Here is a 53,187-nt window from a genome sequence, read left to right on the forward strand (position 1 = left end):
AAACTCGTGGTGGGATTCCCGAGTGGCCAAAGGGATCAGACTGTAAATCTGACGGCTCCGCCTTCGAAGGTTCGAATCCTTCTCCCACCACCATCTTTGCAAAAGCCAGCTCATTGAGCTGGCTTTTTTGCGTTTAGGCTTTCTTACCTGCCTAGCGTTAGATCGCCTTGACGTGATTTACGCGCTTAACGCCTCTCTGCCGTGCGGCGTCCACAAATCCTGCTCAGGCCCTTTTGGCACAATGCGCGTTGGGTTAATGGTTCCGTGGCTGTAATAATAGTGACGCTTGATGTGTTCCATGTTCACGGTGTCTGCCACGCCTTCCACTTGATACAACTCTTTCATGTAATTGAAGATATTGCAGTAATCCGCAATTTGCTGACGGTTACACTTGAAATGACCCACATACACGGCGTCGAAACGCACTAACGTGGTGAACAATCGCCAATCCGCTTCTGTGATGCGTCCGCCCGTCAGGAAGCGACTTGTCGCCAAATGCGCATCAAGACAATCTAGCGCAGCAAAGAGTTGGTCAAACGCGCTTTCATACGCCTCTTGTGTCGTCGCAAATCCACAGCGGTATACCCCATTATTCACGTTGGGATAAACATGCGCATTCCACTCTTCGATGCTGTTGCGTAGCGCCTCAGGGTAATAATCATCGGTATTCCCTGTCACATCATTGAACGCAGTGTTGAACATACGAATGATTTCAGACGACTCATTGCTCACGATGGTCTCTGTCTTTTTGTCCCAAAGCACTGGCACGGTGACACGCCCGGTGTAATCCCCTTTGGCTTTGGTGTAAAGCTGATGCATGAAATCAAAACCGTAGAGCGATTCTGGTTCATCAAATGCCCACCCGCTTTCCAGCATGTCAGCACTGACGATGCTTAAACCAATGTGTGATTCGAGCCCTTTGAGCTTGCGGAAAATCAGCGTGCGGTGCGCCCAAGGACACGCGAGAGAAACATAAAGATGGTATCGACCAGACTCAGCAGAAAACCCTGCATCACCCGTAGGCCCAGCCTCGCCATTGGGTGTTACCCAAGAACGAAAACCCGCGTCTTCTCGAATAAACTTCCCGTTCGACGCTTTGGTGTCATACCAAACATCATGCCAAACGCCGTCGACTAACTTACCCATTATGTTTCTCCTTCAACACGATGGTGGAAAGTATAAAAAGTAAGGCATAAAAAGTCGGCATGACAAACTTGTTAGTGTTGTTCTAGTTTTTTGAACAAGATGCATCGCCAAATTGCACACCCACTGAAATCACATCAACGAAGTTTATTGCGGCAGAAACACATCGGGCTGCAAAAATGCAGCCCGATGGGGAATGATCAACGCGTCTATTTTTGCTTACCGCCAAGGTAGCTAATATTGAATGTCACGTTGCTGGCAGCACTGCCATCAGGATAGGATTCGTTGATGGTGATTTCATCGCCATCAATCACAAAGCGAATCGTTGGATCTTGGGCTTGATCACGCCAGCGACCTTCATTTTGAGACCATATTGCGCGGGTCTTATTCACCTTGCAGCGAACGTGCCATTTGCCACCGTCATCAGGACGTCGGTAAGACATGTAATAAATGTTGAGCTCGGTCTCGGCTTCCACGACCACTTTATCCACAGTCATCACGGTTGGGCTTTTCTTTTTGATCGCGGCAATACTGGCTTTGCATATCTGCTCAGTGGTGAAGTCGCCAAATTCACCACAGCCAGACAACATCGCTGTCACTAGCACCACCAAGCTGGCTTTAAACAAGGTCACTATTCTCATTAACTGCCTCCCTCACGTCGTGAAACACCACAACAAAGAATTTGCGAGTAACGCGTTGATTGCCAATCAATCTCTATTAAGCGCATGATTTTGCTTACAGCATAGTTGCAACCAAGAGATTTTGCTTCTATGTAGACACAGAAGCTTCGTCTTACTCACTGTTTTCTCAGCCCAAATGCGTTTATATGCGGTACACTGGGGATCGCTCGACGTATTTCACAAACAAAGAGAAGAAAAAGCGAATGAAAGTCATCTCATTTAATATCAATGGCCTACGTGCCCGCCTTCATCAACTTCAAGCCCTCATCGAAAAACACCAACCGGATGTGATTGGCTTGCAGGAAATCAAAGTACACGACGAAGCATTTCCGCTCGAAGACGTCGAAGCCATGGGTTACAAGGTGTATTTTCACGGCCAAAAAGCCCACTACGGTGTCGCGATGTTGTGTAAGGAAGAACCTATCAAGGTGCAAAAAGGCTTCCCAACTGACGAGGAAGACGCACAACGCCGCATGATCATGGCAACCTTCAAGCAAGATGACGGCAGTGAAGTGACGGTGTTAAACGGTTACTTCCCGCAGGGCGAAAACATTGCCCATGAGACCAAGTACCCTGCCAAAATTAAGTTCTACAAAGATTTGATGACCTACCTTAACGACGCACATACCAATGACGAAAACGTGATTGTGATGGGCGACATCAATATCAGCCCTATCGATCTTGATATCGGTATCGGCGACGTCAACCGCAAGCGCTGGCTGAAAACTGGTAAGTGTTCATTCCAGCCAGAAGAACGTGAAATGCTCGCGACCTTGATGAATTGGGGCTTTGTGGACACCTTCCGCCAGCAATTCCCAGACGCAGACGATAAATTCTCGTGGTTCGATTACCGCTCACGCGGCTTTGACGACAACCGCGGCCTGCGCATTGATGTGGTACTGGCTACCGCCCCGCTCGCGGCGAAGTGCATCGATACCGGCATTGATTACGAACTGCGCGGCATTGAAAAGCCGTCAGACCACGCGCCAATTTGGGCGGAATTTAAGTAATTCAGGGTCGAGAAAGAGCAGGGTCGAGTCGCGAGTAAGAGCCTAAAGCGAGAAGCGATTCAGCCTCCTCAACGTAAAAAGCCAGCACTCTCATGCTGGCTTTTTCTTTATCTGCTCTTTTGATCTTTCTCGAGACTGCTCTTTCTCGATTCTCGCAATCTGCAGTTAACTCTCCAACGGCCTCAAATGTCTATGCCAGCGTTTTTCCAAACGCTTAAAGCCATACACAATCGTAAACGTCAGACACAAGTAAATCGCAGCCACAAACAGGAAGGCATCAAACGGGGCGTAGAAACGCGCGTAGATGTCTCGTGCTGCGCCTGTGAGGTCGATAATGGTAACGACTGAGGCTATTGAGCTGGCGTGCAGCATGAAGATGACTTCGTTGCTGTACGCAGGCAGTGCGCGACGGAAAGACGATGGCAGGATGATACGGCGCAAAATCGTGAAGCGTGACATGCCATAGGCCATACCTGCTTCAATTTCGCCGCGAGGCGTCGCCATCATAGAGCCACGCAGGATTTCCGTGGTGTAAGCCGCGGTATTAAGCACAAACGCCAGCAAGCACGGGTAAAACGCGTCTTCAACCACCGCCCAAAACATGGACTGTTGAATGCCTTCGATGGTCGCCACGCCGTAGTAAATCAAATACAGCTGGAGCAGCAAAGGGGTGCCACGGAAGATGTAAACGTAAACCCACACTGGGCGGTTAATCCAAGGGTTCTTAGAGGTTCTTGCCACCGCCAAAGGCACAGATAAAATCAAGCCTAAAAACAAGGAAAGCACAACCAATTGAACCGTCACCGTCAAACCACTCCAATAGTGAACAATGGTGGTTGAGGTGAAAATCTCGTTCTGATCGAGAAAGGCATACAGTGATTCTAACATTCCGCTCTCCTTAGCCTCTTACCACACCAGCACTGAACTTACGTTCCAGACGCTTAAGGCCGAGTTCCGACACCGAGGTGATCAACAGATACACGATGGCAACCGGGATGAAGAATTTAAACGGTTCATTCACCGCGCCCGCCGCCTCTTTCGCAAGGCGCGTCATGTCCGCCAGACCAATCACAGAAACCAGTGCCGTGGTTTTCACTAACACGAGCCAGTTGTTACCAATGCCGGGTAAGGCATGGCGCATCATCTGAGGGAACATGATGCGACGGAAAACCATCCAGTTGCTCATGCCATACGCAGTGCCTGCTTCCAGCTGACCGCGGTCAACCGCAAGGAATGCGCCGCGGAAGGTTTCCGCCATGTACGCACCGAAAATGAAACCTATGGTCGACACACCCGCAGTGAATTCATCAACGTTAAAGAACACGTCGATTTCATAGCTGTCATAAAGCCAATCAGAAAAGTTGTTGAGCATGATCTGAACGCCGAAGAAGATCAGCAACATCAGTACCAAGTCAGGCACGCCGCGAACCACGGTGGAATATAACGTTGCTGCGCCACGCGCTATGCGATTTTTTGAGAGACGCGCCATTGCTGTGATCAAACCGAGCAACAATGCGATCACCGCTGATAACACCGCCAATTGAACGGTCAGAATTGCGCCCATAAATATGGAAGGGCCATAACCATGCAGATCTAACATCCTTTCCTCCTGCACGTAAAAAACCGATAGACACCCAATCGGTCAAAAGGGAGCACGTCCTGCTCCCTTTGGAACATTCTGCATATCATTGACATACAGGGTATTGCTTTAGCATGTGGGCAAACGTTCTCGTTGAACCTTCGCCCACATTAGAGAGTCATTACATTTTGATGTCGTACTTGAAGTACTTGTTCATGATCTCTTCGTACTTGCCGTTTGATTTTACTTCATCCAGTGACTTGTTGAAGATAGCCAGTAGGTCTTTGTCACGCTTACGCATTGCCGCACCTACACCGCCACCCAGTTGGATGTTCTCGCCAACGGTTTTGAAGTTAGCACCGTCAGATGCACCCAAAATCGCTGCTTCACCCACAGGGAAATCAATCAGAACCAAGTCAAGGCGACCGCCTTGCAGATCCAGCACCAAGTCATCACCGGTTGTGTAACGCTTGATCTCAGCCACTTTACCGAAGGTATCCGTTGCGTGGTTATCTTGGATCGTACCGCGCTGAACACCAATACGCTTACCTTTCAGTGATGCAACATCACTTGGGTTTAGGTTTGATACTTTTGGTGCGAAGTAACCGCTTGGCGTGTTGTAGTAAGGCTTAGTGAAAGCGACCTGCTTCGCACGCTCTTCGGTGATCGACATTGAAGAGAAAATAACATCATACTTACGCGCTTTAAGACCTGGAATGATGCCATCCCATGCCTGAACGACCCAGCTACAGTTGAGCTTGGCGTTTTCACACACAGCGTTACCCAAATCCACCTCAAAACCCGTCAAGGTGCCATCTGGCGCTTTGTATTCGAATGGTTCGTAAGGAACGTCAACAGCGATGCGAACATCTGTCCAATCTTTAGCTTGAACTGCTGTCGCGCCAAGTGCTGCTGTTACTGCAGCTGCAACTAACCATTTTTTCATCTTGATGTCTCCTTAGGTACTTAACACGAACGGCAAAACTCCATCGCCATCCGCCGAATTGTCACATTTGCGTTGAATTGCTCTCTATTAGTATTAGCAAACACAAACGGATAATTAGTAAATTGACGATATAAACTGCTGTAAACGCTCTGACTCAGGGTTGCTGAATAGCTTTTCAGGGTGCCCTTGTTCTTCAACAAGGCCTTGGTGTAAGAACATCACATGGTTAGACACATCACGGGCAAACGCCATTTCGTGTGTCACAACCAACATGGTGCGCCCTTCTTCTGCAAGGATTTTCATTACATTTAGAACTTCACCGACCAACTCAGGGTCGAGTGCAGAAGTTGGCTCATCAAACAGCAAAGCTTCTGGCTCAACCGCCAATGCGCGCGCAATCGCGGCACGCTGCTGTTGACCACCTGAAAGATGACCGGGGTAATAGTCACGGCGCTCGTACAAACCAACACGCTGCAAATAAGCTTCCGCGCGTTCAATGGCTTCTGCTTTTGGTACGCCGAGAACATGAATAGGGGCTTCGATGACATTTTCCATCACCGTCATGTGAGACCAAAGGTTGAACCCTTGGAATACCATTGCAAGACGCGAGCGAATGCGTTGCACTTGCTTTTCGCTCACTGGCACAGCAATGCCGCCACGCCCTGGCTTCATTTCGATCAATTCACCATTGACCCAAATTTCACCGCTGGTAGGTGTTTCGAGGAGATTGATGCAGCGAAGAAACGTACTCTTACCTGAACCGGAAGAGCCGATAATAGAGATAACATCGCCGCCATTCGCGTCGAGAGAGATCCCTTTCAATACTTCATGTTGACCAAATGTTTTGTGAAGGTCTTTAATTTGCAGCGCTACTGCTTCGCTCATGCGCCTGACTCCTGTCATTCTTTTTGCACGTTCAATGTGCACACATTCGGCTGTGTGTTGTTGTTATTTTGTGTATTCACTTTTGGGGTCCGCGCTAAATTGACTATGTTGTAACTTTCTCGCGTGTTACAACACATTCCACTGCGGAAGCCCATTTATTTGAAAATAACATCCATCACTTCCAGCAGCAACAATTTGTTAACCTTCAACAAATTAAAATTTAAGTCATATAAATCGCATAAATACTCAGAGCGATTTCTGTGCACTGCGTCGATAACATTGATGCATAGTTAGGGTTAGTGTAGGGTGTATTCGGTGAAAAATACTCTTTAAATTCAATACTGAGAGATTCATGTTGCTGCGCTTTTTAACCTTATGTTTCGTGCTGGTGCCTACCATCAGCGCTGCAATGCCCAATACTTTGACAATCATCCCTGAGCTCTCAAATGGTTTCGTGCGTAACTACAACCCATTTCGCAGCGATACGTTGGCGACGACTCATGACTTTGTCTATGAACCCCTCATGGTATTCGACAATGGCACGCCCCATTTTCGTTTGGCTGAACGCTATGTTCTCTCGCCTGATTTAACAGGCATCACCCTGTATTTACGTGATGGGATCACTTGGTCTGATGGTGCACCATTCTCGAGCGATGATGTCGTCTACAGTTTGTCTCTGCTGAATAAACAACCAGAACTGGATTACAATTCACTGGGTAAGTGGGTCGAACGTGTCGAAAAACGTGGTAAAAATGAGGTATACGTCTCGTTAAGTCAGCCTAACGCGCAAATCGCAGAACGTTTAGCAGACGCCATCATTGTGCCCAAACACAAATGGGAAACCATCAAAGGCAAGGGAAGTTACCTAAACCAACACCCTGTTGGCACAGGCCCTTTCACCACCATCAAAGCCTTTAGCAGCAATAACATTGTTCAATGCCGCAACCCCCATTACTGGCAGCAAGATGCATTGAAGGTCGATTGCATTCGCTATCCCACCGTCAGAACGAACGATGAATTGATCTCTCGCCTCAGCAGCGGTGAGTTTGATTGGGCAAGCGCGTTCATTCCAGACATTGAACGTAATTACGCCTCTTACTCCCGTGATTATCACTACTACCACCAGCCCTCAACGATCGTCAGTTTGCTGTTCAACTTCAAACACGCAAACCCCGACACCCACGCGGTGTTTAATGATGTGCGTTTTCGTCGCGCTGTATCCATGAGTTTGTCTCGCGAACTGCTCATTGATATTGCCGTTTTTGGCCAGGGCCAAAAAGCCATGTTTGCCAGTGGTGTGGAGTCGAGGTTTGAAGACTGGATTGCCCCGTCAGCCGCCGAGCAACACCTTTACTACATTCGCAAACACACCAAGGTTGCACAACGCTTACTCGATGAAATGGGACTGGCTGATACGAATGGCGATGGCTACCGTGAATTACCCTCGGGCAACCCCCTTGAGCTGTCGATCATTGCCCCATCTGGGTGGAGTGATTTCACGTCAGCCGCCAATGTGATCAGCGAAATGATGAGCACGGCGGGCTTAAAGGTGTCGGTAAAAGAATTGCCTTACCCGAAATACATCGAAGACATGGCGCTGGCGAACTACGACATTAGCATTACTAACTATCCGTCGGGCAACACACCATTTCTCTATTTGAACGAAGCCTTCAACAGTGATTATCAAACGCCAAGTTCGCCGCGTTTCGCGCACCATTTTTATAAAGATGAAGTGATCGATAACTTGCTGAGTGATTTTCTTCTTCAAACAGCACCCAGTGCACAGCGCGATGTGGTTAATAAGCTGCACCTGCGCATTGCAGAACAGCAAATCACCGTGCCGCTTTATTACAAGCTTGAAACCGTGGAATACACGTCAACACGCTATAAAGGCTGGCACACAGAAAGAGGGAAACCTGCCGTTCCGCCCATTTGGCCGACAGAGAGAATGCGTTTGATTCAGTTGCTGGATCTGTACCCGACCGAAACGCGAGTAAGCGAGTAAGCGAGTAAGCGAGTAAGCGAGTAAGCGAGTAAGTGAGTAAGTGAGTAAGTGAGTAAGTGAGTAAAGAAGATACTCGCTTTATTCTGTGGTCAACAATTCTAGGGTTTTCAGCCACACATCCGCATCACCGTCAGGCTCTAAGCGCTTGAGGGTTTCATACGCATTGCGAGCGACATCGAATTGGTTGATTTTCATTGCGCTGTAACCAAGAATCTCCCACAAAAAAGGATCATCCTCGCCGCCCATGGCGATAGCACGCTGCGCCAAATCTGCAGCATCTGGCCATTGCTGTAATTGAGAGGCAATACGGCATTGCGCTTTGAGCAGCGACAATTCCGGCTCTTCATTCAATTGCGCGGCAATCACCCATGCATCTCCCCATTGGGAAGCCTGCATCAAGTACTGCAATTGGCGCTTCTGTGTTTCTCTGTCATTCAGCGCCACATCTTCTGTTACGCCTTTTGATAGCCATTGCGCGGCTTGCGATGCTTTACCCAGTTGCGCAGAAATATGCGCCATATCCAGATAATCTTGCCCCGTCAGCGCCATGCCTTGTTCTTTGGCTTGTTGATACAAACGCAGCGATTGTCGCAATTGGCCCAAGCGTGCATACGCCCCAGCTTGCTTGCGTTGCCAGCGAATATCATTGCCGTAACGCTCTTGAATGTTTCGCGTGGTATTGATCAATGCGCGATCTTGAAACAACTGCTCTTCGCTCAATGCCTTTATCTGCCACATAAACTCTGGGGCATCGGCATAACGCGCAATCACCGCATTGGCTTGTTCCAGCGCACGGTCATAATACTGTTCCGCAAACAAAGCACGGGTATACAGCTGCTCTACAGGCTGGAACGGCGGGAATTCTTCAAGATAAAGCTGACCATATCGCACCGCGATATCGGGTCTGCTGCGCTTCATGGAAATCGACACTAACGCACCAAAAGCATCTTGCCGAAGGCTTGGTGGCAACTTGCTGTACTTCACGGCATTGGTATAGGCGAGAGAAGCACGGTCGAGGTCGCCTTCTTGCAGGTAGATAAACCCAAGAAGACGTTGATGCAGGGCTTTTTGCTCATCGTTATCAGGAACAAGCGCCTTAGCTAAATTGGACGCGTCTTTATATTGCTCATTCGACAGCAATTGTTCGATACGCGTGAGATGACGGGCTAAATCAGGATCGCTGGCAACCACCGAAAATGATGCGCTCATAAAGAGGATAGCAATACCGAACCCTTTCATATCCCTTAGCCGTTAACGATCTGATAAATCGACTATAACGCAGATTGGTCAATACCCGTGCGTTTTAACGTCGATTTTTTGCGAGGAAACAACAATCCTCATTTTCAGGAGAAAAATAGACGTAAAAGTGAACAATTCCGCGTGATGCCTTTGTTTGAATTCCCCAAGCCCGTCCTTTCTTTTCTTCCTTCACATAAGGCTAACAACTGTGTTGCGTGTCGTAAGATATTTTTCCTGAAGCACGTTGATTCGGGCTATACTCGCCATCCCCTTATGAGACTGAGACTCCCATGAAAACCTATATCCCTGGTAAAGATGCCGCACTGGAAGAATCCATCAATCGCTTTGAAGAAAAACTCACCGCGCATGGCTTCCACGTTGAACCTGTTTCTTGGCTAAACCCAGTACCCAATGTTTGGTCTGTTCATATCCGCGATGTAGACGCGCCAATGAACTTCACCAACGGTAAAGGTGCGAGCAAGAAAGCTGCATTAGCCTCTGCATTAGGTGAGTATTTTGAGCGTCTGTCTTGTAACTATTTCTACGCCGATTTCTACATGGGTGATGACGTTGCCAACGCACCGTTTGTGCATTACCCGAACGAGAAATGGTTTCCACTGACGGATGATGACAGCTTGCCAGAAGGTTTGCTGGATGACGCCATGTCGGCATTCTATGATCCAGAAGATACACTTGCTGCAAGCGAGCTGATTGACCTGCAATCGGGCAACGAAGAACGCGGCATTTGTGCCCTGCCTTTTGAGCGTCAACGCGACCAACACACCGTGTATGTGCCAATGAATGTGATTGGCAACTTGTATGTGTCGAACGGCATGTCAGCAGGTAACACACAAACCGAAGCGCGCAGCCAAGCGCTGTCTGAAGTGTTCGAGCGCGCGATCAAAAACCGCATTATCGCAGAGCGCATTAGCTTGCCGGAAATCCCAGCAGACGTGATGGCGCGCTACCCATCGGTTCAAGCATCCATCGATGCATTGATTGCCGAAGGTTTCCCTGTTGTTGCCTATGACGCGTCACTGGGTGGCAAATACCCCGTGATTTGCGTTGCGTTGTTTAACCCAAACAACGGCACCTGCTTTACCTCTTGGGGTGCGCACCCACGTTTTCAGGTCGCGCTTGAGCGTACCGTGACAGAATTGCTTCAAGGTCGCAGCCTAAAAGATCTCGATGTGTTCGAAGCACCGTCTTTCCACGATGAAGATGTGGCCGATCACCACAACCTTGAAACCCACTTCATTGACTCATCAGGCACAGTTTCTTGGGACATGTTCAAAGCCACTGCTGACATTGAATTTGCAGATTGGAACTTCGAAGGTACGTCACAAGAAGAATGCGATTGGCTATTGGGCAAACTGCATGCAGAAGATGCTGATGCTTACATCGCCGATTACACCCACCTTGATGTGAATTGTTGTCGCGTCATCGTACCGGGCTGGTCAGAAATTTACCCACCAGAAGAAATTCAGCTGTGTAATAACAACCGTGGTACGGATCTACGTGATGCCTTGTCGATGCTGCTCGCGTCTGAATACAGCGATGAGTCTGTCGAGTTCTTGTTTGATGTGCTCGAAATGGCGGATTTCGATGACAGTTACATGGTGTGTGAATTGATGGGTATTGCCCCTGATGCAAACACCGCATGGAAATCCCTCACCATTGGCGAGTTGAAGTGTCTGTTGGCACTGGCTATGGGCGATTTGGAATCTGCACAAGATTTCGCAGTGTGGAGCTTGGATTACAACGCCACGATTTATAGCCAACCGCGCGCCATCTTCATGCGCTGCCTCATTGCGAGCCTAGAGCTTGCACAAGACGATGTCCGTGATCCTGCGGAATACCGTCAGGCATTTGGCTTTATATACGGTGAAGAAACCACGGATGCCGTTTGGGATTCTATCTCAGGTGACATTCGCTTCTTTGGTTTAACCGCACCAGATGCCGATCTCACGGCATTTGGCGCCCACCAAAAGCTGCTTGGCTCTTATAACAAGCTACAAATCGCCAAGGCGACACTGTCTTAATAAGAGAACTATCAGCAAATCATTCCGCTTATGAATGGCCTCACACCGAGGCATTCATAAGCGGTTGATTGCAATGCTTTCCCGCAACATTGATAACCAAAACTCGACGTTTCCTTCCTTTAAAGTACGTAATTTAATTACAATTCAATTTTATTTGAGAATGTTTAAATTTTTTATATTTAATAAAATCAACAATATATAAATTTTAAGCCAAAAATAGCCGTTTTAAATGTTATAAAATTTCACAACAATGATCTAAATCAATTTTGATGGAACACCCCTCTGGTACTATTCTTTCAGCGAAATTTGGAGACCAGTGGGTACTATCGTGAAGACTCAAACCAACCCTTTTGACGCACTGATGCCGCCAGCCATGGCGCAAAAAGCTGAAGATGTCGGGGTTTACAAGGCAACTAAAGCGCCTTTCCAATCTTTTATCCTCGCCATCACTGCTGGCGTATTCATTTCTATTGCTTTCGTTTTCTACACCACAGTGACCGCTGGTGCGAGTGATGCGCCTTGGGGTCTCGTCAAATTTGTTGGCGGTATTGCCTTCAGCCTCGGCCTTATTCTGGTTGTTGTTTGTGGCGGTGAACTCTTTACCTCTACCGTATTAACAACCGTCGCAAAAGCCAATAACCGTATTACTTGGACTCAACTGGGTCGCAACTGGGTAACGGTCTATTTCGGTAACATGGTCGGCGCACTCTTTTTCGTTGCAATGATTTGGTTTGCTGGCCAGCACATGGCGGGCAACGGCGACTGGGGCATCAATGCCATGAAGATTGCCCAACACAAGTTGCACCACACCTTCTTACAAGCCGTTATTCTGGGCACGCTTTGTAACCTGATGGTATGTCTAGCTGTCTGGATGACCTATTCATGTCGCAGTGTCTCAGACAAGATTCTCGTGATGATGCTTCCAGTTGCTATGTTTGTCGCAGCGGGCTTTGAGCACAGCATTGCCAACATGTTCATGGTTCCAATGGGCATCGTCATCAACAATTTCGCGAGCCCTGAATTTTGGGCAGCAACAGGATATAGTGCAGCTGATTTCGCCGATTTGACGGTAAGCAACTTTATCCTGAACAACTTAATTCCAGTAACCATCGGAAACATCATTGGTGGTGGCCTACTTGTAGGCATGACGTACTGGCTGATTCATCTACGTGGCGAACAAGCTCATAGCTAAGCACTAGCTCAGCGTATTCGACACGAACACTTATTTTTCTTTTCTACTGAATTTAAACAGGTAGGTACATCATGGCAGAGCAATTTACTCAAGCGTGGGAAGGCTTCGCAGCCGGCGACTGGCAGACTGAAGTTAACGTTCGTGACTTCATCCAGAAGAACTACACCCCATACGAAGGCGACGAGTCTTTCCTAGTTACTGAAGGTACTGAAGCGACTAACGCGCTTTGGGACAAAGTAATGGAAGGCATCAAGCTTGAGAACTCAACTCACGCGCCAGTAGATTTCGATACTTCAGTTATCTCTACTATTACTGCTCATGACGCTGGTTACATCATCAAAGATCTTGAAAAGATCGTTGGTCTGCAAACTGAAGCGCCACTGAAACGTGCACTTATCCCTAACGGTGGTGTACGCATGATCGAAGGTTCTTGCAAAGCGTATGATCGCGAGCTTGACCCAATGGTTTCTAAAATTTACTCAGAATACCGCAAGACACACAACCAAGGCGTTTTCGATATCTACACGCCAGATATCATGAACTGCCGTAAGTCTGGTATTTTGACCGGTCTTCCTGATGCATACGGCCGTGGCCGCATCATCGGTGACTACCGTCGCGTTGCACTTTACGGTGTAGATTTCCTGATGAAGGACAAAGCTAAGCAATTCCATTCGCTACAAGCGAAACTGGAAGCTGGCGACGATCTACAAATGACCATGCAACTGCGTGAAGAGATTCAAGAGCAATACCGTGCTCTAGGCCAAATCAAAGAGATGGCGAAGAAATACGGTGCAGACATCTCTGGTCCTGCAACCACAGCTCAAGAAGCGGTTCAGTGGGTTTACTTCGGCTACCTAGCTGCAGTGAAATCTCAAAACGGTGCTGCAATGTCTCTAGGCCGTACTTCTACGTTCCTAGACGTGTACATCGAGCGTGACATTGCCGAAGGCAAGATCACCGAAGTTGAAGCTCAAGAAATGATCGACCACTTCGTCATGAAGCTGCGTATGGTTCGTTTCCTACGTACGCCTGAGTACGATGAGCTGTTCTCTGGTGACCCAATCTGGGCAACAGAATCAATGGGTGGTATGGGTGTTGACGGTCGCACACTGGTAAGCCGTACTAACTTCCGCTTCCTGAACACGCTTTACACCATGGGTCCAAGCCCAGAGCCAAACATCACTGTACTTTGGTCTGAGCAACTGCCTGTAGGCTTCAAGAAGTTCTGTGCGAAAGTATCTATCGATACGTCTTCAATCCAGTACGAAAACGATGACCTAATGCGTCCAGATTTCGACAACGATGACTACGCTATCGCTTGTTGTGTATCGCCACAGGTTATTGGTAAGCACATGCAGTTCTTCGGCGCGCGTGCAAACCTTGCTAAAACACTATTGTATGTAATCAACGGTGGTGTGGATGAGAAGCTGAAACTTCAAGTAGGTCCTAAGCAAGCGCCTATGGCTGATGAAGTTCTAGATTTCGACAAAGTGTGGGCTGGCCTAGACAACTTCATGGATTGGTTGGCAACACAGTACGTGACCGCACTGAACGCGATCCACTACTCACACGACAAGTACAGCTACGAAGCATCGCTAATGGCGCTGATGGATCGTGACGTTTACCGTACTATGGCGTGTGGTATCGCAGGTCTATCTGTCGCGGCTGACTCACTGTCTGCTATCAAGTACGCGAAAGTTAAACCAGTTCGTGACGAAGACGGCATTGCTATCGATTTCGAAATCGAAGGCGACTATCCGAAGTTTGGTAACAACGACTCACGTGTTGATGACATGGCGTGTCAGCTTGTTGAAAACTTCATGAACAAGATCCGTAAGCTGAAGACTTACCGTAACGCGGTACCTACTCAGTCTATCCTGACTATCACGTCAAACGTGGTATACGGTAAGAAGACAGGTAACACCCCTGACGGTCGTCGTGCTGGCGCACCATTCGCACCGGGCGCAAACCCAATGCACGGTCGTGACGAGAAAGGTGCAGTAGCATCTCTAACGTCTGTAGGTAAACTGCCATTTGCTCACGCAAAAGACGGTATCTCTTACACCTTCTCTATCGTGCCTAACGCACTAGGTAAAGATGGCGACACGCAGAAAGCGAACCTTGCTGGTCTAATGGACGGTTACTTCCACCACGAATCAGGCATCGAGGGTGGTCAACACCTGAACGTGAACGTTCTGAACCGTGAAACACTGGAAGACGCCGTTAAGCACCCAGAGAAATACCCACAGCTGACTATCCGTGTATCGGGCTACGCTGTGCGTTTCAACTCTCTGACTGCTGAACAGCAAAAAGACGTTATCGCACGTACATTCACTGAATCTCTATAATCTGAGCATTCACTGAGTGATAAAAAACACCTCCCATGTGGAGGTGTTTTTTTATGTCTGTTTCTCTAAAAATACACCGCGTTTTATCCGCACTATTCAGCCTTCATTACGCTGGCTAAATGACAGCCATTCTCATTCATTTTGACGCGAAAAATGGCGATTTTCTCTGATCTTACCTTCCGCCTTCAACACCTTGAGATTCCTTACCCTCTTTCCGTTTATTCACTTTAGATACGCACAGAACTGTAATAAAATAACACCTTACTTTTTACAGTGGTTTTGGAGAATCTCATGTCGGTAAATGGCCGTATCCACTCCTTTGAATCTTGTGGCACCGTTGATGGTCCGGGCATTCGTTCTATCGTGTTCCTTCAAGGATGTTTGATGCGCTGTAAGTACTGTCATAACCGCGATACATGGGATCTCGATGACGGACGAGAAGTGACCGTTGAAGAGCTAATGAAAGACGTGCTTGCCTACCGCCATTTCATCAACGCATCTGGCGGCGGTGTCACGGCGTCTGGCGGTGAAGCCATGCTTCAGCCTGAATTTGTGCGCGATTTCTTCAGTGCTGCCAAAGCAGAAGGTATTCATACCTGTCTGGACACCAATGGTTATATCCGTAAACACACTGACGTGATTGATGAAGTGTTGGACGTGACCGATCTTGTGATGCTCGACCTAAAGCAGATCAACGATGAAGTGCACCAGAACCTGGTAGGCGTGCCAAACAAACGCGTATTGGACTTTGCACGTTACCTTCACCAGCGCGGCCAAAAAACGTGGATCCGCTACGTGGTTGTACCGGGCTACACCGACGATGAAGATTCAGCACATCGCTTGGGTGAATTCATCAAAGACATGGAAAACATTGAGAAAGTCGAAATGCTGCCGTACCACCAGCTAGGTGCTCACAAATGGGAAGCACTGGGCTACGAGTACGAGCTAAAAGACGTGAGTCCACCGAAGAAAGAAACCATGGAAAACCTGAAAAACATTCTGGAAAGCTACGGCTTAACAGTGATGTACTGATTGGGACACTCTCCAAAAAAACCGACGTAACGTCGGTTTTTTTCTGCCTATCATTCGGGTGCATTCGGGCTTATCGATCCGGCGACAAATACTCCCTGTCATAAAAGGTGCGTAGCCAGTGCGGCCGATAAACCGACATCAGCGTCACCGCCATGCCGTTGAGCAAGCCTTCCGGGAACCAAATCAGTACCGCCAGCATCAAATAGTTATGGGTAATGGTTTCCCAGGAATACAGGCCAGAGACCCAATACCCCGCCGACACCACTATCAAGTGCAGCACAATAGTAAACGCCGCATTAAAGAAGCCCGCAATGAAGATATACACAAACAGATGTCGGCTGAGGTAACGGTAGGAAAGCCAGAAGATGGCGTAACTCACAAAGGCCGGAATCACCGCCGTGGTGACGGCATAGAGCCCCACATCCATCACTGGTAACAGGCCAAAGCCCACCATCAAGGCAAGCGGGATCATAGCAATCCATACCGCGATCCTCGGGCCATGACAGAGCGTCAGTACCGTCATCCCCAGAAAATGAATATCCAGCCCTTCGCGAATGCCGGCTTTCAGCGCCCACAAGCAAAACAACACAATGCCACTGGCAAACACCAAGTGTTGATAGCCTTTGTCTTGGCGCATTTTCTGCCACCCATCCCTTGGCCAACAAAGCCAAAGCATGACCAGCAAAACAGCCCAACCAAATACCTGCCAATACAACATAAAATCCCTGTTATTTTTCGCTCTCAAACGTCGACTATTTTGTGAAATTTCACGTTAAAAAGCGTAACTAACCTGTGTCCAGATCAAAAAATAGAACCACACCAACTGTTAATCTGTGGCACATGAATTGCCAAACTTCTCACCTCAAACGTATAACTAAGAGACTGTTTGGATAAAGAATTTTTATCTTTTTGAGGCAACAACCATGGAAATGACACACGCTCAGCGTCTTATCCTCTCTAACCAGTACACCTTGATGTCGCAACTTGATCCACAAAACGCAGAAAAGTATCAACGCCTACAAACCATTGTAGAGCGTGGTTATGCCCTGCAAATGCGTGAATTGGACAAAAACTTCGGCGAAATGTCAGAAGACCTTTGCCGCCAAGTTGTTGATGTGATGGAAATGCACCACGCACTGCAAGAGTCTTTCCGCATGTTGGAATCTGGCACACGCTGCGAATGCGATGTGGATGAGCGTCGTCTGCAATTCTGGGGCTTTGATGCCGCTACGGAAACTCACCTGATGCACTACGTGCGTTTCCTGACAGACAACGAAGGCCTTTACCCACAATTCGACAAAGGTTCGCACCACTTCAACAGCCAAACGCCGATGCTGGCAAAATACCAGCGTATGTTGCAAGTGTGGCGCAACTGCCCACGTCAGTACCACCTATGTGGCAACGAATTGTGCCAAATCGTTAACGCCTGATCGCGTTTAACACCATACCTAAACACCCTGAGAATGCCCTCAACCTTGATTGGACGAGGGCTTTTTATTGCCTGCTTTTCATCATTAAAATTACTCATCGTAACGCGCAAATTAATTTATTTGCGCCCACTGCCAAACGGTTGTCTAATCGCCATGCACCCAAAGGGTTCCATCATACCGACGAGGTGTATACAGGCAGATCGCTGTGCTTAAACGATTGAAATAACGCACATATCCATGCCACTGTCTCTTCATACCGTGCCTGTCTGCAGCACGGCTGTGTGGGAATGAAAATGAAGCCTTTCGCAAACCATGATGATCAGGTACTTAGCCTGATGACCCTTTGCGACTCCGCAGCTACAGTCCAACCGCAACATCAACCCAAGCCCCTTTCGGCAACGGCGCGCAGGAAAAAATCCGCATCGAGGCGGACACGTCGCCATGACGCGAATTTCCTGATCTATCCAACGCTACCGTGAGCGCGAGACATGCACGCTCAATGAGTCGTCTCAGCGAACACCGTTCGCGTTAACACAATCGTTATCTCCATAATTTTCGGTATATGCCGTCGCTTTGCAGCACGCTGCACATGGCTTATTTGGCATGTACCCAATCACCGTATGAGGAAAGAACATGAGTGATTGGTCTATTAACGACGCCCGTGATGTCTACAACACGCCATATTGGGGCCAAGGGTACTTCGACATTAATTCACAAGGCGACGTGGTTGCCCGTCCGGACACCAACCAACCGGACAACCACATCGCCCTTTCTACGCTGGCCGATGAACTGATCGCCAAAGGCGCGTCTTTGCCTGTGCTGGTGCGTTTCCCTGAAATTTTGCACCACCGCGTAGACAGCCTGTGCACCCACTTCAACGACGCCATCTCAGATTATGGCTATGACGGTGAATACCTGCTGGTTTACCCGATCAAAGTGAACCAACAAAAAGAAGTGGTCGGCGAAATTCTAAAAAGCCAATACGCCAGCCAAGAGCGCCAACTGGGCCTTGAAGCCGGCAGCAAGCCAGAGCTTATGGCTGTGCTGGCCATGGCACGCCAAGCCAGCTCGGTGATCGTGTGTAACGGCTATAAAGACCGCGAATACATTCGTCTTGCATTGATTGGCGAAAAGCTGGGCCACGAAGTCTATATCGTGCTCGAGAAACTCTCTGAGCTAGACACAGTGCTGGCAGAAGCAAAAGCACTGGGCGTGACACCGCGTCTGGGTCTGCGAGCGCGTTTAGCGTCACAAGGCAAAGGCAAGTGGCAAGCGAGCGGTGGCGAGAAGTCCAAGTTTGGCCTGTCAGCCTCTCAGGTCATGACGGTCATGAACCGCCTGCGTGAGCTAGACATGCTCGACACGCTACAACTGCTTCACTTCCACCTCGGTTCGCAAATCGCCAACATCCGCGACGTACGCTCAGGCGTGAACGAAGCGGCGCGCGTGTATGCTGAGTTGTACCAAATGGGCGCAGGCATCACAACGTTAGACGTGGGCGGCGGTTTGGCGGTCGATTACGAAGGTACGCGTAGCCAGAGCAGTTGCTCGATGAACTACAGCCAGCGTGAATATGCCAACAACGTGGTCTTCACGGTGGGCGATGTGTGTAAAGCCTTCGACATCAAAATGCCGCGCATTATCTCTGAATCAGGCCGCAACCTGACGGCGCACCATGCTGTTCTTATCACCGATGTGATGGGCGTGGAAAGCTACCAGCGTGAAGAAGTGTTTGCGCCTGCAGAAGACGCATCGCAAATACTGCACAACATGTGGCGTTCATTCAAAGACCTGAGCCAATCGACGGATCAACGCTCATTGGTTGAAATCTACCACGACAACCAAAACGATCTGGCGGAAGTGCACATGCAATTCGCCATGGGCTTGGTGAACTTTGCCGATCGCGCATGGGCAGAACAAATCAGCCTGCGTATTTGCTACGAACTGTCTTGCAAAATGTCACACAAAAACCGCGCGCACCGCCCTGTATTGGACGAGCTAAACAGCCGCCTAGCCGACAAATTCTTCGTGAATTTCTCGCTATTCCAATCGCTGCCAGATGCGTGGGGTATCGAACAAGTGTTCCCTATTCTGCCGCTGTCGAAGCTGTATAAAGCGCCGGAAAGCCGTGCTGTACTGCTCGACATCACCTGTGACTCTGATGGCACGGTTGAGCAATACGTGGAAGGCCAAGGCATCGAAAGCACCCTGGCAGTGCCAACATGGTGTGATGAATCACCGTACCGCATTGGTTTCTTCCTTGTCGGTGCGTATCAGGAAATTCTGGGCGACATGCACAACCTGTTCGGTGATACCGATTCAGCCGTTGTGCGCAGCAACAAAGACGGCGGCTACGAGATTGCCTCCATCCACCACGGCGACACCGTGGGCGACGTGCTGCGTTATGTGCATTTAGACGCTGACGAGTTCCTGAGCCAGTACGAAGAAATGGTGAAAGCCCTGCCAGAACAAGAGCAAGAATCGATTCTGTTCGAGCTGTCAGAAGGTTTGAAAGGCTACACCTACCTCGAAGACATTCACCAAAACCGTTAATGACATTGGCTGCCTGCTCAGACGCAGGCAGCCACTTTTTGCAAGGATTTAACCCATGGCAACCCTCGCCAATTACCCAGATTACTCACTGTACGCCAACGCGTTCGGTTTCCTGCGCCAACCTTTGGTGTTCCAACCACAAGGCTGCGATGCAGACGTTGTTATTACCGGTGTGCCATTTGATATGGCAACCACAGGTCGCTCTGGCAGCCGCATGGGCCCTGGCGCCATTCGCCAAGCATCCACCAACCTCGCGTGGGAAGGTAAACGCTGGCCGTGGGATTTCTCCCTCACCAAAGAAATCAAAATCGCTGACTGTGGTGATTTGGTGTTTGATTGCGGCGACGCAGCACAAATGTGTGAGCGCCTAGAAGCGCACGCCACCAGCTTGCTGGCAGAAGGCAAAACCTTGCTGACCTTTGGCGGCGACCACTTCGTGACCCTCCCCCTGCTGCGCGCGCACGCAAAGCAATTCGGCGAAATGGCACTGATTCACTTCGATGCCCACACCGACACCTACGACATGGGCAGCCAGTACGACCACGGCACCATGTTCTACCATGCGCCAAACGAAGGCTTGATTGACCCACACAGCTCCATCCAAATTGGCATTCGCACCGAGCACAGCCACACCTTGGGCTACCAAGTGGTGGATGCCGCAACCGCGAACGATTGGTCTGTGGATCAAATCGTGGAAGCGATCAAAACCCGCGTGGGCGATCGTCCAGTTTACCTGACGTTCGACATCGACTGTCTTGACCCTGCATACGCACCGGGCACCGGCACACCCGTGTGCGGCGGCTTGAGCACGGACAAGATCTTGAAAGTCATCCGCGCCCTGCAAGGCATCAACCTGATTGGTATGGATGTGGTAGAAGTCGCCCCAGCCTACGACCATGCTGAACTGACCTCACTGGCGGCTGCGACCATTGCGACTGACCTGCTTCACGTGTGGGCAGCGAATCGTAAGGCGAAGTGATTCAGCCTCATTTAGGAAAAACACCCGCATAGGCGGGTGTTTTTGTTTTTTAACTAAGCTTATTTTTCGCTAGAGAGTTTTTGCCGAAGTTCTCGTACGACCTTATTTTTCCCCAAGTACTCTAAGCCTTGAACTAACCTTGAAAGATCTTCTCTATCTATCGCAGCTATAACCTTTCGAATAGTACTTAGCTTGATCGAGTCGGGCGCGATACCACCAATCGTCTTTTCAGCTTCGCAAAGAACCTCATCCAAAGATGTATAGTGTTTCTTTAGACGTTTCGTGTATTCAGAAACCTCCCGCCGTGTAGATTGCAATTCATCTTGTAAATAGCTAATACGAGACTCACTGCTGTTACTCAAATCTTTGAAATTATCTTCATGGAAGTTTAATTCTTTCCTCAAGGAGTTGATTTCGAACTCAAGTTCTTCAATTTTTGATGACATCCCTACCTTTTCGGCTTTCCAATCACCAAGCTGATCAAATTTCAATTTCCGGCGATACTCTTTTTCCGCCTCGACCTCATCATCAATAATCGCTTTGTCTTGCTCCAAAAGAGCACGAGATAAACGAACTCCTAAAAACAAGCGATAAGTCCATTGATAGAGAAACTGAATAGCAGGCATCACAAAATAGAAAACGAACATCGCAAACAAAAAAGTTGATACAATGGCTCCATACTCTGATGTAATGTCATAGTTACTAATTATTTCTAAACGTTGGTCAGCTTCAGAAAACAAAAAAACACCTATTCCTCGGTGATTTTCCCATAACCAAGCAATGAGAAGTGCACCGAAAAACGGGCTGGACAAGCGCTGTTTCACATTGCCCATAGTGCCTTCAACCACTTCACCGATATTCATTTGTTTCGTCCAATCAGATATTTAAACGCGTATTTTATTTCACGGTGTTTCTCTCGGCAAATAGTTAGGCGATAGCACCCTAATTTTTAGCGCTCAAAAAACTCTGGTCTCAATTAGTTAGAACCTTTTATCACCATACAGAAACATAGAGACAGACACTCTACGAAAACCGCGACCACTTCATGACCCTGCCCCTACAGCGCTCATACGCAAAGCAATTCGGCGAAATGGCACTGATTCACTTCGATGCCCACACCGACACATACGACATGGGCAGCGAATCAGAAGCCGACCACTTTCAAATTAAGGCGCGATGGGATCTGTTCGTTTGCTAGGGGTTGTTTTTTGTGCGACCGTGTCACAGATGCTTTTTGTTGTCTGAACGATCTCAAGGTATTTAGGAGGAAGTGTGAGTGCCATTGATGCTGGTAAGATCAATACACCCTTAGAAGAGTCTGAGCTCGTGTTGTGGTACGGGCAGCCTCATCAAGGGCGGATAAATAGGGAAGGAGATTCGACGTCAATTGGTTCGAACATCACCTTACTGGTGATTCTTCTTTCTATCGTTCTCATTGGTTCGATATCTTTCGCTGATACACCTTCCAGTACGTTACCAATCTTTTTGTTGGCAATGGTCTTGTTCTATTTCCTATACGGTAAACAAATTCACGACCAATATATTCGGAAAAATACGGTTTATGTCGTCACCAATAAGCGGGCAATCATAGAGAGGAAAAAGCTCGGTGGTAGTTCACTATCCATTGAATTTAAGCCTGAAACGAAGATTCAAGTGACGCGATTTATTGGTCAGCCTTTTGGAACTGTGCGCTTCTGGACTGGAAAAGAAAGCAAGTACACGAAACACTTGCTCCACGTCTCCTCAGATCTAGCAAGACAATCAGGCAGGCATTTCAACAATGATACCGTATTTGATTGCATCGACGACATGGAAGAGGTCTATGACATATTGAGGCAACAGCTAAAACTACCTGAAATGAGCCCACATCATTGTTGAAGTTTACGATTGCATTGCTTGTTTAGGATAGCCCCTTTCTGTTCTGGCGACGAGAACTCCCAACCGCCCTCAATTTGGGACAGCTCATTAGAATCTCTTGTGGAAATGAAGAGAAAGTTGGGAATTCCTTGTTTGTCGTATCAATCTGCGTAATGAGTTAATCACCTTCGCAATCCACCTTAGAAACCTCAAAATGGAAGCTTGTACGCATCATTCATGGCTCGAACATTGATAAGTACGCAGTGTTGATATAGGATCTTTGTAGGATTTCAACGAAACCGACGGTCACGCCACATGAAAACTGAAAAGAAGAAAGTAACCAAGGCCATGATTTTTAGAGCTGTCGCAAGTTCGACTGCTATCGAGACAGGAAAGTCTGTAAAATCTATAGAGCGCAAGTTAAAAGCTGATAAGCGTAAGTACGATTCGCTAACTTTAGCTGTCTAAGATATCACGTACGAGCCGTTCCATATACTGGTAGTCCCCACCAACACCAGCATGAATAGAACGAATATAAAATTCTTTATGCTTATCCCATAAGGAATAGTCCAGAAGGCCATATCCTGTCTTTTGGCTCATGTAATCCATTAATAGCCTGCTAATCCTTCCGTTGCCCTCTCGGAATGGATGTATCAATATAAACTCAACATGACTTCTAGCTAAGAGTGATACAAGGTCTTCTTTAGTGAGATTTTCTATACCCTGAAGCTGTGACAAATAGTCACTTTCAAAATTGTGAATTGCACGTTCAATTTGCAACGGAGCGGTAAATTCGAAATCGCTCTTCCACATTCTGACATTTCGAATTTTTCCAGCCCATAAATAGACGTTTCCAAGCCATTGTCGATGCCAGTCAATAATAGTTGTGAAACTTATGTTCGAATCAGACTCCTCAATTGAAAAAACTTTTTCATAAAGCTTCATCAAAAGAAATGCTTCGACATCGTCGATTTCATTAATGTCGTTTATATTCAGTTTGTTAACGAGAACCAGATCGCCGGAACCTGGCTGGAATTGCGTTTCCGCAGTATCTACGTCATATCGAGACATTAGAAAGGTACTAAAGAGATAAGTATTTGATACTATTTAGGGTATAACAAATAGGAGTAAGTGAATAGCCATTGAGTTTGTGAAATGTAACTAACTCGATTACCACAAATTTAGCTTATCCGAACCTAACAGCTTATAGAGCCAACTCTAAGCCATTTCTGTCCAAAAACCATTTAGCGACGATCTCCAAACACAGCTCTCCGTAGCCATCCCCTTGAAAAGTGGGGAGGATCAAGAGCGGCACAACCGAAGGAATAAGTAAAACCCGAGACATCCTTTACATATCTGACCGGGCACATCGTTTACACCCGTTTTGCTTTGAGGCGCATGCCGCACTCAGTGGTTTGTCGTTTTTAACGTGTCTATCAGGCAATTTTCTCTTTCTATTCTCCTCTCCTTGCTTGAACCCCTAGCCCTTGCACCGTATCCTTGCCGCTCATCCATCCTTGTCGAAATGTCACTATGTCATCTTATCTTTGTCCGCTATGTCAGCAGCCGCTGAATATTTCTGAGCGCACCTACAAATGTGCCAGCAACCATCAGTTCGATGTCGCTAAAGAAGGCTACGTAAATCTGTTGCCTGTTCAGCACAAACGCTCGAAAGATCCCGGTGACAATAAAGAGATGATGCAAGCACGTCGCCAATTTCTGAACGGTGGACATTACCAACCGATGCGTGATGCGGTGAGTGATTTGTTGCGCGGTTTGATCAGCAAAGAAGACAGCACGCAGCTGCTTGATATCGGTTGTGGCGAAGGCTATTACACCAGCTACTTTGATGCGCAAATGGCGAACACAAAGGTTATTGGGTTAGACATTTCAAAAATCGCGATCCGCTATGCGGCGAAGCGCTACCCTGCCTGTGATTTTCTGGTGGCATCGAGCCAACGCTTACCGTTTGCCGATGATCAGCTGGACGCGGTTGTGCGCATTTACGCGCCGTGTAACGGAGAAGAATTGCAGCGTACCGTGAAAAGCGGCGGCGTGGTAGTGACGGTTACCCCGGGGCCTCGCCATCTTTATCGGTTGAAAGAAGGCATCTACTCAGAGGTGAAACTGCACGATGTGGCGGTGGAAGATTTGCCAGGGTTTGCACTGGAAGCGGAGCACTCTGTCGCTTACCCAATGACGTTGAACAGCGACGACGCAACCACCCTGCTGCAAATGACCCCGTTTGCGTGGCGCGCGCCTGAAACGCTGTGGCAAACCCTGAAAGACACGACTGCCTTTGACTGCGAAGCGGATTTCACACTGCGCGTTTACCGTAAAAACGCCTAAGCCTTTTTCTCGTTCTAAGCGCAACGCGGCTCGTTCTGGTCACAGGCGAGCCGCGTTTTATTTATGCGATTTAATCCAAGGTGAAACTCGCCGAGCGGTGCATCTTGAGGTAGTTTGAAAGAAGCACTCTCTCACTGATAGACTCGCATTATGACCCGTGCCTTCTTCTCCGCATTTCTGACAACCTTGCTGGTTGCTTGTAGCCATCCGCTAGACCTGCAAGAAACGCCCGTTCCTGCCACCACCTTGTACGATTACCGCATTGAATCGTCAGGCGGCACGCCCTATTCCTTAAATGAGTTTGCCAATGCGGTCAGCGATGCCGACGTGATTTTGGTGGGCGAATGGCATACGCACCCGGGCATTCATCTGTTTCAGGCGCAATTGCTGGCAACCTTGGCGGAAAGACGCCCAGCGACGGCACTGTCCATGGAGCAATTCTCGCGCCCTGCCCAACCTGTGATAGATGCGTATTTGAATGGCGACAGAGGTGAACACGCCTTAACGAGTTACACCGGAAAATGGCCGAATTACGCCAGTGATTACCGACCTTTAATGGAAATCGCCAAGCAGCAAGCCTTGCCAGTGATTGCAGCGAACACCACGCAAAACATCGTGCGCTGTTTGTCATCCAAAGGGGAAGGTTACCTCGATACGCTACCTGCTGATAAACGCGAGCATGTGGCGCGGCAATTGTCGTCAGAGGCATCGCCTTATAAAGAAAAGTTCTTCTCTGTGATGTTTCATGGCGATGAAGAGAAAACCAAGAACCAATACCTCGCCCAAATCGCGTGGGATGACACCATGGCGGAAAGCATCGTGGATTTTCTCGCCACACACCCTGACTTCACGGTGATGCATGTGGCTGGGGCTTTTCACGTTGAGGAAGGGTTAGGGATTGCCAGCCGTATCCACCAGCGCAACCCTGATTTAAAGATCGTGATCATTTCGCCGCAAACCGAGGACGATCCGCTTCCCAATGACGTTGACGATTACCGTTTGATCGTCAAACCCTTACCAGAGCAGTGGCTTTCAGAAGAAGAAATGAATGCGGCGATTGGCAAGATGCGGCATTCATCGAGAAAATCTCTCAACTGTGAATAGCGCATCACCAGACGAGGAAGTAAAACTCCCAGAAATAGCGCCACTCAGGTTTACATAACCACATTCTCATCATGACAATAATCTCACCATCAAGAAACTTTGAGTGGCGTAAATATCGCAAGATGCACCCGAAAACGGAAACAACAACGTAAAGGTGCTAGGAAATGCAAAAAACAAACACACCGGCTTCAAAAGCCGCAATTTCGTCCATTCAACGATCTCATCGTTCCCTTTTACATCCGACGCTTCTCGCCTCAGCCGTATTGGCATCTTCTCTCTCAACAGGCGCATTCGCTGTGGGTATTAGTGATGCAAAATACACAGAGCTCGGCGGCTCACTCTCAAATGAAAACACCGTTGTTCGCAAAGTCTATGACCACCTCAAAGCGATTTCTCTCGAACCGCGTTTTGAAGCTGTCGGTCGCATTGTCGCCGGTGGCGCGCTCTGTACCGCAACCTGGCTTGGCAATGATGGGGATACCGCATTTATCATTACTGCCGCGCACTGTGTCGCCGGGGATAACAAATCACAAGAATCCTCTTACACAGGCCAAAACATTTCTTTCCGCACGGGCGATGGTCGCCTTGTCGCATCCGGTGTGTCCACGAACCACTTCATCGGTTACAACGGTTGTCAATCTGACTTAGCCATTCTCGAGATACCTTTACTCACGAACCCAATCAGCAGCGATGGGAGTGCAGTGCCACAGCCTATCTATGCCGATGATGCGGATTTTGATCATTACGTGGGTCAACCAATGACACTCGCTGGCTATGGTCGTCAAGGCACACCCAGCCTTGGGGGGCTGTCTTCAGGTCGCGCTTATGGCGCTGCAAACGTCACGCAAGATGTTGGCGGCTGTTTACGTAACAAAGCAAACACCGAAGACGCTTGGGCATACGCAGCACCGGGCGATAGCGGTTCTACCACATGGCAATGGCGTGAAGGCCAATTTGTCGGGATGGGCATTACATCATGGTGGGCTGGATGGGGAAGCCAATATTCAGGCCATGGTCGTGTCGCGCCGCACCAAGCATGGGTGAAACGCATTTTTCCTAACATCAATACGGTTACACGCTCTCGCACGCTAACCGAAAGTAAAGCGGTCGAACTGAAAGATGTTGAAGCCAATGTAAAAGGGACGGTGTATTACCTTGCGGGTGACAATGTGTCAGGCCCAACAAACCGCAAATGGGCATACCCTCGTGGTTACACCCCTCTTACGGTCCCTATGGTTAACCAAACCACGGGCGGCACGCATAACATCGTGCTGCGTTCACAACGCCAAACCTACTGTGGCTGGGGTGAAATTAATAACGGCGTGTATTGCTACCCAAGCGCCTCAAAAGGCAGTTTGAAAGTGTGGTACAACGCCTCTGATAACCAAGCTGCGCCCGCTGGATTGTACAAAAGCACTTTCTCGCTGAATGCAAAAGGTTGGCATGACCACAGCTACAATACCGCGATTAACCTCAACACCAGCATTCTTGTTGATGGCGCATCTCACATCGAAGGCACAGTCACGCAATCCAGCGCATTTACCACGGTTCGCTACGACAACACGGTTAACGGTTCGGTGTATTACTTGAGCGAAGGTGAAACCACCAGCGATGCGACGCAACGCGTTTGGAACGGCCGATTCAATACATGGTCGACGTTAAACGTGCCAGCGGTAAACCGCGATACCAAAGAGATTCAAACGGTAACACTGCGCGCTTCTCGCTATGCGGGATGTGGTTGGACAACCATGAACAATGGCGTGTATTGCTCGAACGGGGCGAAATACGGCCAATTGCGCGTGTCTTACTCTGCGGAAGATAACACCGCCTTGCCAAAAGGACGTTATGACAGCTTGTTTAACATCGCAGGAAAAGGCTGGCACTCAAGCTTCAATAAAACGTTAACGTTCAAGTTGGCCTTAGAGCACGCAGGTCAATAATGAAACGTTATCTGGTCGTTATCGCCATCACTAGCCTTGCCTCTGGTGTCATTGTGGCTTTCTTGCCGTCTCTTTTGATAGAAGCACCAACGTCATCTGCTGAACAGGGTGTTTCACATGAGAGTGGCGTAAAGCAAGGGATGGATAACGGTGTCGCGGAACGCACGATGACAGCACAGTTGGTTTCACCGGAATCAACAGGGCTGTCATCGGCAGCAACACAAACGCTCACTGCGCCTGCCGCGCAGTTTGAGTTAGTTGCGCCCCAATCTGACACCTTGGATGCACTCGAAGACGACATCGCCGCGTTCGCCGAAGCAAACGCCAATGTGCCAGAGGGAAGCGACGAGCAAGATAACGATGTCGTGCCGATACCGACGTTTGTTGATGTGGACCTGACACTGTGGCGCGCGAGTGAAAGTGCCAAGTCGGTTTTTGAAAACTACACGGACGTGCAATCCATGGATGAAAAACACTTCATCGAATTTGACGACACCCGCTTAGACTCCTTGGTGCCAGGACAGCGCTTTTCGCTTCCCGCGATGGATGATGAACGCATTCAAGTCATCGTGAAATCAGAGGAAACGTGGAACCAAGGTGTCACCAATTGGGAGCTGGTTGATAACCATGGACACCCCGCAGGTAGCATTACTCAAATGCAAGATTCTGTGGAGGCGATTTTCTCGACCCCGTCAGGCCAGTATTTCCTGCGATCTGTGAACGGCGTGGGTTGGATTGCCAGTGAAGAAACCCTTATTTCTGCGTTAAATGATGTTTTTACGAAACCTGAAATGAACTAGCCCAAGGTTTATCACTTGCCGCGGTGTTTGTACTGTGTCGAACAGTAACCCCGCTCAATGCCTTCTGGGCGTCGCATCGCGTGTTTGGTGGCTCGGCCTGACACGCGCTTGCGCCACAATTTGAAACTGCCCGATTTCAGGTGGTAACGCATAAAGCGGATAACATCGCTTTCAATCAAACCAAATTGGGTCGCAATGGCTTCAAACGGTGTTCTGTCTTCCCACGCCATTTCGATGATGCGTGAAGTCTCTTCGTCATTAAACGTATGTTTCATCGATATTCTCCTCGTTCGAGTCAAACATACGGCGTACACACCGCTTTGGTTTATGTTCTGTGACACGTCTTCTTTTCCGCCCTTGAAAGCGCTCTTATCGCGCTCCATATCAATAAGGTGGAACCTCTCGCCTCGAACGCGGTCTGAGATTCATCTTTTTCCTTTTGTTTTCGATACACCAAGGTCATATTCGCCATGCTAGCTGATACATTTCAACGTCTTAACGCTTACCTGCAAAGTCAGGTGATCGGCCAACCTGATCTCGTCAAACAACTGCTGATTGCCTTGTTAGCCGACGGACACATTTTGGTGCAAGGCCCGCCGGGATTGGCAAAAACGCGCGCGGTAAAAGTCTTGTCTGATTGCATCGAAGGCGATTTCCACCGCATTCAATTTACCCCCGATTTGCTGCCGTCAGACCTGACAGGCTCAGACATTTTCCGTCCAGAAACGGGCGAGTTCACCTTCCAAGCAGGGCCGATTTTTAACTCCCTGTTGCTGGCAGATGAAATCAACCGTGCGCCAGCCAAAGTGCAAGCAGCCATGCTTGAAGCCATGGCGGAAAAGCAAATCACGGCGGGGCGTCAAACCTATGCATTGCCTGAGCTTTTCTTGGTGATGGCGACGCAAAACCCGATCGAGCAAGAAGGCACATACCCACTTCCTGAAGCGCAGCTAGACCGTTTCTTGCTGCAGCTAAACGTCGATTACCCTAACGAAGAGAGTGAACTCGACATCCTCCGTCTGAACCGTGGTGAAGCCTTGGGGGTGGAGAAACAGCAGCCTGTTCACATCAATCAAGAGAGCATTTTTGAAGCGCGCAATGCGGTATTAGGCATTCACATGGCTGACGACGTGGAGAAATACATTATCCGCCTCGTAATGGCGACCCGTGAGCCAAGCCGCTACAGCGATCAGTTGGCGGCATGGCTGCAAATGGGTGTCAGCCCGCGTGCCACGCTCGCACTCGACCGCTGCGCCCGTGCTCACGCATGGCTTGCAGGGCGTGACTTCGTGACCCCGGAAGACGTGCAAGCCATGGCCTACCCTGTGCTGCGCCACCGTCTGTTGCTGAGCTATGAAGCGCAAGCGGAAGGCATTGATGCTGATAGCGTGGTGCAACACCTCATTGGTCAGGTTGCCAGTGTATGAGCGTGAGCAACGCCCATAGCGCTTCCCCTTCACAGGCGCTGCCCGCGCACAGCGATGGCGTGAACCTGTGTTTGGCGGAACTGCTTCATTATCGACAACAAGCGGTGCGCTGGTTACCCCCCGCGCTCAGCATTTGGTCGCAATTGAGCGGGCAACATGGCAGCCGACACAAAGGCCGCGGCATGAACTTTTCTGAGGTGCGTCCTTATCAGCCGAGTGATGACATTCGCTCGATTGATTGGCGCGTCACTGCGCGCACGGGGAAAACGCACACCAAACTGTTCACAGAAGAACGTGAACAGCCGGTGATGCTGGCTATCGATCTCAGCGCCAGCATGAAGTTTGGTTCGCAGTTGATGTTGAAATCCGTGCAAGCGGCGCACTTCGCGAGCCTGCTCAGTTGGCTCGCCGTGAGTCAGCAAGACCGTATCGGCGCGGTGATTTATAACGGCGTGCGTTTACGTGAATGCAAACCAACAGCAAGACAGCAAGGGCCGCTCAGCATTATTCATGCCTTGATGGAAGCCCACGCAGAAATGCTGGCTGTGGACAGTGCGCCTGATAACAGCGCGCCAAGAGAAGGCTGGCAAAACATGCTGCGCCATTTGCACCACCTGTGCCCGAAAGGCAGCGAGATTGCCGTCATCAGTGATTTCTATTCACTGACGATGGAAGACAAGCGCCGACTGAGCCAATTGCGCCAGCATAACCGCATCCAATTCATTCAGGTTTCTGATCCGCTCGAACAAGGGCAAACCGCGTTCCGTGGGCATGAATTGGTGGCTGACAGCAAACAGACCGCATGGCTGGATTTCTCTGCCCGAAAAACCCGTGATGGGTTAGCAGAGCAGTATCAACGCCACCAAGCATTTATCGTCGAATTGGCGCGATCGCTCGCGATCCCTTTGCATTCGGTGACGGCTGCACAGTCCCTGTTGCAGCAATTGGGTAAGCACACGAATAAGGCAACGATGTAACATGGCGACTCCAACGTCAAACACACTTCCTTTGGCTGATATCCACCTGCAAACCGCGCCGGGCATTTGGCCGCTGGCATGGGGATGGTGGCTGGTTATCGCCGCAACATTGGCCGTGATCATCATGATCGTGATGTGGCTTCGCGCACGTGCGAAGAAAACACGCGCCCAGAAAGAAGCCCTGCAAGCGCTGAACGCAGTCACCGCTTTGGCTGACATGAACGCCCTGCTCAAACGCGCGGCATTGAGTTATTTCGATCGTGAACACGTGGCAGGTTTAACCGGCGCTGCATGGCTTCGCTTTCTCGACGAACAGTTACCAGCTTCAAAAGAAGCTGATGGTAAACACGGGTTTTCCGCCCACCAAGATCTTTGGCAGAAAGGCATTTTTTCGAAAGAAGGGCTATCCGACAGCGAGTTCGCCACCTGCAAAGCGCTGACGGAACGTTGGCTTAAACACGCCTTGCCGCCAAAGGCCTCGCGCACATCGTCATACACATCTGCGGCGAAGGAGGAAAACCATGTTTGAATTTACATGGTGGTGGGCGTTTGCCCTGCTCCCTTTGCCTTGGCTGGTGTTCAAACTGGCGAAACCCATTCCGCGCCCTGCCGCCATTCACTTGCCGCGTTTACCCGAAGGGCTTGGTGAGAAACAAAGCTCCAGCCGCATTAAGCATGTCTTGATGGCGCTGTTCTGGCTTGGGCTTGTCACCGCAGTGGCGCGCCCAATGTGGTACGGCGAACCTGTGCAGATTCAGCCAGAGCACCGCGACATGATGCTCGCCGTCGATTTGTCAGGTTCGATGGAGATTGAGGACATGGTGACTGCCAGTGGCAGTACCACAGACCGCCTCACTGCGGTGAAAGACGTATTGTCAGATTTCATTCAAAAGCGCTCTGGCGACCGTTTGGGGTTAGTGCTGTTCGCGGATCATGGTTATCTGCAAACCCCGCTGACGCTGGATCGCAACACAGTGGCACAACAGCTGGATCGCGCGGTTCTTGGTCTGATTGGCAAAAGCACGGCCATTGGTGAAGGGCTGGGGGTTGCAACCAAAACCTTTATCGACAGCAAAGCGCCACAACGGGTGATCATCTTGCTCAGTGACGGTGCGAATACCGCAGGTGTTATCGAGCCGCTGGAAGCGGCGCAACTGGCAAAAGACAACGATGTGACCATTTACACCATTGGTGTGGGGGCAGAACAAATGCGTCAACGCAGTTTGTTTGGGTCTCGCATGGTGAACCCGTCACAAGACCTCGACGAAGCAACGATGACACAAATTGCCAAGATGACAGGCGGCGAGTATTTCCGCGCACGCGATCCCAAAGAATTAGAAACGATTTACCAAATCATCGACCAACTTGAACCCATCTCCAGCGCCCAACAAACCTGGCGTCCGCGTGATGAGCTTTTCCGTTTCCCACTGGCCTTTGCGCTGGTGCTGTCGGTGGTGATTGTTGTGGTAAGGAGGCGTCATGGCTGATTTTACCTTTATGTATCCCCAATGGTTATTCGCGGCGCTGCCGCTGGCATTGCTATTACCTTGGGTAAAAGGAAAGGCGCAAACATCGGGCTTGATCGCCCCGCACCTTTCCAAACTGTTGTCGGGCAACCGCGCTGACACAGGAAAACAGAAACATTGGCCGCTTGTGGTGTTAGCCATTGCTTGGTTGCTGAGTGTGCTCGCGTTAGCTGGCCCAAGTTGGCAGAAAAATGAAATGCCTGCCGTGAACCTGGCGGGGGCGCGTGTGCTTATCATGGACATGTCACGCTCCATGTATGCCACTGATGTGTCGCCAAATCGCCTGACACAAGCGCGCTTTAAAGCATTAGACATGTTGCCCGGCTGGAAAGAAGGCAGCACAGGTTTGGTGGCGTATGCCGCTGACGGTTACATCATCAGCCCATTAACGGACGATGCCTCGACGCTGAAAACCCTGCTCCCAGAACTCTCGCCAGAGATCATGCCGATCCCCGGCAGCAATGCCGCTGCGGGCGTGGTGCAAGCCATGGAGCTGCTTTCGCAAGCTGGCTACGCCGACGGTGACATTGTGCTGATCACAGATGGCATGGCCGAGCGCGAATCCAAGGCCACGTTAGAGGTCTTGGATGGCAGCCAGTATCGCGTATCAGTGCTCGCCATTGGTACACAGCAAGGTGCGCCGATTCAGCTGCCAGACGGCAGTTTGATCGAACAAAACGGCACACCTGTTGTAGCAAAAGTCACACTGGATACCTTGTCGCCCATCACCAAAGCGACAGGCGGTATTTTGCAAATGTGGCAACCGACCAATCGTGATGTCGACAACATTGTCGCCTTCACCGAAAAGCCGAGAGATGGCGCTGCACAAGGGAAGAGTAAATCAGTGGAAGAACGTTTGAATGCGGGCTTTTGGCTGATCATTCCCGTGCTTTTGCTGGCGTTATTGGGGTTTCGTCGTGGCCTTGTTCTGGCGTTAATGTTTGTGATGGTGCCGATTCATCCCGTATCCGCTGCCGTGTTCCAAACCGATGACCAGCACGCCTATGCTCAGTTCGAATCCGGCGACTTTGAACAAGCTGCCAATGGCTTTTCATCCCAAGAATGGAAAGGCATCGCGCAGTATAAAAACGGGGATTATCAAGGGGCAATCGATACGTTGTCTGCGCTTGATGACCCAACCTCTCGCTACAACTTAGGCAATGCCTATGCACAAGCCGGTGAGCTAGAGAAAGCCCAAGAAACCTTTGAGTCTGTGCTGAAAAACGCCCCTGACAATGCAGATGCCAAAAAGAATTTGGATGTGGTGAAACAGGCGTTAGAGCAAAAACAGCAGCAGCAAAAAAATCAGGATTCCTCCGGCCAACAGTCTGATCAGTCACAATCAGAGCAATCGCAATCCGATCAACAGCAAGGTGATCAACAGCAAGGCGATGAAAGCCAATCGTCGCAAGATCAGAGCGGTGGTCAAAACCAAGAAGGCAGCGACCAACAAGGTCAGCAGAATCAAGACCAACAACAGGGACAAAACAGCGATCAGCAAGGGCAATCTGATCAGCAACAAAACGACGCGCAATCAGACGAACAATCGGGTCAGTCCTCTGACGGCGAGCAAGAACAAGAGCAAAACGCGCAACGCCAAGCTGAGTCAGAATCACAGCAAGGCGAAGAGCAGGCTCAAGGCGCACAAGCATCGGAGCCCCAAGAAGGTGAAGAAGGCGCTGAAGCTGACGCGCAAGGAGAAAGCGCAGAAGCAGGCGACAATCAAGATGGCCTTTCCGCCAGCCACCCGGTGTTGAAAAAACTCGAGCAAGCTTCCAATGACACCGCGGGACTGATCCGCGCGCAAATGCTTTTACAGGCGAGGCAGAAAGACATGCCAGCGCCAACAGAAAATTCATGGTAAACGCACAATGACAAAGCAGAGAATTGCATTGAACTCACTATCACAGCGCCTTAAATGTCTATCACTCATGGTGATAATGCTCATGGCTTCATTGCCGCTTTCGGCCTCAGCCGCAGACGCGGTTGCCACTGTCTCTAAAAACATGGTGGCGATAAATGAACCGTTTCAGTTGACCCTGTCCATCAATGACAGCGTCGACACGGACGATCTCGATCTGATCCCACTTGCGGAAAACTTCACGTATGGCCGCCCGAGTGTCAGTAACAGCACCTCCATCATCAATGGCGACATGACCCGGAAGACAGAAATTCGCGTCGCCGTGGCAGCCAAAGCGATCGGTGTATTTACCATTCCTAGCTTTCAGATTGAAGACTATGCCACCCAACCGATCCGCATCAATGTGGTGGAAGCCAGCCAACGCGCAAAACAGGCCGATGACCAGTCAATACAAGTGAATGTGCGCCTTGACCGACAAAGCGGCTACATCGGTGAAACCTTTACCTACAACGTCGAGTTGCTGATCGGCACACGCGTGGATTCGCCTGCGCTGCAAGCCCCCTTCGGCGACGGTTTAACCGTGGAACAAATCGGTGAAGACCAACAAGCCGAGACTGTGCGCAATGGTCGCCGTTATATTGCCATTCAACGTCAGTACCAAATTACCCCAAACCAAGCAGGTGAACTAACTCTAAACGGCGCGGTATTCACAGGCACAAAAGTCGAAGGGAACCGTTGGAATTCAACACTGGGTTTGCCGATAAGTCGACAAGCGAAGGCAGAAACACTCTCTATCAAAGGCCAGCCTGCGGATTACAATGGCCTTTGGCTGCCAACTCCTTCTCTGACGCTGTCACAGCGTTGGGAACCAGAAGTGAGTGACGTTGCGGGTAGCGCCGAGCAAGCCGCGAAGGTCGGCGACCCCATCACGCGTTTTATTGCGCTGAGAATAGAGAACATCGCACAAAGTGCCATACCGAACCTATCAGTCACGTACCCTTCGCGTGTTCGTGTGTATTCAGAAAAACCGGAATACCGACAAGATGGCGATGCCACCATCATGACCATGAAGCAGGTCATCATTCCAAGGGAAGTGGGCGATGTCTCGCTGCCGTCAGTGTCGATTAATTGGTTTAACACCACCACAGGAAAGCAAGAAACCAGCGCCATTTCTGGCTTAACGCTCAAGGTCGCCCCGAATGATGAGGTGCAATCCACACAGCCGATTTTGCCGAACAACGAGCAAGCATTGCTAACACCCGCGCCCGTCACGACCAAAGTGATCACACATGCCGGTTATTGGCCGTGGGCAACAGGCGCGTTTGCGCTGCTTTGGCTTGTCACCTTGGCACTTTACCTGCGCAAACCTAAACAAGTCGCGATACCCGCGAATGTGGCGGTAGCTTCGCTTCACTCAAGCACGTCTGCCCTGTCAGCATTGGAAGCCGCTGTGGCTGAGAATGACGCTGTCAACGTCGCCGCCACTTACCGCCAATGGCAACAAGAAACGCATTTCAATGCGGTCCCACAAGTGCTTCGCGACAGCATTGACGCTGAAGTCAGCACCATGATGGCAAGCCGCTATAGCGCGGAATCTACCGAATGGGAAAACCGCACATTGCTGGGTTTGTTGAAACAAGCACGTGCAGTGAAGGTGAATGCGAAGGAAGCGTCGTCGCTGAAGGGGTTGGTGCCGTAGCGAGATTGCGAGATTGCGAGATTGCGAGATTGCGAGATTGCGAGATTGCGAGATTGCGAGAAAAGGATGAAAGCACAGGTGATGTTATTCAACCCTTTCTATTCATTTCAGCTCATTGAGCCAAGGTCAGTTTACGCAGATAAACCCTTGGCTCTTCGAGCCAACAACCCCCTCCCAACCTCCCCCTTGGAAAGTTGGAGGAACAGAGCAAAAGCGTCGCGTTCTGTGCACCTGCTTTTGCTCTTGATCCCCTCCACTTTTCAAGGGTAGGGTTAGGGAGGGGTCGCTCTGGCTCAGGCTTTCGCTTTTGCTTTGCTTTTCCTAGGATCTCGTACCTGCTCTTCCTAGGATCTGCTCTTCCTGCTCTTTAAAGCCCCTCAATCCCCTTCAACACCCTTTCCGCCCGCTCCAACACCAATCCCTGCTGCTCATCGGTCTTCTTGTTCCAATTCGCGTACACCATTTTGGTTCTGGGGTTGCCGCCAAAATCGTCTTGGTGTTTGTCCATGAAATGCCAATACAAAGCATTCAGCGGGCAGGCGTCATCTTCCGTGGTTTTCGCGACTTTATAGTGGCAGTTCCCGCAGTAATCGCTCATTTTCTTCACATAGTTACCACTGGCCGCATAGGCTTTCGAGCCAACAATGCCGCCATCGGCAAACTGGCTCATGCCGCGTGTGTTCGGTAATTCCACCCATTCGATTGCATCGATATAAATACCGAGATACCACTCATCAACCTGCTCAGGAGCAATGCCTGAAACCAGACAAAAGTTACCCGTGATCATTAAGCGTTGAATGTGATGGGCGTAGGCATAATCCAACGACTGATCGATTGCATGCTTCATGCAGGCCATCTTGGTGTTGCCCGTCCAAAACCATGACGGTAAATCACGTTTCGCAGACAAGCTATTGAGAGAGGCGTAATCGGGCATGTTCACCCAGTAGATACCGCGAATGAATTCGCGCCAACCGATTATTTGGCGCACAAACCCTTCGACCTGCGCCAAACTGATGTCGTCAGGTCGCGTTTGGTAGTGATACACCGCCATGTCTACCACATGCTGAGGACTGAGAATTTTGCTGTTGAGGGCGAAGGACAATCGTGAGTGATACAAACTCCATTGTTTGCGCTTGCCTTCATCATCCGTCTGCCCTGTCATTGCGTCTTGGAAGCGTCCAAAATTGGGTAAACAATGCTGGCAGAAAAAGGCCAATAGTTCGTTCGCTTGTGTGCGTGTTATCGGCCACAGCAGATTTGATTCGGACTTTCCAATAACCTTAATCTCATGACGTTCAATGCGCGCAAGAATGTCAGTGACATCATTGCCGAACAGAAGGGGCTCAGGCACATCGTCAATGTCTTTCGCTTTGAGTTTGTTGCGGTTATCAGCATCGTAATTCCATTGCCCGCCCTCGGGGTTGTCACCCTCCATCAACACATCAAAGCGCACTCGCATCTTGCGGTAGAAGGCTTCCATACGGTGGCGTTTACCTTGTTTGAAGTCGCGAGGAATCTCTTGGTCTGAGAGGTAGAAGTGCTCAGATTCAACGGCATTGGACGGGATAGCTAGCGAGGAAGCAAACACCGACAGTTGTTCCCGCAGGCGATATTCATCGGGCAATTGGTATTCGAACGCACTCACATCGTGTTGCTCGATTAGGTGCGTGAGGAAGGCCGGTAAATCAGGAAATGGCGCGGTGTAATCCAAGGTCAGGTGCAGCACTCTGTGCCCAGCCTGTTGTAATGCCTGCGCAAAAGCAGACATGGCGGCGAAGAAAGCGCACACCTTTTGAACATGATGAGGCACATAGCTGGCTTCTTGATGAAGTTCGGCAATCACATACAAGGTATCGTCATCAGGTTCACGAAACCACGAATGGCTGGCGTTGAGCTGATCACCCAGCAGTAAACGTAATCGAGAGGCTTTTATTGTCATTCTGTTCTCGCTAAAAATTCGGGTTTTGCGCGTCTTTGACCTGCGCAGCGCTTCGAGCAATATTTCACGTCATCCCACACACGCGCCCATTTCTTGCGCCACGTAAAGGGACGCTGGCATACCGCGCACGTTTTTGACGGCAGGTCTTGTTTCTTCATTCAGTGTCAGCTCGTTTATTCAATCTGGCCTCACGTGCCGTTTAAGTAAGCGATGCGCTTCACGTTGTACGTCCGGTAATTTCCTCCAACGCCAAAGCAACGCTTGCGCTTCTGCATAGCTTTGCTTCAAATCGACGATGGGCGCGGGGTAATCTTCGCCGACGTTCACGACATACAGCATTTGCTCCATGGGTGACAGCAGCCAAGGGGAATGCACAAGTGGCACTGGCACCTCGGCTAACTCAGGCAACCAGGTTTTCACAAACACGCCATCGGGGTCTTTCTCTTCCCCCTGCTTCACGGGGTTGTAAATACGGATCGTGTTTATTCCTGTAACGCCGGCTTGCATTTGAAATTGGCTGTAATGAATGCCGGGTTCAAAGTCGAGGAAAACGCGGGCAAGATGCTGCACGCCATGCCGCCAATCCAACGCGAGGTGGTGGCATAAAAAGCTGACTAACATGGCGCGCATGCGGAAATTCAAATACCCCGTGGCTTGCAAGCAACGCATAGAGGCATCCACCATGGGAAAGCCCGTTTTACCTTTTTTCCAAGCCGTTAATCGCTGCTGAGCAACGTCGCCCGTGATGCGCGGTAACTCGAGATAGCCTCGATTGACAGGCTGAAATTCCATGCTGGATTCACTTTCGAACTTTTGAATAAAATGGCAGTGCCAATGTAAACGCGAGCTAAACGCGACCAACGAGCGTCGCCACCCCGGTACGCTCCAGTGTTTCAGCACGGTTTGGTATACCTGACGAAGGCTCACGTTTCCCCACGCTAAATACGGTGAGATGCGAGAACAGTGCGTTTGACTCAGCGTCGGGCTTGATAACGAATAGGCATAACTCTTCCCTCTGTCTTCATAGAAGCCGTTCAGGGTTTGCCATGCTGCGGCTTCGCCGCCCTTTTGAAAATGCTCAGATTCAACGGTGGGTTGAAGGTATTGTTCAACGCGGTCAGGCAGTGTCTCCGCGCTTGCTGTCACCCAAGAGATAGTTGATAAGTCGCAATCAGCCAGAGGGGCACGCATCACCTTCTGCCAATGTTTGTCCCACGTTTTTCGATGGGTTAAACCACGAATAACTGCGCCGACGGGCGTTTCTTCCCAATTCACATTTTGCTCGTCACACCATACTTGAACGGCTTTATCACGTTCAAAGGTGTTGTTCAGGCCGACTTCTTGATGCGAAAACAGGTGTGCAATGCCGTGGGTCTGGTGGAGATTCTCCAATGTTTCTAACGCGCCTTCAGCGGAAATGTAGAGCGCTCCGTCTGGCAACCGCGATTGGATGTCATTCAGGGATTCACCAACAAAACGCCAATGACGCTCATCATAATGTGGGTCATCAAGGAGCATGGGTTCAAAGCAATACACCAACAGCACGGGCAATCCAGATTGTGCAGCGCCCAATAAAGGCGCGTGATCCGACAATCGTAGGTCTCGCTTTAGCCACACAACAGAAATCGCCACGTGACCTCCTCGCTCGTTGAGGCATACGCTGAACAATGTTTTGGTATGGCCAAGTGATGTTTACATATCATAAATCGGCCAATCCGCGGCATCGACGGAATCTAAAGCGCGTGCGCCCTGTTGGCCGTTCCAACGGCGAATGTACTCGCCATCGGGATCGTACATCTCGGTTTGCTTGTCGATATTAAAGTGGCGTCCTCCACGGGGATCGGCGCCCACACCGGCGATGTACTGCCAATTGCCCCAGTTAGAAGCCACATCAAAATCAATCAATTGCTGCTGAAAATACGCGGCGCCAAATCGCCAATCGACAGACAGTTCATTCACCAAGCAACTGGCGACAATTTGTCGTCCGCGATTCGACAAGTAACCTGTTTTATTGAGCTGATTCATGCACGCATTGACCAATGGAAATGGCGTTTCGCCTTTGGTCCATTTCATGAGGCGTTCAGCGTAGTGACTGGTCAAAGGCGCTGTGCTGGCATTGCCTTTAAAGGCATAGAGCGTCACCCCTTGCTTGATCGACAACCATTGAAAATACTCACGCCACAGCAATTCGAAACCAATCCAATATGTTGACTCGTTACTTCCGAACTCCGCTTCATAGCGTCTGAGCTGCTGCCAAACTTGACGTGGCGACACGGTGCCGAGCGACAAAAAAGGGCTGAACTTGGTGGAGCTCTCCCAATCGTCTAAGGCATTCCGGGTTTGCTTGTAACTGAGTGGTGCGCGTGAGGAAAAGTAGTTGTTGAGGTGTTCAAGTGCGGCCTGTTCACCGCCGTGAAAATCTTGAGCGTAGCCATTTTCATGCCCACGTTGAGAGATATAAGAAGACAAAACGCCATAGCGCGAGAGCTGAGTATGAAGTGAATGCGTGCTTTCAAGCGCAGGAGGCGGCAACGTTTCAAGCCAAATTTTGCAAGGCTCTAAGGGCAAAAAGTGGGCAGTTTCAATGCGCTTTCTAAAACGGGAGAATGAAGAAAAAACATCGCCCATTATCGAAAATTGGGCTTCGTCAAAGAGCGTGCTATTCCACTGCGAAACGATGTTCAAGCGGGGAATGTCCACACCGAGACGTGCCAATTGGGTCCGCTCGAACCATCCTGTTTGTTTGGCACAGCCCAACGTGTTGATGCGATGTTCGATAAGCACGCTTTTAAGCTGCTCAACAGGATCGCCTTCAAGCACAATCAAATGTTGCCCGTGAAGACGAAGCGTTTCATCTAATGCCAGCAGGGATTCACAGAGAAACCGCCAACGATGAGAGCCCATCATTTTTTGATGATGGTTGCGCTGTTCAAACCAACGGGGGTCGATGACAAACACGAACGCGACTTCATCGTTCTTTCGTAACAGCTCACTCACCGTCGGGTTGTCTTGCAACCTTAAGTCATGGGTGAACCAGTACACGGCTTTATTCATGTTCACGCTACCTTGCTGTGTTGATATTATTTAATACTCAACAAAACGTTACGGTACATGGGCTTATTTGGTTCGTTCTGGAGGGAATATTCTTTAGAACAGAATGATCTTAGCGACTGAAGCCAAGTGAAATGCCATTGATATGAATATGGACAGGAATAGGGATAACAACATCATTTGAGATAAATGTATCCGTCTGAATCGCGTTAAGGGGTTGCTCTAGAGGAGAGTAAGCCAATTCTTCTCAGACAAATCAATACGTGCAACCAAAGGCATTATAGCAATTTACTGTTTATTTTCATTGCTTTAGGTTTAGGTTGGGCGATATAAATGCACTGACCTATTTGAAACCTAGAAAAAAGTAGTAAAGGTACCAATCAATTGGTCTTCACTATTTGTGATATTACCTTTACAGGTTTTTTCACAGTATGAAAAGTGAATACCCCTTTCACTCACATTACCTGTCACCAAAATATGACGTAACAAAACATCACTATTGAGTTGATGAATTGATGCGTTCCAAGAAACGCTGTCTTTTAGCATATTGAAGTTAACTATCATTTATTTACCTTTATTTTCTGCACATCACTCTCTTGACGAGACTGTTGAAACCAAAATCTTTTTCTACCCGTTGAACGAGACATAAATACCCTTAATTTTCGTTATAAAGAAATCACAATGAGGAAAACCCAAGGTAATAGAAGCCATTAGTATTTAAAGCTAAGTAGCCTATTAATATAGATACAACGAAGTGAATAAGATACGCAACGACACATACATAAAGCGGAGGGCAGAAAGCAGATGTTGGGAGTGTTATTATTTTCGCAGATTCGCTATAAAGGATTTTTGTTGTGATTAAAGAATGACGCAAATAACGCTTTCGTTATTTGCGTCCACTTACAAAGTTAGATAGCAACTACATTAGATGCTTGAGGACCCTTCTGGCCCTGTTCTACTTCGAAAGATACTTTTTGGCCTTCAGCAAGCGTTTTGAAGCCTTCAGAAGCGATAGCACGGAAATGAACGAATACGTCAGCACCGCCGTTGTCTTGGGTAATAAAACCAAAACCTTTATCTTCGTTAAACCATTTTACTAGACCAGTTGTTTTGTTAGACATGTAATGTCCCTTATATAAAAAATTCATGAAAATTCGCGATAATGCGAAGCGCTGAAAGCTGAATTATTGAATGTGACTATGAAGCTAAGGGAAAAACTGAGGATAACAACAATTACGAAGAAATTCTGAGGATTAACTTTTACTTTATGTTTCATTAATAACTCTGGAAGACAGAGCGAGGACAATACTATCTTAATTCAGCCTAATGTAAAGCGGTATTATTTATTTTTTCTAACCCTCAGAGATTTCAACCCTGTGAGTCGAGAGACAGAAGATGCTCTCTCCCTTTTTAATCAAGCCTTCATGCACTCATACCGCTACGTTCTTATACCCAAACAACCTGAAGATGCAGAATTCAGGTTGTTTAGGTGCTCAGAGACAAAAACGCCCCAGTACACTGAGGCGCTTTTCATTCAAAGCAAGATGTATTAGAACCAACGTTCCAGAGATGATTTGTCTAGTTGCTTAAACGCACGATTGAGCGTTTGGGCCAATTCTTTGTAACGAGGGCGACTTTTAATGGGCTGAATCGCGCCACCTTCGCTGACAATTTTCTCATGAAGCTCGCGATACCATCCCGCCAGAGCTGGAGGAAGTATCGTGTCACGACGTTTACCTAACCACCACATACCTTGCAACGGCATACTCAATGCAAACAACGCAATGATCATTGCTTGGGGCAATCCTGCATAGTTGTTAAACGCCATTTGCATAAGGACACTGATCACCGCGACAGCAGGCATCACTTTTACAGCAAACTTGGTTGCTTTAATCACTCGGTTTTCGGGAAACATCGGCGCGAGTTCTTTTCGAATCGGCCATTCCGTCATGTACTTTTGTCCATCACGAAAATTATCCCAGATTGTTTTTCTGCTCATACGGCGCACACCTCTCAAGCGATTTCATTGATCCGTCGACTAAAATCCTGCTGCAAATGTTAAAACAAAGTTTATAAAAATTAATTCAAATCAAGAATGACTCAAAAATTTTTGTTATCTGGAGCAAGTATCGCTATCCTTAGCCGACTTAAATCAATTGTTGCTCGGATTTGACTATCTCGCAACCACAGAAACGCCATATGGATGAACGGCAGCGCAACAAATCACCAATGATGGTGTGCTGACAGTGATTCTGTCTGGCGTTTTGCGTTGTGGATCAGGGACCGATGAGCGAAGTATCTATTCCGCGACAAAATTGGCTAATTACGAAGCAATAACAATTTGCTTCCTAGCATCGCTTTAGTGAGAAGGTGGCTAATATTTTTATTAACTACGCTTCTCCCGTTAATCAACACACTCTACTTTACACGAATAGGTAGTCTCAAATGTCTAAGCTGGTTCTTGTTCTTAACTGCGGCAGCTCATCGCTGAAATTCGCTATCGTTGACGCTCAAACAGGTGATGAGCACCTGACTGGTCTTGCAGAATGTCTGCAACTTCCAGAAGCACGCATTAAGTGGAAATTGGACGGCAAGCACGAAGCTCAATTGGGCAACGGCGCTGCACACAAAGAAGCGCTAAGCTTCATCGTTGACACCATCCTGGTTTCAAAACCTGAGCTGGCAGAAAACCTGGGCGCTATCGGTCACCGTGTCGTTCACGGCGGCGAGCAGTTCACTCAGTCTGCACTGATCTGTGAAAACGTTCTTAAAGGCATCCAAGATGCATCTAGCTTCGCACCGCTTCACAACCCAGCACACCTTGTTGGTATTGAAGCAGCGAAAGCAGCGTTCCCAGAACTACAAAACGTAGCGGTATTCGACACTGCGTTCCACCAGACTATGCCAGAAGAAGCGTACCTATACGCTCTGCCATACAAGCTGTACAAAGAGAACGGTATCCGTCGTTACGGTATGCACGGTACTTCTCACTTCTTCATCGCGCAAGAAGCTGCAGAACAACTTGGCAAGCCAGTTGAAGAACTAAACATCATCAACTGTCACCTAGGTAACGGCGCATCTGTATGTGCAATCAAAAACGGTAAATCTGTAGACACTTCAATGGGTATGACCCCTCTTGAAGGTCTGGTAATGGGTACCCGTTCTGGTGACCTAGACCCAGCAATCATTTTCCACCTGCACGACGCACTGGGTTACAGCGTTGAAGAAATCAACAACATGCTAACAAAAGAGTCTGGCCTTGCTGGTCTGACTGAAGTGACTTCTGACTGTCGTTTCGTTGAAGACAACTACGGCACTAAAGAAGAAGCAACGCGTGCGATGGACGTATTCTGTCACCGTCTTGCCAAGTACGTTGCTGGTTACACTGCATGTCTTGACGGTCGTCTAGACGCTATCGTGTTCACTGGTGGTATCGGTGAGAACTCTGGCCCAATCCGTGAGCTAGTGCTTAACCGTCTTGGCCTTCTAGGTGTTGAAGTTGACCAAGAGCGCAACCTGAAAGCGCGCTTCGGCGGCGAAGGCGTTATCACTTCTGATAACAGCCGTGTTCCTGCGATGGTTATCTCTACCAACGAAGAACTGGTTATCGCTCAAGATACTGCACGTCTGGCTGGTATTTAATTACCCACCACGCGTGACTTTACGGCTGACCACTACGGTCAGTCGTTTCAGTTTTGGCGGATCTTCAGCAAATTGACTAAGCTCTGCCACACTGAACATACTGACTAAGCCTGCATCTATGCGGGCTTTGCTCCTGACGTAGTAAAGAGGAATTAACCGTGTCCCGTACTATCATGCTCATTCCTATCGGCGCTGGTGTAGGCCTGACAAGTGTCAGCCTAGGCGTATTGCGTGCGATGGAACACAAGGGCGTTCGCGTTTCGTTTTTCAAGCCCATCGCGCAACCTCGTGATGGTGGCAACCAGCCTGACCTGACGTCGACCATCATTGAAGCAAACAGCAACATGAAAGTGGCAGCGTCACTTAGCATGGCAAAAGCTGAAGAGCTTATCCGTACAGACCAAAACGATGTGTTGATGGAAGAAATCATCGCGCGTTTCCAAGAAGCAACTGCTGATGCAGAAGTCGCGCTGATTGAAGGTCTTGTACCTACACGTAACCACCCGTTTGCTAACCAAGTAAACTACGAGATCGCTAAGACTCTGGACGCGGAAATCGTGTTCGTAGCGACCCCTGGTACTGATAACCCTGCGCAACTTCGTGAGCGCATTGAGGTTGCTGTATCTAACTTCGGTGGTTCGAAGAACAAGAACATCTCTGGCTTGATCATCAACAAGCACAATGCGCCTGTTGATGACCAAGGCCGCACTCGTCCAGACCTGTCAGACATCTTTGATGAGTCTAACGTGGCGAAACCAACCAACGTGGAAGTGATGGAGATCTTTAACTCTAGCCCTATCCGTGTTCTTGGTTGTGTGCCTTGGAGCATCGATCTGATTGCAACACGTGCTAGCGATCTTGCTGCGCACTTGAATGCTGAGATCGTAAACGAAGGTGAAATCAACACACGTCGTATTAAGAGCATCACATTCTGTGCGCGCTCTATTCCGAACATGGTTGAGCACTTCCGTCCGGGTTCACTGCTGGTGACTTCAGCAGACCGTCCTGACGTTATCGTTGCTGCATGTCTTGCTGCAATGAACGGTCTGGAAATCGGTGCCCTGCTTCTGACTGGCGGTTACAACATTCCAGCTGAACTTCAAAGCCTGTGTGCACGTGCGTTTGAATCTGGCCTACCAGTATTCACCACTAAAGGTAACACTTGGCAGACATCTCTGAACCTTCAGAGCTTCAGCCTAGAAGTACCAGCAGACGATAAAGAGCGTGTTGAGTTTGTTAACGAGCACGTTGCAAACCACATCGATGGCAACTGGATTGAATCACTGTCTGAAGGTTCTGTTCGTGCACGTCGTTTGAGCCCACCAGCGTTCCGTTATCAGCTCACTGAATTCGCGCGTAAAGCAGCGAAGCGCATCGTCCTGCCTGAAGGCGACGAACCGCGTACTGTGAAAGCAGCAGCTATCTGTGCTGAACGCCGTATCGCTGAATGTGTGCTTTTGGGTAACCCTGACGAAATCCGCCGTGTTGCTGCGCAGCAAGGTGTTGAGTTAGGCGCTGGCGTCACTATCATCAACTCTGATGAAGTACGTGAAAACTACGTAGCTCGCTTGGTTGAGCTTCGTGGCGCGAAAGGCATGACCGAAGTTGTTGCTCGCGAGAAGCTGAAAGATTCAGTCTTCCTTGGCACAATGATGCTTGAAGCGGGCGAAGTTGACGGTCTGGTTTCTGGTGCGGTTCATACCACAGCAAACACTATCGTGCCTCCGTTCCAAATCATCAAAACTGCCCCAGATGCCTCTATCGTATCGTCAATCTTCTTCATGCTTCTGCCTGATCAAGTATTGGTATACGGTGACTGTGCAATCAACCCAGATCCAACCGCTGAGCAACTGGCTGAAATCGCAATTCAATCTGCGGATTCTGCGGCAGCATTTGGTATCGACCCACGCGTAGCAATGATCTCTTACTCTACCGGTGAATCTGGTAAGGGTGCAGACGTTGATAAAGTACGTGAAGCAACCAAACTTGCGCAAGCAAAGCGCCCAGATCTAATGATTGACGGCCCGCTTCAGTACGACGCAGCAATCATGGAAAACGTTGCAGCATCGAAAGCGCCTAACTCGCCAGTAGCGGGTAAAGCGACGGTATTCGTATTCCCTGACCTGAACACCGGTAACACCACGTACAAAGCAGTACAACGTTCTGCTGACTTGGTTTCTATCGGTCCAATGCTTCAGGGCATGCGTAAGCCTGTGAACGACCTGTCTCGCGGCGCACTGGTAGACGATATCGTTTACACCGTTGCACTGACTGCGATTCAAGCGAAACAAGCTGATGACGCAGAAGCGGCAGCAGCTAAATAAGCCTCACGCTTATTGATGAAAAAAGCCGATGCAACTGCATCGGCTTTTTTGTGTCTGCTGTTTGCTTATTGTTACCAAGCACTTACTGTTGCCAAGTGCTTACTATTGCTAAATGGTTACTATTGCTAAATGATTAGCCCGTTTTCTTTTTCAAGTCTTTCAAGTGCTCTTCCGCGGTGATGAAATCAAACTGATTGATAGCATCTTGCAGACGCTTGAACTCTTCCATTTGATGGCACCACTGTGGCAAGGCTTTTGACAGCACGCCAATCTTGTCCTGCACCTCAATATCAAACTCTTGAAGGCTGACTTGAAGCGAGTTGAGCTGTTCAATCAAGTAACCGTCTAACGGCTTAATTTCTTCTTCAACCACTGGCGTTTCAGCCACGGCAGTCTGGCTGATGATTTCATCGAACACATCTATCGCAGAGACAATCATGCTTTTCAACGCCAACACGTCGTTTTCACTGACTTCCTCGCCAGTATTGTATTTTTCCTCTAAGCCACAAGCGTAGTCTGCAATCTCCTTCGCGCCGATATTGCTTCCCGCCCCTTTGCAGGAGTGGGCAAGAATGGCTTTTTCTGCCGTATCTTCTGAGGTGAGTAGCTGCTCCATGGCCGTCGCTTGAGACGTGAGGAACAGAGACAATATCTTGAGGTATTTCGCCTTGTTGCCCCCCAAGCGCTGAACCCCTTCTCTCAGATTGATACCTGGGATCTTATCTACCATCATATCGAACATGGTGTCATCGTAATCCATTCCCACTCTCCTTCGGGTTCTTTCCTCGTCAGTCATCATTGAAACCGATGACCCAGTCGTATTTGTTTGCTCAGCGTCGTTTTCTTCTGTCGCATCTTCTGTCGCATCTTCTGTCGCAAGTGCGTCAGGACTCAACGACGATACCGGCTCAATCGGTGTCACATTTGCGGTATCAACGTCAGTCACAGCGTCTATTTCAGTACTCTGTGGCTCAGGTGTTGTCGCCGAAGATACTTCCACAACCAGTTCACTTTTCTCATCCGGCGCTTCGTCTACTAGGGGCGTCTCTTCCTCTTTCAGTACCTCTTCCGCTTTCAGTGTCTCTTCCACTAACGGTGTTTCTTCTGCTGTAGGCATCTCTTGCGGCAGTGCGACGTCCTGTTTCTCAGTAACACGTGCATCACCGAGAGAATCCGTAGGTTTCAATAACCATTCAAGTAAGGTGCTTCTAAGTAAATTGAAATCGATGGGTTTGGCGATATGGCCGTTCATGCCAGCCTCACGACAAGCCGCAACATCATGGGATTCCGTGTTTGCTGTCATGGCGAGGATGGGCAACTCGGTGAGTTGAAGTTCCTGACGGATCATTTTGGTGGCAGTCACACCATCCACGACGGGCATCTGCATGTCCATCAGCACCAAATCAACGGCATGCTCCTTGAGCATTTGCACCGCTTCACCGCCATTGTTTGCAACAAGCACCTCAAGCGGCAATGCTTCCATCGCGCCAATCGCCACTTCTTGATTGACCAAGTTGTCTTCCACCAGAAGAACCACTTTACCGTCCACTTTCATCGCTTCTGTATCAAAAACATCTTCGACTTCAAGTTCAGGTTCTGGTGCTTTTTTAGGTGAAGATCCACCCCCTAAAAAGCGAAGCTCCGCCGATGCAGCGCTGTTTCCACGCATGTGAGCCGACGGACTTTCGGCTTTTCTTTCCAACACTTCCGCGGCCTTTTCATCACTCATGCTGACGGCATCCATGAGTGCTGATGGCAACACAGGTTTTTGCACCCACTTAAAGGAAAATGGAGGGCGTGTTTCATCGACATCAAAGCCGTTATTCGTCCTAGAAATAATGATGGTGGACGGCATTTTGTCGCCGCGGGTTAACGTCGATGTGAGAAACGACACCATGTCGTGCTCTAAGCCCTCCCACTCCGCGACCAAATAATCGAACGCGCCATTGGTTAAACTGGTTTCTTTCTCTTGAAGTTCTTCGAGTGAGCGGCACTGGCTGACCGTTGCACCGGCGTAAATGAAAATATCGCTGGTCGCGGACAGTTGAGACATGTTTGAAGAAACAAGCAACACGCTTTTCGCTGATAGTTTTCCTGACCATGTCTCACCAAGACGCGATGTTTCATTGACACCAGACTGGCAAGGTAAAGTAAAAGAAAACACACTGCCCTCTCCAAAGCGGCTGTCGGCGTAAAGCTCTCCCCCCATCAAAGCGACTAATTCTCGCGACAAACTTAAGCCAAGCCCTTTGCCACCATAGCGACGGGATGTGGAGTTGTCGGCTTGGTTGAAAGGCTGAAACAGTTCATCAAGGTCTTTACGGCGGATGCCCAATCCTGTGTCATGCACGGAGAAACGGATGTTCACGTCATCTTCACGACGAGATTCAAGGGCTATTGATAACGTCACTTCACCCACGTCGGTGAATTTCACCGCGTTGTTACCAAGCGCCATCAACACTTGCGTAATACGAACAGAATCCGCATCAATAAGCTTGGGAATGGCCATATCCATCAGAACATGGAACTGGAGGTTTTTTTCTGCAGCTTGTTCACCGAGGCTTTTTACAACGGGAGAAAGCAAGGTTTCGACGTTGCATTCAACCCATTCAATTTCCAGGTTACCTGCTTTCACGTTAGTGAATGCTAACACGGTATTTAACGCATCTAGCAGCGTATTCCCAGACGAGATCACCCGCTCAATGTAGCGCTTTTGCTTACCTTCTAGCCCACTATCCAATGCCAGTTGAGACATCCCCAGAATCGCATTAAGTGGTGTTCTGAACTCGTGAGACATGTTGGACAAGAAATCTTTCTTGGCTTGATAGGCCGATCGCGCAGAGCGCTTGGCAGTATCAAGCTCATTGAGTTTTTGGAGGTAAGCTTGCCTTTGCTCTTTTAAGGCGTCCTTGGTCTGCTGAAGCGTCGTCGCGCCCCATACCAAAAGCGCGAGCAGCACTATCACCAAGCCGACCAAAAGGGGAACGGCTGTCAAGACACCGCCCCCTGTAGTTGGCGGCAGTGACGTGCTAGAGAGATAGCCACTTTCTTCCCTCGCCAATGCCGCAGTGGAATGCAATAACATCAACACTGCCGCGGACCATGTCAAGAAGGTCGCGCGTAAGCCACTCAGATGCTTGTTCATTTTTGTCATCGCACATTTTGGGTCTTCGAGCACCGCATTCACATTCAACGTACTGGCCTCCAGCGACATCAATGGTGGGTGAAAATAAACGAGAAAAATAGGCGCCATCTCTACGCTAAGTTTATGTCTCAATTAAAATAATGTGACTCATAATTGGAACATTATTAAGAGTAGACCTAGGATTGTATAAGTGGAAAGTCATTCAGGATCCCTTTGATGCTGTCACCGGAAATCAAGACAAATAAACGCGCTACCGTCCTGGTTGTCGACGACACCCCGGAGAACCTCGTGTTTGTCAGCGAGATGTTGCGAGACAAGTACGAAGTTAAGGCGGCGACCAACGGACAAACGGCACTCGCCATTGTTGAAAAATTCTCCATTGACCTGATTTTGTTGGACGTTGTGATGCCAGGCATGGATGGTTATGAAGTCTGTCGCCAGATAAAAGCCAAAAAATCTGCGCACGATATTCCCGTCATATTCCTAACATCAAAATCGAAAACTGAAGACCAAGAATACGGATTCTCCGTCGGCGCTGCGGATTACATCATGAAGCCGATGAGCCCGCCAATCACGATGGCGCGCATCAAAATCCATCTTGAAAACAAGGCGTCTCAAGATTTCCTTCATAATCAAAACGAATTTTTGGAAGCCGAAGTTCAACGCCGACTCAAAGAGCTCAGTGTTATCCAAGATGTCACGATAAATGCCCTTGCGAGTCTTGCGGAAACGCGTGACCAAGAGACCGGCAACCACATTGTCCGAACGCAGTATTACGTAAAGATACTTGCTGACCAGCTCTATTTGCGCGGAAAGTTCACCGACATTGTCACCCCTGAATACATCACTATGGTGTTCAAGACTGCGCCGTTGCACGACATCGGTAAAGTGGGGATCCCTGATGCTATTTTGCTCAAACCAGGCAAGTTAACCGCAGATGAATTTGAGATCATGAAGTCGCATGCAAAACTGGGTTTTGATGCCATCATGAAAGCAGAAAAAGAAGTGGACGCAGAGTATCCATTCTTGAAGGCCGCCAAAGAAATTGCCCTTGGACATCATGAAAAGTGGGATGGATCTGGGTATCCGCAAGGTTTGGTTGGCGAAGACATTCCGCTCAGTGCGCGCTTAATGGCCGTGGCCGATGTTTTTGACGCCCTGGTGAGTAAGCGTGTTTACAAATCCGCTATGTCACATGATGAAGCGTTTGAGATTATTCGAGAAGGCAAAGGATCGCACTTTGACCCCATGCTTGTTGATTTGATGTTTGAGATGAAAAACGACTTTATTAAAATCGCTGAAACCTACAAAGATTAACCCGCGATGCATCCAGCAACTTGCTCTCAGCACGTTTAAAATATTACCGCACCTTCTGTGTTCGCAATGTGCAACAGAAGGTGCGGTAATCAAAAACGTTTAGCCTACCGCTAACCAAACCCCTACACCCATCATAAGGGTGCCTGCGATTCGATTCATCAAACGCACATTGCCACTTTTTTGCAGGAAGTGACGCAGCGTGCGACCACCACTTGCGTACAACAGCAAACAGCCAAATTCCGTCATCAAGATGATGCCTATCAGCACGGTCAGTTGAGGTGGCATCGCTAATGTTGGATTAATGAAAGGTGGTAACAATGAAATCATAAACGCCCACCCTTTCGGGTTCGCAATCGCAGTCACAAAGCCCTGCATTGCAAGCGTCATCGGTGAGGTGTCAGTGCCTGCTGACAAATCTGACGGGATCGCCATTTTGCCGCGAGACATCCACATCTGAAGGCCAAGATAGAACAAATACGCCCCGCCCACATACTTCAGCACGCTGAACAGACTTGGATAGTTCAACATGATGGCTGCCACGCCAATCACGGAAGAAATGGAAACCAGCGCAACGCCAATCAACTCTCCCCACATCATATGAAGGCTACGACGCACGCCAATGCTCATGCCTAACGTCATTGCTAAGGTCATGCACATACCCGGCGTAACGGATACGAAAAAGAAAGTGGGGATAAATACCGCCAACATCGCGATATCAATTGCAGATGCCACGTTAACTCCGGACAAAATAAGCAAAAAGAAGTGTAGTAGAAACTGGCGTCGCTAAAGCGTCAAGGAAGAGTTACTGAATGAGCATAAAAATAAACGTAAGTCTTGATACTAAAAAGAGACTGTAACTAATTTTGTGTAACTGGCTATCACACCATACTCTAATGAGAGTTAAGGATAGGCAGATGCGCATGAACAAGAAAGAACTCGAAGCTTTCGCAAAGGAAGCAGCCAAAGGTATCAAAACACCTGAGGACTTGAACGAATTTAGCCAGATGTTGAAAAAAATCACCGTCGAAGCAGCGTTGAATGCTGAAATGGATGAGCACCTAGGCTACGAAAAACATCAAAAGTCGCCATCAAACAACAGTCGGAATGGCACGAGCAGCAAACGTGTCAAAACCGAAGAGGGCGAATTTGATCTTGATACACCGCGC

The 53,187-nt window shown here is 49.1% G+C and carries 45 protein-coding genes, 1 tRNA gene and 1 pseudogene; 27 read left to right on the forward strand and 20 right to left on the reverse strand.

Annotation, left to right across the window (positions count from 1 at the left end):
* Positions 1-8: 8 nt before the first annotated feature.
* Positions 9-93: transfer RNA gene (locus tag BM082_RS08325), tRNA-Tyr, on the forward strand.
* An 84-nt stretch (positions 94-177) separates the two neighbouring features.
* Here BM082_RS08325 and BM082_RS08330 read toward each other — a convergent pair.
* Positions 178-1,146: a glutathione S-transferase family protein gene (locus tag BM082_RS08330; RefSeq protein WP_017010851.1), complete on the reverse strand. Its 969-nt coding sequence runs from the start codon at positions 1,144-1,146 to the stop codon at positions 178-180.
* 206 nt (positions 1,147-1,352) lie between these two features.
* Positions 1,353-1,784 carry a hypothetical protein gene (locus BM082_RS08335; RefSeq protein ID WP_017012708.1) on the reverse strand — a complete coding sequence of 144 codons (432 nt, stop codon included), beginning with the start codon at positions 1,782-1,784 and terminating at the stop codon, positions 1,353-1,355.
* Between the two features lie 242 nt (positions 1,785-2,026).
* On the opposite strand from BM082_RS08335, the gene xthA reads away from it, so the two are divergent.
* Positions 2,027-2,833: an exodeoxyribonuclease III gene (xthA, locus tag BM082_RS08340; RefSeq protein ID WP_017012707.1), complete on the forward strand. Its 807-nt coding sequence runs from the start codon at positions 2,027-2,029 to the stop codon at positions 2,831-2,833.
* Positions 2,834-2,998: 165 nt separating this feature from the next.
* On the opposite strand, the gene BM082_RS08345 is transcribed toward xthA, so the two are convergent.
* From BM082_RS08345 to BM082_RS08360, 4 genes are all read right to left on the reverse strand, one after another.
* Complete coding sequence (locus BM082_RS08345; protein WP_017008582.1) at positions 2,999-3,721, reverse strand: ABC transporter permease; 723 nt, start codon at positions 3,719-3,721, stop codon at positions 2,999-3,001.
* A gap of 10 nt (positions 3,722-3,731) precedes the next feature.
* On the reverse strand, positions 3,732-4,433 hold the full coding sequence (locus BM082_RS08350; RefSeq protein ID WP_017017115.1) for an ABC transporter permease: 702 nt from the start codon (positions 4,431-4,433) through the stop codon (positions 3,732-3,734).
* A gap of 160 nt (positions 4,434-4,593) precedes the next feature.
* Positions 4,594-5,358 carry a transporter substrate-binding domain-containing protein gene (locus tag BM082_RS08355; RefSeq protein ID WP_017017116.1) on the reverse strand — a complete coding sequence of 255 codons (765 nt, stop codon included), beginning with the start codon at positions 5,356-5,358 and terminating at the stop codon, positions 4,594-4,596.
* 114 nt (positions 5,359-5,472) lie between these two features.
* Entirely contained in the window at positions 5,473-6,243 is a 771-nt protein-coding gene (locus BM082_RS08360) for an ABC transporter ATP-binding protein (RefSeq protein ID WP_017017117.1), read from the reverse strand.
* A 352-nt stretch (positions 6,244-6,595) separates the two neighbouring features.
* Between BM082_RS08360 and BM082_RS08365 the strand changes: the two genes are divergently transcribed.
* The gene (locus tag BM082_RS08365; RefSeq protein ID WP_017017118.1) at positions 6,596-8,248 is read left to right on the forward strand and encodes an ABC transporter substrate-binding protein; all 1,653 of its coding nucleotides are present in this window, start codon (positions 6,596-6,598) and stop codon (positions 8,246-8,248) included.
* 78 nt (positions 8,249-8,326) lie between these two features.
* Here the strand turns inward: BM082_RS08365 and BM082_RS08370 are convergent, their stop codons facing one another.
* Positions 8,327-9,487: a tetratricopeptide repeat protein gene (locus tag BM082_RS08370; RefSeq protein WP_017008587.1), complete on the reverse strand. Its 1,161-nt coding sequence runs from the start codon at positions 9,485-9,487 to the stop codon at positions 8,327-8,329.
* A gap of 290 nt (positions 9,488-9,777) precedes the next feature.
* On the opposite strand from BM082_RS08370, the gene ycaO reads away from it, so the two are divergent.
* From ycaO to pflA, 4 genes are all read left to right on the forward strand, one after another.
* Entirely contained in the window at positions 9,778-11,529 is a 1,752-nt protein-coding gene (gene ycaO / locus BM082_RS08375; protein WP_017017119.1) for a 30S ribosomal protein S12 methylthiotransferase accessory factor YcaO, read from the forward strand.
* A 316-nt stretch (positions 11,530-11,845) separates the two neighbouring features.
* Complete coding sequence (gene focA, locus BM082_RS08380) at positions 11,846-12,721, forward strand: formate transporter FocA (RefSeq protein ID WP_017008589.1); 876 nt, start codon at positions 11,846-11,848, stop codon at positions 12,719-12,721.
* 71 nt (positions 12,722-12,792) lie between these two features.
* A complete protein-coding gene (gene pflB, locus BM082_RS08385) occupies positions 12,793-15,069 on the forward strand; it encodes a formate C-acetyltransferase (RefSeq protein WP_017017120.1) in 2,277 nt (758 codons plus the stop codon).
* A gap of 291 nt (positions 15,070-15,360) precedes the next feature.
* Positions 15,361-16,101: a pyruvate formate lyase 1-activating protein gene (gene pflA / locus BM082_RS08390; RefSeq protein ID WP_074926550.1), complete on the forward strand. Its 741-nt coding sequence runs from the start codon at positions 15,361-15,363 to the stop codon at positions 16,099-16,101.
* 70 nt (positions 16,102-16,171) lie between these two features.
* Here the strand turns inward: pflA and BM082_RS08395 are convergent, their stop codons facing one another.
* Complete coding sequence (locus tag BM082_RS08395; protein ID WP_017012701.1) at positions 16,172-16,819, reverse strand: energy-coupling factor ABC transporter permease; 648 nt, start codon at positions 16,817-16,819, stop codon at positions 16,172-16,174.
* A gap of 205 nt (positions 16,820-17,024) precedes the next feature.
* Between BM082_RS08395 and BM082_RS08400 the strand changes: the two genes are divergently transcribed.
* From BM082_RS08400 to speB, 3 genes are all read left to right on the forward strand, one after another.
* Positions 17,025-17,531, forward strand: a complete 507-nt coding sequence (locus BM082_RS08400) for a YfbU family protein (RefSeq protein WP_017008594.1) — start codon at positions 17,025-17,027, stop codon at positions 17,529-17,531.
* Positions 17,532-18,164: 633 nt separating this feature from the next.
* Positions 18,165-20,084 (forward strand): biosynthetic arginine decarboxylase, encoded by a 1,920-nt coding sequence (gene speA / locus BM082_RS08405; protein ID WP_074926553.1) that lies wholly within the window; start codon positions 18,165-18,167, stop codon positions 20,082-20,084.
* 55 nt (positions 20,085-20,139) lie between these two features.
* A complete protein-coding gene (gene speB / locus BM082_RS08410; protein WP_074926556.1) occupies positions 20,140-21,063 on the forward strand; it encodes an agmatinase in 924 nt (307 codons plus the stop codon).
* Positions 21,064-21,122: 59 nt separating this feature from the next.
* On the opposite strand, the gene BM082_RS08415 is transcribed toward speB, so the two are convergent.
* The gene (locus BM082_RS08415) at positions 21,123-21,926 is read right to left on the reverse strand and encodes a hypothetical protein (protein ID WP_017017921.1); all 804 of its coding nucleotides are present in this window, start codon (positions 21,924-21,926) and stop codon (positions 21,123-21,125) included.
* A gap of 173 nt (positions 21,927-22,099) precedes the next feature.
* On the opposite strand from BM082_RS08415, the pseudogene BM082_RS24770 reads away from it, so the two are divergent.
* From BM082_RS24770 to BM082_RS25065, 3 genes and pseudogenes are all read left to right on the forward strand, one after another.
* Positions 22,100-22,261, forward strand: a pseudogene (locus BM082_RS24770) (arginase family protein); the annotation flags it as partial.
* A 74-nt stretch (positions 22,262-22,335) separates the two neighbouring features.
* On the forward strand, positions 22,336-22,941 hold the full coding sequence (locus BM082_RS08425; RefSeq protein ID WP_074926559.1) for a hypothetical protein: 606 nt from the start codon (positions 22,336-22,338) through the stop codon (positions 22,939-22,941).
* 294 nt (positions 22,942-23,235) lie between these two features.
* The gene (locus tag BM082_RS25065) at positions 23,236-23,388 is read left to right on the forward strand and encodes a hypothetical protein (RefSeq protein WP_167550929.1); all 153 of its coding nucleotides are present in this window, start codon (positions 23,236-23,238) and stop codon (positions 23,386-23,388) included.
* Here BM082_RS25065 and BM082_RS08430 read toward each other — a convergent pair.
* Positions 23,377-23,991: a Fic/DOC family protein gene (locus tag BM082_RS08430; protein WP_017017925.1), complete on the reverse strand. Its 615-nt coding sequence runs from the start codon at positions 23,989-23,991 to the stop codon at positions 23,377-23,379. The genes BM082_RS25065 and BM082_RS08430 overlap by 12 nt on opposite strands.
* A gap of 462 nt (positions 23,992-24,453) precedes the next feature.
* Between BM082_RS08430 and rlmA the strand changes: the two genes are divergently transcribed.
* From rlmA to BM082_RS08450, 4 genes are all read left to right on the forward strand, one after another.
* Entirely contained in the window at positions 24,454-25,269 is an 816-nt protein-coding gene (gene rlmA, locus BM082_RS08435; RefSeq protein ID WP_074926561.1) for a 23S rRNA (guanine(745)-N(1))-methyltransferase, read from the forward strand.
* Between the two features lie 150 nt (positions 25,270-25,419).
* The gene (locus BM082_RS08440; RefSeq protein ID WP_017012694.1) at positions 25,420-26,373 is read left to right on the forward strand and encodes a ChaN family lipoprotein; all 954 of its coding nucleotides are present in this window, start codon (positions 25,420-25,422) and stop codon (positions 26,371-26,373) included.
* Positions 26,374-26,537: 164 nt separating this feature from the next.
* A complete protein-coding gene (locus BM082_RS08445; protein ID WP_017007999.1) occupies positions 26,538-28,313 on the forward strand; it encodes a trypsin-like peptidase domain-containing protein in 1,776 nt (591 codons plus the stop codon).
* A complete protein-coding gene (locus BM082_RS08450) occupies positions 28,313-29,113 on the forward strand; it encodes a hypothetical protein (protein ID WP_074926564.1) in 801 nt (266 codons plus the stop codon). The genes BM082_RS08445 and BM082_RS08450 overlap by 1 nt, the downstream gene beginning before the upstream one ends.
* Before the next feature lie 11 nt (positions 29,114-29,124).
* Here the strand turns inward: BM082_RS08450 and BM082_RS08455 are convergent, their stop codons facing one another.
* Complete coding sequence (locus tag BM082_RS08455) at positions 29,125-29,388, reverse strand: TIGR03643 family protein (protein ID WP_074926567.1); 264 nt, start codon at positions 29,386-29,388, stop codon at positions 29,125-29,127.
* A gap of 195 nt (positions 29,389-29,583) precedes the next feature.
* On the opposite strand from BM082_RS08455, the gene BM082_RS08460 reads away from it, so the two are divergent.
* From BM082_RS08460 to BM082_RS08485, 6 genes are all read left to right on the forward strand, one after another.
* Entirely contained in the window at positions 29,584-30,540 is a 957-nt protein-coding gene (locus tag BM082_RS08460; RefSeq protein WP_017017929.1) for an AAA family ATPase, read from the forward strand.
* Positions 30,537-31,517: a DUF58 domain-containing protein gene (locus BM082_RS08465; protein ID WP_074926569.1), complete on the forward strand. Its 981-nt coding sequence runs from the start codon at positions 30,537-30,539 to the stop codon at positions 31,515-31,517. Before BM082_RS08460 ends, BM082_RS08465 begins: the two co-directional genes overlap by 4 nt.
* A 1-nt stretch (position 31,518) precedes the next feature.
* The gene (locus tag BM082_RS08470) at positions 31,519-32,046 is read left to right on the forward strand and encodes a DUF4381 domain-containing protein (protein ID WP_074926572.1); all 528 of its coding nucleotides are present in this window, start codon (positions 31,519-31,521) and stop codon (positions 32,044-32,046) included.
* Positions 32,039-33,004 carry a vWA domain-containing protein gene (locus BM082_RS08475; RefSeq protein ID WP_074926575.1) on the forward strand — a complete coding sequence of 322 codons (966 nt, stop codon included), beginning with the start codon at positions 32,039-32,041 and terminating at the stop codon, positions 33,002-33,004. The genes BM082_RS08470 and BM082_RS08475 overlap by 8 nt, the downstream gene beginning before the upstream one ends.
* Entirely contained in the window at positions 32,997-34,907 is a 1,911-nt protein-coding gene (locus BM082_RS08480; protein WP_074926577.1) for a vWA domain-containing protein, read from the forward strand. Before BM082_RS08475 ends, BM082_RS08480 begins: the two co-directional genes overlap by 8 nt.
* 82 nt (positions 34,908-34,989) lie before the next feature.
* Positions 34,990-36,603 carry a BatD family protein gene (locus tag BM082_RS08485; RefSeq protein WP_074926579.1) on the forward strand — a complete coding sequence of 538 codons (1,614 nt, stop codon included), beginning with the start codon at positions 34,990-34,992 and terminating at the stop codon, positions 36,601-36,603.
* Between the two features lie 367 nt (positions 36,604-36,970).
* Here BM082_RS08485 and BM082_RS08490 read toward each other — a convergent pair whose 3' ends face one another.
* From BM082_RS08490 to yfbV, 7 genes are all read right to left on the reverse strand, one after another.
* Positions 36,971-38,542, reverse strand: coding sequence for a cryptochrome/photolyase family protein (locus BM082_RS08490; RefSeq protein ID WP_074926581.1), 1,572 nt, complete (start codon positions 38,540-38,542; stop codon positions 36,971-36,973).
* On the reverse strand, positions 38,539-38,700 hold the full coding sequence (locus tag BM082_RS08495; RefSeq protein WP_017017936.1) for a DUF2256 domain-containing protein: 162 nt from the start codon (positions 38,698-38,700) through the stop codon (positions 38,539-38,541). Before BM082_RS08495 ends, BM082_RS08490 begins: the two co-directional genes overlap by 4 nt.
* A gap of 19 nt (positions 38,701-38,719) precedes the next feature.
* On the reverse strand, positions 38,720-40,174 hold the full coding sequence (locus BM082_RS08500) for a cryptochrome/deoxyribodipyrimidine photo-lyase family protein (protein WP_017008009.1): 1,455 nt from the start codon (positions 40,172-40,174) through the stop codon (positions 38,720-38,722).
* A 60-nt stretch (positions 40,175-40,234) separates the two neighbouring features.
* A complete protein-coding gene (locus tag BM082_RS08505; RefSeq protein ID WP_017008010.1) occupies positions 40,235-41,596 on the reverse strand; it encodes a DASH family cryptochrome in 1,362 nt (453 codons plus the stop codon).
* 351 nt (positions 41,597-41,947) lie between these two features.
* Positions 41,948-42,157 carry a hypothetical protein gene (locus BM082_RS25295; protein ID WP_017008011.1) on the reverse strand — a complete coding sequence of 70 codons (210 nt, stop codon included), beginning with the start codon at positions 42,155-42,157 and terminating at the stop codon, positions 41,948-41,950.
* Positions 42,158-42,501: 344 nt separating this feature from the next.
* Entirely contained in the window at positions 42,502-42,714 is a 213-nt protein-coding gene (gene cspE, locus BM082_RS08515) for a transcription antiterminator/RNA stability regulator CspE (RefSeq protein WP_017008012.1), read from the reverse strand.
* Positions 42,715-43,142: 428 nt separating this feature from the next.
* Positions 43,143-43,592, reverse strand: a complete 450-nt coding sequence (gene yfbV, locus BM082_RS08520) for a terminus macrodomain insulation protein YfbV (protein ID WP_017008013.1) — start codon at positions 43,590-43,592, stop codon at positions 43,143-43,145.
* Between the two features lie 446 nt (positions 43,593-44,038).
* Here yfbV and BM082_RS08525 point away from each other — a divergent pair, with 446 nt between their 5' ends.
* The gene (locus BM082_RS08525) at positions 44,039-45,235 is read left to right on the forward strand and encodes an acetate kinase (RefSeq protein ID WP_017008014.1); all 1,197 of its coding nucleotides are present in this window, start codon (positions 44,039-44,041) and stop codon (positions 45,233-45,235) included.
* Positions 45,236-45,408: 173 nt separating this feature from the next.
* Positions 45,409-47,559, forward strand: coding sequence for a phosphate acetyltransferase (gene pta / locus BM082_RS08530; protein ID WP_017008016.1), 2,151 nt, complete (start codon positions 45,409-45,411; stop codon positions 47,557-47,559).
* Between the two features lie 133 nt (positions 47,560-47,692).
* On the opposite strand, the gene BM082_RS08535 is transcribed toward pta, so the two are convergent.
* Positions 47,693-50,704: an ATP-binding protein gene (locus BM082_RS08535; protein ID WP_244275969.1), complete on the reverse strand. Its 3,012-nt coding sequence runs from the start codon at positions 50,702-50,704 to the stop codon at positions 47,693-47,695.
* Positions 50,705-50,920: 216 nt separating this feature from the next.
* On the opposite strand from BM082_RS08535, the gene BM082_RS08540 reads away from it, so the two are divergent.
* Positions 50,921-52,021: a response regulator gene (locus tag BM082_RS08540; protein ID WP_017012676.1), complete on the forward strand. Its 1,101-nt coding sequence runs from the start codon at positions 50,921-50,923 to the stop codon at positions 52,019-52,021.
* 99 nt (positions 52,022-52,120) lie between these two features.
* Here the strand turns inward: BM082_RS08540 and BM082_RS08545 are convergent, their stop codons facing one another.
* Positions 52,121-52,741: a LysE family translocator gene (locus tag BM082_RS08545; protein ID WP_198597569.1), complete on the reverse strand. Its 621-nt coding sequence runs from the start codon at positions 52,739-52,741 to the stop codon at positions 52,121-52,123.
* A 200-nt stretch (positions 52,742-52,941) separates the two neighbouring features.
* Here BM082_RS08545 and BM082_RS08555 point away from each other — a divergent pair.
* On the forward strand, positions 52,942-53,187 hold a 246-nt coding region (locus BM082_RS08555), incomplete at its 3' end, for a transposase (protein ID WP_244275971.1).

The organism is Enterovibrio norvegicus DSM 15893 (assembly GCF_900115495.1).
In the GTDB taxonomy this organism is placed as follows: domain Bacteria; phylum Pseudomonadota; class Gammaproteobacteria; order Enterobacterales; family Vibrionaceae; genus Enterovibrio; species Enterovibrio norvegicus.

Excerpts from the sequence above, each read along its gene's own strand:
- BM082_RS08330 (WP_017010851.1), bottom strand. The coding sequence starts at position 1,146 with ATGGGTAAGTTAGTCGACGGCGTTTGGCATGATGTTTGGTATGACACC.
- BM082_RS08335 (WP_017012708.1), bottom strand. The coding sequence starts at position 1,784 with ATGAGAATAGTGACCTTGTTTAAAGCCAGCTTGGTGGTGCTAGTGACA.
- xthA (WP_017012707.1), top strand. The coding sequence starts at position 2,027 with ATGAAAGTCATCTCATTTAATATCAATGGCCTACGTGCCCGCCTTCAT.
- BM082_RS08345 (WP_017008582.1), bottom strand. The coding sequence starts at position 3,721 with ATGTTAGAATCACTGTATGCCTTTCTCGATCAGAACGAGATTTTCACC.
- BM082_RS08350 (WP_017017115.1), bottom strand. The coding sequence starts at position 4,433 with ATGTTAGATCTGCATGGTTATGGCCCTTCCATATTTATGGGCGCAATT.
- BM082_RS08355 (WP_017017116.1), bottom strand. The coding sequence starts at position 5,358 with ATGAAAAAATGGTTAGTTGCAGCTGCAGTAACAGCAGCACTTGGCGCG.
- BM082_RS08360 (WP_017017117.1), bottom strand. The coding sequence starts at position 6,243 with ATGAGCGAAGCAGTAGCGCTGCAAATTAAAGACCTTCACAAAACATTT.
- BM082_RS08365 (WP_017017118.1), top strand. The coding sequence starts at position 6,596 with ATGTTGCTGCGCTTTTTAACCTTATGTTTCGTGCTGGTGCCTACCATC.
- BM082_RS08370 (WP_017008587.1), bottom strand. The coding sequence starts at position 9,487 with ATGAAAGGGTTCGGTATTGCTATCCTCTTTATGAGCGCATCATTTTCG.
- ycaO (WP_017017119.1), top strand. The coding sequence starts at position 9,778 with ATGAAAACCTATATCCCTGGTAAAGATGCCGCACTGGAAGAATCCATC.
- pflB (WP_017017120.1), top strand. The coding sequence starts at position 12,793 with ATGGCAGAGCAATTTACTCAAGCGTGGGAAGGCTTCGCAGCCGGCGAC.
- pflA (WP_074926550.1), top strand. The coding sequence starts at position 15,361 with ATGTCGGTAAATGGCCGTATCCACTCCTTTGAATCTTGTGGCACCGTT.
- BM082_RS08395 (WP_017012701.1), bottom strand. The coding sequence starts at position 16,819 with ATGTTGTATTGGCAGGTATTTGGTTGGGCTGTTTTGCTGGTCATGCTT.
- BM082_RS08400 (WP_017008594.1), top strand. The coding sequence starts at position 17,025 with ATGGAAATGACACACGCTCAGCGTCTTATCCTCTCTAACCAGTACACC.
- speA (WP_074926553.1), top strand. The coding sequence starts at position 18,165 with ATGAGTGATTGGTCTATTAACGACGCCCGTGATGTCTACAACACGCCA.
- speB (WP_074926556.1), top strand. The coding sequence starts at position 20,140 with ATGGCAACCCTCGCCAATTACCCAGATTACTCACTGTACGCCAACGCG.
- BM082_RS08415 (WP_017017921.1), bottom strand. The coding sequence starts at position 21,926 with ATGAATATCGGTGAAGTGGTTGAAGGCACTATGGGCAATGTGAAACAG.
- BM082_RS25065 (WP_167550929.1), top strand. The coding sequence starts at position 23,236 with ATGAAAACTGAAAAGAAGAAAGTAACCAAGGCCATGATTTTTAGAGCT.
- BM082_RS08430 (WP_017017925.1), bottom strand. The coding sequence starts at position 23,991 with ATGTCTCGATATGACGTAGATACTGCGGAAACGCAATTCCAGCCAGGT.
- rlmA (WP_074926561.1), top strand. The coding sequence starts at position 24,454 with ATGTCATCTTATCTTTGTCCGCTATGTCAGCAGCCGCTGAATATTTCT.
- BM082_RS08440 (WP_017012694.1), top strand. The coding sequence starts at position 25,420 with ATGACCCGTGCCTTCTTCTCCGCATTTCTGACAACCTTGCTGGTTGCT.
- BM082_RS08445 (WP_017007999.1), top strand. The coding sequence starts at position 26,538 with ATGCAAAAAACAAACACACCGGCTTCAAAAGCCGCAATTTCGTCCATT.
- BM082_RS08450 (WP_074926564.1), top strand. The coding sequence starts at position 28,313 with ATGAAACGTTATCTGGTCGTTATCGCCATCACTAGCCTTGCCTCTGGT.
- BM082_RS08455 (WP_074926567.1), bottom strand. The coding sequence starts at position 29,388 with ATGAAACATACGTTTAATGACGAAGAGACTTCACGCATCATCGAAATG.
- BM082_RS08460 (WP_017017929.1), top strand. The coding sequence starts at position 29,584 with ATGCTAGCTGATACATTTCAACGTCTTAACGCTTACCTGCAAAGTCAG.
- BM082_RS08465 (WP_074926569.1), top strand. The coding sequence starts at position 30,537 with ATGAGCGTGAGCAACGCCCATAGCGCTTCCCCTTCACAGGCGCTGCCC.
- BM082_RS08470 (WP_074926572.1), top strand. The coding sequence starts at position 31,519 with ATGGCGACTCCAACGTCAAACACACTTCCTTTGGCTGATATCCACCTG.
- BM082_RS08475 (WP_074926575.1), top strand. The coding sequence starts at position 32,039 with ATGTTTGAATTTACATGGTGGTGGGCGTTTGCCCTGCTCCCTTTGCCT.
- BM082_RS08480 (WP_074926577.1), top strand. The coding sequence starts at position 32,997 with ATGGCTGATTTTACCTTTATGTATCCCCAATGGTTATTCGCGGCGCTG.
- BM082_RS08485 (WP_074926579.1), top strand. The coding sequence starts at position 34,990 with ATGGCTTCATTGCCGCTTTCGGCCTCAGCCGCAGACGCGGTTGCCACT.
- BM082_RS08490 (WP_074926581.1), bottom strand. The coding sequence starts at position 38,542 with ATGACAATAAAAGCCTCTCGATTACGTTTACTGCTGGGTGATCAGCTC.
- BM082_RS08495 (WP_017017936.1), bottom strand. The coding sequence starts at position 38,700 with ATGAAGAAACAAGACCTGCCGTCAAAAACGTGCGCGGTATGCCAGCGT.
- BM082_RS08505 (WP_017008010.1), bottom strand. The coding sequence starts at position 41,596 with ATGAATAAAGCCGTGTACTGGTTCACCCATGACTTAAGGTTGCAAGAC.
- BM082_RS25295 (WP_017008011.1), bottom strand. The coding sequence starts at position 42,157 with ATGATAGTTAACTTCAATATGCTAAAAGACAGCGTTTCTTGGAACGCA.
- cspE (WP_017008012.1), bottom strand. The coding sequence starts at position 42,714 with ATGTCTAACAAAACAACTGGTCTAGTAAAATGGTTTAACGAAGATAAA.
- yfbV (WP_017008013.1), bottom strand. The coding sequence starts at position 43,592 with ATGAGCAGAAAAACAATCTGGGATAATTTTCGTGATGGACAAAAGTAC.
- BM082_RS08525 (WP_017008014.1), top strand. The coding sequence starts at position 44,039 with ATGTCTAAGCTGGTTCTTGTTCTTAACTGCGGCAGCTCATCGCTGAAA.
- pta (WP_017008016.1), top strand. The coding sequence starts at position 45,409 with ATGCTCATTCCTATCGGCGCTGGTGTAGGCCTGACAAGTGTCAGCCTA.
- BM082_RS08535 (WP_244275969.1), bottom strand. The coding sequence starts at position 50,704 with ATGAACAAGCATCTGAGTGGCTTACGCGCGACCTTCTTGACATGGTCC.
- BM082_RS08540 (WP_017012676.1), top strand. The coding sequence starts at position 50,921 with ATGCTGTCACCGGAAATCAAGACAAATAAACGCGCTACCGTCCTGGTT.